This window comes from Fulvivirga lutea, assembly GCF_017068455.1.
In the GTDB taxonomy this organism is placed as follows: Bacteria; Bacteroidota; Bacteroidia; order Cytophagales; family Cyclobacteriaceae; genus Fulvivirga; species Fulvivirga lutea.
This window is the reverse complement of record NZ_CP070608.1, coordinates 2,558,671-2,616,341: the sequence shown is the minus strand read 5'-3', so window position 1 is coordinate 2,616,341 and position 57,671 is coordinate 2,558,671. Positions and strand designations below refer to the sequence as shown.

The window sequence follows — 57,671 nt, the reverse complement described above, 5'->3', positions numbered from 1 at the left end:
TTAAGTTTAAAAACCTACAATGGAATGAAGTATCGGAAGGTACTGGTGAACTAAAAAGTTACGAATATCCTGACTTGCTAAACTTTTAATCCCTATCTACAGAAGGGGCATCCTTAAGATATCCATCAATTTTAGCCCTGATTTCTTTTGGACTAAACCCTAGTCTACCTCCTACCAAGTTGATAAGTTCTCTTTCTGCGTTTGCAAATTCGCCATCTAGCATAGCCAGCTTAATCATGTCTTCCATCTGCTGATCTCTATCTTGCTGATTTTGAGGGATGAGATAAACATATTCATCAGCCCGGTCAATCATCACATTAAGTCTGTCCAAGGGAATTCCATTTTCATAGGCGATTTTTGATAGAGCCACCATTTCTACATCGGCTATTTTACCATCGGCCGCAGCCAGAGAAATAAGGTTACGAAAGTGTTCTATATTGACGTTAAGCATGATCTTGGTTTACTTTTCGGCAGGAAGATAAAAGAAAAATTTCTACTGCACATAAATATTTTTCAATTATGTGCTCATTTTATACTTATTTTGATGATTACTAAATTACAAGAAACAAATCTATGAGTAAAAAGGAAGATATTATCGCATCTTTTGATCCCAATGGACCAGGGGTTTCGGGCCAATTATTTGGACTACCATTTGATTATGAAAGTGCGGATTTAATTATCATTCCTGTACCATGGGAAGTAACAGTATCTTACACTGCAGGTACTGCAGATGGGCCTCAAGCCATTCTTGATGCCTCTACTCAGGTAGATTTGTTTCTGAAAGATGTTCCCGATGCCTGGAAGATGGGTATACATATGCTGCCCATTGATAAAGAATTAATTAAAGAGAATAAAAAGTATCGTGATCTTGCCTATAAGTACATCTCCTGGTTAGAAAACAATGAAGAAGAATGGATTACTGATGAATTAAAAATAATTCCAAATGCGGTGAATGAAATGGCTGAGAAACTGAACATCTACGTTCGTTCTCAGGCATCTAAGATCCACAATCAAGGTAAGATGGTTGCGCTTTTAGGTGGTGATCATAGTACTCCTTTGGGTATTATTAATGCGATGGCTGATGAATATCCTGACATGGGAATATTGCAAATAGATGCCCATGCAGATTTACGCGAGGCCTACGAGAACTTCACATACTCACACGCATCGATCATGTTTAATGCTTTAAAGAACAAGAAAATTTCTAAACTGGTGCAGGTGGGCATAAGGGATTATTGCGATGAGGAAATGCAGTACATTACCAATTCGAAAGGAAGAGTTAAAACCTTTTTCGATTCCGATATTAAAGCGCAACAGTTTGAAGGAACACCATGGGCAAAAATATGCGATTTAATCATCAACGAACTACCAAAGCACGTTTATATCAGTTTTGATATTGATGGTCTGGACCCCAAGCTTTGTCCGAACACCGGCACACCGGTACCCGGAGGTTTTGAGTTCAATGAAGTAGTTTATCTAGTAAAGAAAGTAGTTGAATCGGGCCGCACCATAGTTTCATTTGATTTAAATGAAGTGGCTCCTGGTGAAACCGAATGGGATGCTAACGTAGGCGCGAGACTATTATATCATTTATCAACTTTAATGGGTGTTTCGCAGGGAAAATTAACTTTTAAACCTTAAAGCCCATTACCAGTATATCATCAGTTTGTTCTGTTTTTCCTTTCCATTCTGAAAGTGTTTGATCCAGTTTTTTCTTTTGGTCAACCAGTGGCAAAGTGTGTATATCGATTAACATTTGTTTGAAATTGCTAACCATAAACTTCTTATTCTCTTTACCGCCAAACTGATCAGGATAACCATCTGAGAAGAGGTAAAACACATCACCAGCTTCATAGGTTACTTCATGCTTTTCGAAGCTTACCTTACCATCAGAATTATCACCAATGGTATGCTTAGTGCCTTTAATAGTATGCAACTCCCCGCTGCGAACGAAATATAACGGTCTGTTAGCCCCTGCAAATACCAGCTTTTTATTCCCTCTATCAATAGAGCAAAGCGCCACATCCATCCCATGGTCAGATATAAGCCGATCACTCTGATTAATTGATTTTTGAACCTGCAGATCAAGTTTTTCTAAAATGGCATCTGGCTCACTAATATTTTCTTTGTTGATTATCTGATCGAGCGATGAATGTCCAATCACTGTCATAAAAGCGCCAGCTACACCGTGGCCCGTGCAATCGGCTGCTGCCACTATTTGATTATTACCGTTGTGCGAAAACCAGAAAAAATCACCTGAAACAATATCCTTAGGCCTGAATAACACAAAGAAATCATCCTGATATTTGTCAGGTACTGTAAATTTGAGCATTGATCCCTGAACGCTTTTCGCATAATCGATACTCTCAGTAATACTATCGTTTTTCTCCTGAATGATTAATTTTTGATTCTCGAGCTCTATATTCTGAGCTTCCAGCTGTTTCTTGTTTTTACGGATGGTTCTAAGCTCTTGCCAAATAACCAAGCTAAGCCCTACTACCAAAAACGATACAATTACAACTGAAGTAATGACTATCTTATCATTTTGAATCTGCAATTGCTGCAACTCACTCTGTATTTTCAGTGCCTCAATTTCAGCCTCCTTCTTCTCAAATTCAAAAGCACTTTCTAACTCTGCTATTCTTCTGTTGCTAAGCTCATTGAACACTTGTTCTTTGGTATTATTATGAAGTTGCAAAAAGCTATAAGCCATAAACATATCGCCTGAAGCAAAATATGTTTCAGCCAGTGAGCCATAAATAATTTCAATAAGCCTTTTGTTATCAGTTTCCTGAGCTGTAGAAAGGGCTTCATTGAATACCTCAATGGCTTTTTCGTAATTCTTCGTGGCCTTATGAACTGTTCCGATATTATGAAGCGCATTTGCCTGTCCGTTTTTATCGTTGTTCAACCTTTCAAGGTCAAACGCACTTTCGTAAAACGCCATTGCATTGGCCCATTCACCTCGTTGAAAATAGATATTCCCAATGTTATTAAATGGCACAAAAGCTTCAGAATTATCTTCTAATGACTCATAAATTTCTAATGACTGAAGGTAGTTTTTAAGTGCATAATCATACTCCTGCAAATCTGAATAAACATTGCCAATGTTATTAAGTGTTCCAATTATTCTAAGTTTATGATTTATCGATTGAAACTGCTCCAAGGCTTTATTAAAGTAAACCAGAGCCTTTTCAAATTCGCCCTTTAGTGAATAAATTGTACCGATATTGTTGTATGTGTAGGGCAAGGCATCAACAAACTTATATTCCTCTTCAATTCTTACAGCATTTAAATAGCTATCCAGGGCTTCATCCAGCTTGCCTCTATTTTTATTCAATACACCAATGTTATTATAACTTGAGGCCATACCACTTGGGTCATTTATTTCTGTTGCCAGATCCAATGCCTGCTGTGTATAATCCATTGCCTTTACAGGGTCATTATTAGCGTACTGCTTATACAGATCATTAAGAATAATGACCTTCTCCGTACCAGAAGATGATTGAAGAGCTTGATTGAGGCTATCGACTGTCGGGTTAGTGACAGGAGATTGGAATAAAATTAGAGAGAACAAAAAGAGATTTATATTCATTTTATATTCGTGATTCTTTTATAAAAAATATAAGATAGGCATAAAATTGAAATTATCAGTTTAAGCCAATAAGTAATTTATATATTAGCAGCTTTTCTAAGCAAATATGTAGGAAATGGGACAATTGATTGTAGATTTTGCAAATTGGATTTGGGGAATTCCCCTACTCATATTGCTGTTGGGTGGCGGCTCTTTTTTTCTGATTTACTCCCAACTTCTGCCTTTTAAATATTTCGTACATGCCATTAAGGTTTTAACAGGTAAGTATGATGATCCTAAAGAAAAAGGTGAAATCAATCATTATCAGGCATTATCAACACATTTAGCTTCTACGGTTGGAATGGGTAATATTTCCGGAGTTGCCATTGCCATTGTTACAGGCGGCCCGGGAGCTATATTTTGGATGTGGGTGAGTGCTTTTGTGGGTATAGCTACCAAATTCTTCACTTGTACGTTGTCCATCATGTACCGAGGAAAAGATGAAAACGGACAGGTACATGGCGGGCCCATGTATGTAATTAGAGAAGGATTAGGTAAAGCCTGGTTACCCCTCGCCTACCTGTTTTGTATTGCAGGAATGATAGGCTGCTTACCCATATTTCAGGCAAACCAATTAACTCAGGTTATTCGTGACGTACTAATAATTCCCTCTGGTTTTGGTGAAGATACTTTCAAATTGTTCAATCAAAATTTTAGATGGACGGACCTATACACGGGTATTGTTCTCACAGTATTTGTGGGCATAGTAATCTTTGGCGGACTAAAGCGAATCGCTAATGTGGCAAGTAAAATGGTTCCTTTAATGATTGTTGTTTATTTCTTTTCAGTGCTTACCATTATACTATCGAATATTTCTGAGGTGCCTGAAATGTTTAGTTTAATAATTACAGATGCATTTACGGGAAACGCTGTTGCCGGTGGTGTTTTAGGTGCGGTTATTATTACCGGAGCGAGAAGGGCAGCTTTCTCTAATGAAGCAGGTATAGGAACAGCCCCAATTGCTCATGGAGCTGCTAAAACTGATGAACCAGTAAGAGAAGGTTTGGTTGCCATGCTAGGTCCGGCAATAGATACTTTAATTGTGTGTACGCTTACTGCATTGGCCATTTTAATTACTAATGTGTGGGTTACAACTGATCAGGATGGCGTTACATTAACTGCCACAGCGTTTGAATCAGCCTTTCCGGGGTTTGGTCATTACATATTGCTCGTTTGCATTTTATTCTTTGCATCATCGTCTTTATTCAGTTTTAGCTGGTACGGTTCACGATGCCTGGCCTTTATTGTGGGGGAGAAAAACAAGGTTTATTACAATTACATTTATGTTGCCACCATCATATTTGGCTCAATAGCATCACTCAGTACAATTTTTAGTCTAATCGATGGTGCCTTTGCCGTTATGGCCATACCCACTATGATATCTGCCATACTGCTAGCCCCAAAAGTGAAGAAGGAGGCCAAAATTTACTTTGATAAAATTAAAGGTATAGACTAATTGTAATGAATAATCGTTAAAATTGGATTGAAATTAATCTTTGGTGATATGTATTTATTACAGAAAAAATTTAATGTGCTGGCATTTTTTGTTGGTGTATTAATTACAGCAAATTCTTACGGTCAGGGCTGCAGCGATGCTGGTTTTTGTACAATGGGTGCTATGAAACCAAGCCAGATCTACACGAAGAAAATTAATTTCAAATTACGTTCAGCTGAGTTTAGCTACGGTCAAGGAAATACAACAATAAGTCCTAAAATAACAGCTGCCACAGTAGATTTAACTTTTGGCATCAACGAGGTAACCTCTTTTCAGTTAAAAGTGCCTTATTATTGGGTTACCGGCAACTTGGGTGAAACATCCGGGCTCTCTGATATCTCTTACAGTGTTACAAGGAACGTATACTCTACCGAACAATTTCATATTAATGCCACGTTAGGCGGGAAAATCCCAACCAATGCTTCTGATCTGGATAGCGATGTGAAATCGCAGTTTATTACTGACGGATTGCCGGAAGGTACGTCTACAGATTTGCCTATGTATTATCAAACTAGTTTGGGTAGTTGGGATTTAGTGGCAGGAGCATCTTACATAAGTCAAAAATGGATGTTTGCCACAGGTATTCAAATTGCTTTAACAGAAAATGAAAACGACTTTAGGTATGAGCAATGGGCTGAATATCCTGACGATAATTATTTGCGTGATAATTTTCTAGCCAATGACCTTAAAAGAGGTACGGATGTAATGTTACGTGTAGAGCGTGCATTCCATTTTTCGAAGTGGGATATACGAGCAGGCCTACTCCCCATTTTCAGAATTACTAAAGATGAAATTCTGGACACAAGAGCTGGTTCACCCACTGAAGGTCAGCGCATAAAGGTTGATAAAACTACTGGATTGGCAATGACTGCTTTGTTAAATGTGGCTTACCACTTTAATACAAACAATAGCATTAGCGGAATTTACGGACAAAAAATTACGGATAGAGATGTGAATCCTGATGGATTGACAAGGGACAATGTATTTTCTATAGGATATGTTGTTAGGTTCTAAAATTTCTATATCAACCATAAGCCTCTACATCTTACTAAGTGCAAGTATACATGGGCAGGAAGTGTGTGTAACTCTTCAAGAAAGATTAAACTCAGGAAACCTACTAGAAGTCGACCATTTATTGGATAAGGCTCAAATTCAGTGCCCTGATATAGTGGGACAGATTTATTTGAGAAAAGGGAATAACGAACTAGCCGAAAAATTATTCAATCAGACACTAAAAAAAGCCCAGCCGGAAACTGCAGATTATGCCGATGCACTGAACAATTTAGGTATAATATATTGGAATACCGGTAGTGCTAGTAAAGGTGTTGAACATGTGGAACAAGCTCTAAAAATTCGCCAAAAACTTTTTGGAGACAACCACGAAAAGGTTGCTGCTTCTTACAATGATCTGGGACTAATTTTAAATTCAACCAATACCGACTTAGCACTAGATTATTATGAAAGTGCCCTCAAGATTTATAGAAACATCTTTGGAAATTCTCATGAAAAAACTGCTCAGGGCTTAATTAATACTGGTATTGCCTACAGGAATTTAGAACTTTATGGTGATGCTTCAATAAACTTCAACGAAGCATTAAAAACGTGGAAAGCTTTGTACCCTGATGGACACCCAAATGAAGGATTTATTCATATAAACATCGGGCAGACAAAACAACAAATGCAAGACCTCGATGGGGCACTAAAATCATATCAGGAAGCACTCAACTTGTATAAGCGATTCTATGGCGAACAGCACCCTGAAGTTGCCTCTACTCTTAACCTGATAGGCAACATTAATAACATTAAAGGAGAGTTTGAAGAGGCCATTAATCTCTATCAGCAAGCTTTGATAGCCAATACAAAGGGTTTTAATTCTACTGACATTGAAAAGAACCCCAATGTAAGCGACTACCTAAGCAGCAACACATTGCTCAATTCTTTATTCTATAAGTCTAAGGCATTTGCTGATTTACATTTTAATAAAACTTTAAAGTTCAGTGATCTAAAACTCAGTTTAAGCACCCTCCAATCGTGTGACACATTGGTAGATAAAATTAGGCAAGTGAGAACCAATGAAGCAGACAAAATAGCTTTAGGTCAGCTCGCTTCCTCGGTGTATGAAACAGGTGTTGAACTCTGCAAAGCCATGGGTGATGTTGTCATAAAAAAAGACGAATACTATGCCCTGTCATTCTATTTCGCGGAAAAAAGTAAGTCCGCAGTATTACTAGAAGCTATTGCCGATGCCAAAGCCAAATCATTTGCTGGTATGAGTAATGCCGAACTTGAGAAGGAGTTATTTTTAAAGTCGGAGATCGCTTTTCTGGAAAACTCAGCATTACAAGAAGAAGATGACGTTCAAAAAGGAAAGCTCCAATCTCAACTATTGGAGGCCAAAACTAACTACAACCAATTTATTGAAGAGATAGAAGAAAAATACCCGAAATATTTTGCACTAAAGTATAATACATCTTTACCTACTATTGAAGAAGTTCAAAGTAAGCTATCGGAATCACAAACCATGTTAAGCTACTTTTGGACAGAAAACTCCAAAAGAGTCTACATTTTTGAAATAACGGCCGACAAATTTAAACTGCATAATAACCCACAAACGGAAGAGTTTGATAAATACATAAGTGGGTTTAGAAATGGAATTTACTTTCGTGTTAAGCCTACTTATACCTATACTGCCTCAGAATTGTATGATATCGTAATACCAAAAAGGCTAGACAAAAACACTACCAATTTGATTATTGTACCTGCAGGTAGATTAGGCACAATTCCTTTTGAAGCACTTCTTACGGATAAAGTAAAAGATGATATGAGTTTTGCAGAGATGCCGTATTTAATAAATGAATATAGTATTAGCTACTCTTATGCGAGTGCTTTGTTTGTAGCGGAAAAGCCGAAGCATTCTATGATGGAAGAAAAGGCTTTCTTATGTGCACCCGTAAACTTTACCGAATTACCTAATTTACCCGGAAGCAAAAAAGAGCTTGAAGATTTAAATACGATTCTAACAAATAAGGGGTACGGCACTGAGAGCCTGTTAGAAGCAAATGCAAATGAAAGTGAAATTAAAGTGCAGGATTTTAGGCAGTATAAATATGTACACCTGGCAACTCATGGCTTGGTAAATGAATCTAACCCCGCTTTGTCAAGAATCTATTTTAACTCGAGTTTGATAGAAGATGGCAATCTATTTACTGGTGAAATTTATAATCTTCAATTTGATACCGATTTGGTGACTCTCTCGGCTTGTCAAACAGGATTAGGCAAGCTATCAAAGGGTGAAGGGGTAATTGGGCTATCCAGAGCATTGCTGTATGCAGGAGCTAATAATTTAGTGGTATCCTTGTGGAGCGTTTCAGACGACTCTACAGCAGATTTAATGAAGTCATTCTATGAAAACATGAACTCATCAAACTATGGCCTCCCTCTTAAACTGGCCAAAACTGAATTGATTAAAACCAAAAAGTATGCGGAGCCCTATTTTTGGGCACCTTTCATACTTATTGGTAAATAATTACAAAAAGTAATACGCCAATACCTCACCCACATAATAGGCCAGAAAGGCCGCCAAACCACCTAAAAGGAGTGTTTCAATTATTCCTTTAGCCCAATTTGTTTCAGTAACTATACTTTTTAAATAGCCTACAAACATTAACGCTAAGCCTGTTGATATGCAGGATATTAGAAATAAATGATCTGTATTTAGATTAACTGTGGCAGCTAGTAAATAGGAAATCAGAGGAATAATGCCAATAACATTGAATGATAAAAATGTGGCAAAGGCTGTCTTAAAAGGTGTTTTGTCATCTTTGGCCAATTCCAGTTCTTCTTTCATCATCGTATCGACCCATACTTCCTTGTCCTTCGTTATCACCTCAACCACCTTATCCAGTAACTCTCCTTCAAATCCTTTAGCCTCATAGATATCACGTATCTCCTGCACTTCCCTATCTCGCAAATTCTCAATTTCCCAATATTCTACAGCCTTGTGCTTTTCATAATTGTCTCTATCCGCTTTAACCGAAAAATAATTACCTACGGACATACTAAAGCCGTCCGCAATAAGATTTGCGAAACCAAAGATGATTACCCAATAAAGTTCTGCATTAGCCCCTGCTGCACCTGCCACAACTGCAAATGTGGTAATTACTCCATCAATGCCTCCGTATACAAACTCAGAAATATAATCCCTGTTAAAGAACCATAATTTGCCTGTAGAATGAAGAGATGCTTCTGAAAGTTTACTCATCATCTAATTCTGTTAAATCCCACTCCTTAGTTTGATCATAAAAAATATGGCCTTTTTTTATTGTTAATGGCGATTCGAAATTATTCTCGTACAACTTGCCCGTTCCTAAACCCTGATGACCTTTAGCTTTTAATTGATACGTAAACTGGCAAATGGCATTCAGTCCAATGTTAGATTCAAGAGCTGACGTAATCCACCAACCTATTTTCATTGAATCGGCAATTTTAATCCACTCCAACGATGACTGAAATCCACCAAGAAGTGTTGGTTTAATAATTATATACTGAGGCTTTATTTTTTTGAGTAGCTGTTCTTTGTCTTCTTTTTTATGAACACCAATTAATTCTTCATCCAAGGCAATATCAATTGGTGGATTAACACACAGTTCAGCCATTAAATCATGCTGCCCTGCAGCTATAGGTTGTTCAATGGAGTGAATGTTCTGAAAGGCCAATGTTTTCATTTTGTAGAGTGCTTCGTGAGGCTTAAAAGCTCCATTGGCATCTACACGCAACATAATCTGTTGATTGTAATATTTGCGTCTCACGTAATTGAGAATATCCACCTCTTTCTCGAAATCAAGAGAACCAACTTTCACTTTTAAACAATCAAATTCTTCAACAATCTTATCAGAAATTTGAAGTAGCATATTCTCCATATGCCCCATCCAAATAAGTCCGTTTATTGGAATTTGATCTTGAGATGAGAAGAATGCATTATTGAATATCATTCTTTGACCACCGCCCTTCAAATCAAGTAAAGCCACTTCTATGGCAAATCGTAAACTGGGGTAATCGTACCCTGCTATTTGAAAAGCAAAATCATAAATTGCATCAGCATTTGGTGGCAAATCAGCTCCATTGATCTTCTCTGCAAGAAGTGTTATGCTCTCATCTAAATTTTCAAAATCATCTATACTCAATTTCGCCAATGGCCCACATTCTCCTATGCCAACTACAGCAGGATTAGACTCCTCCCAAATTTTAAGTAAATACGTTTTTTTCTCTCTAAGTACACCCCGCGATGTGCCAGCATCAAATTTGAATTTTAAAGTGTGAGGTATGAGTTTCGCTTTTAATGCCATATTAACCGACAAATTGAATTTAAAATTAGAGTTAATCAAATATACGAACCTATATTTGCCGACCATGAAAAATCTACCAGCAAGTATTAATCTACAGGATTACACCTACGATTTACCTGAAGATAGAATAGCTAAAGAACCATTGGCAAACCGATCAGATTCTAAGCTATTGGTATATAAAAATGGTGAAATTTCGCATTCACTATTCAATTCAATTACAGATCAATTACCGCCTAATTCTCATTTGGTTTTCAACGACACCAGAGTAATTCCGGCACGTTTATTTTTCACAAAGGAAACAGGGGCACTAATTGAAATCTTCCTATTGGAGCCAGTAGCACCCACCAATGAAATTGCATCTGCCATGTTGGTTAAAAAACGGGCTACATGGAAGTGTCTGATTGGTAATCAGAAGAAATGGAAAGATGGACAGCAATTAACCAAGACATTAACAGATAAAACGAGCATCACTGCCAACCTGGTTGACCGACAAAACCAGATTGTAGAACTATCCTGGAACAACGATCTGGAGTTTGTTCATGTGGTAACTGCAGCCGGTCAAATCCCACTACCTCCTTATATTAATAGAGAGGTTACTTATGAAGATCAAGAACGCTACCAAACCATTTACTCAAAGTTTGAAGGGGCTGTAGCCGCACCTACAGCAGGCCTCCATTTTGACGAACTTGTAATGAGTAAAATGAAGCAAAAAGGCATTACGAATGATTATGTAACGCTTCATGTTAGTGCCGGCACTTTTCAACCTGTAAAAACTGAAAATGCCTTAGATCACAATATGCACTCAGAACAAATTGTTATTACCAAGGAATTTGTTCAAACATTAATTGAAAAGGAAAACATTATTTCAGTAGGCACAACATCCATGCGTACACTGGAAAGCCTCTATTGGTATGGCGTTAAACTCATGTCAGGTAAAAATGACTTTATGATCGAAAAATTATATCCATATCAACATAACAGTGCTACTCTTCCTACCAGAAAAGAGTGTTTGGAGATTGTTTTAAGCTACATGGAAAGAAACAGTTTAGAAAAAATAACAGGAAACACAGAAATCTTTATTGTGCCGGGTTATCAATTTAAAATGTGTGACGGGTTGATTACCAATTATCACTTACCTGGCTCCACTCTTATACTGTTGGTGGCTGCGTTTATTGGCGATAACTGGCGAGAAGTATATAAAAAAGCGCTAGCCAATGACTACCGCTTTTTAAGTTATGGAGATTCCTCTTTGCTGTTACCTTAAGGCAGGCTTCTACCGGTAGTTCTTAAATCTACCAATTGCACCTCTACTCTTCTGGCCTCCTGCGGGTTTCCTTTACCTTCAGTGGCGCCATAAGCTTTAGCAATTATTCTTCTTCTAACAATTTCTCCTTTTTGATTGATGAAATCTAAAACAGCAATCGCTCTCTCGTTTGATAATTTCTTATTTAGCTCCTCATCGCCTTCAGCAGAAGCATAGCCAGATATTTGCACTCCCAACTCAGGGTTCGACTTCAACTTGGCGATTACATTATTTAGTTCATCAAAATATTCGCTTTTTAGGTCGCTTTGCCCCACATTGAAGTAGCATTTAACAACTTTGTCTAACAAGGCTTGATCGTAACTCTTAGCCACTTCTTTAGGCATATTCTTCTGACGTTCAGCCTCCTCGGTCACATACATTGTCGGCAAAGAGAAAATTTCATTTCCATCAATTACCTTGCGTTCGAATTTGCTTTCGTCACTTTCATCGTAATAATAAACCCTGGTAGCCTCTTCCAGTGCATCATTATTTTTAAAGACAATGTCATCAATTGAGTTGGTCTCATAAATCAAGTCAGTTAGGTAGCTAATAGCCTCTTCATCGTTAGCAGCCATTAAATCCGTCATCAAGTCATAAACATCAATACTGTCATTCTTAATCAGCTTTGACTCATGTGCTCTTCGTATGCTGTTAACGGCATCTTCGTGTGTATCGTAAAAGGCATTTTTCACTTCAACTGATTGTCCAACCACAACATCAAACTGCTTGATGGTTTTTAAATAAATTTCCTGATACAATTCGTAGAAATACGTTTGTCCCGGTATATTGATATTCAATGTATATGGCAGAAACCCATCAGACTCAATAATCATGTCATAGTTTTTGGCCGGAGGTAAAATAATCAGATAATTACCCGTAACAGGATCTGGCTGATACACGAAGTCTAACTTCTTCCCGGATTCAACGTCAACCATATATATATGTGTTGGCAGGGCTTTACCAGTCTCACCGTCCAATATTCTTCCTTTGATCATTGTTAATGGCACATTAGCCTCCTCTTCAGGCATGTCGATAGTATAGATGTCCTGGCCACCAATTCCGCCCTTCCTATTTGAAGAAAAATACCCTTTTCTACCATCTGCAGTAAGGGTGAAATAGTTGTCATCAGAAGTAGTATTAATTGGGTAACCCATATTTTCAGGGTTCGTCCATTCCTCATTAAAAAGTCTGGTAACAAATATATCTCTACCGCCTATTGTGTTATGACCATCAGATGTGAAAAACAATGTCCATTGATCTGGATGGATAAATGGTGCATCTTCATTATATTTTGTATTGACCTTTGGTCCCAAGTTTTTTGGTTCGCCCCAGGCACCCGATTCCAATTTATCAACAACATAAATATCCATACCCCCATAACCTCCTGAACGATTACTAGCGAAGTACATTCTTTTACCATCAGGAGTAATACTTGCCGTACTTTCTAAAAATCTGGAGTTAATTTGATTACCAAGCGTTACGGGTACCGACCAATCTGAACCTGACTTGTCGATAGAATATAGATTCCCTGAACCATTTGGACCTCCAATGAAGATAAGCATTCGCTGACCATCTGCTGAAAGACCTGCGGTACCTACATTATAATCAGATGTAATTTCTATTTTCTTGGGCTCAGACCATACGCCAGAAGTATTGTAGGAAATATAAATTTCTTCAATAAAATCTTCATTAGATCTCGTTTTACCAGTATTAGGTCTTAAGGCTGTGTAAGCCATTACACTTTCATCTGCAGACACAACAGGATTATATTCTGTGTATTGAGAATTTATGACTGCACCGAAATTATTTATTTTAATATCTCGAGGGCTACTAATAAGTAATAAAGCATTGTTGGCTATTTCAAGAGATCGCTCTACACGCCTAATTTCTGCAGTTTGGTTCTTATCCAGCGTGCTTTTGTACTTTTGGTAGTATTCTATTGCTTTTTCTATTTGTTCATCTCTATGATATGCAGTGGCCAATTTTTCATAAGCCATTGGAGGCAGGCGATCCACACCAAGACTAATCGCCTTTTCTAAATAAGGGATAGCCTTTACTTGTTCATTGATATTAATTGATTCACTGTAACAAACCCCTGTATTATAATAAACTAAAGGGTCATCTTTTACACCATCTTCAATGGCTTTGAGATATAATTTTAGTGCCTCATCATAATTTCTGATATTGAAATACTTATCAGCACTGTAGATTATTTTACTCGTATTTTGAGCATTAACCTGGGCTACCAAAAAAATTCCGAGCAATAATGTAATCGCCCTGAAGTAGTCTAACGTTCTCATTGTTTCAATTTTTATAATTATGATTTAACAATCAACCAATTAAATTAATAGTAAAAATTGGTCAAAACTATCATTTTAACCGCTAAATTAAGCATTTCTAAATTATGAATGCTTGAAATTTTAATATCTTAATTGAATTGCTAAGATTTGAGCTATGGAAACATTTAAAGAGGTGATAAAAAGTATTATTGAATTCTTCGAGGAATTCGGGTACTTCTTTACCACAAAACTTTTCTCATTGGGCCAATCTGACATTACACTAGTTACCATTGGTTATCTGCTAGTTTCTGTAATTGGCTTAGTGTATGTTTCTAACAAACTAAGCAAGTTTATCGGTCGCTCTGTTCTTAGGCGCTATTCTGCCAGTGAGTCTACTGTTCATACCATTTCCACCATTATCAAATACGTGATTTTGGTTATTGGCTTGATGGTGATTGTTCAATCCGCTGGAATCGACCTAAGTACTTTAAGCATCTTGGCTGGTGCTTTAGGTGTTGGTATTGGTTTTGGTTTGCAAAACATTACTAACAATTTCATTTCTGGTGTAATCATTTTATTTGAGCAACCCATCAAAGTTGGTGATAGAATTGAAGTTGCCAATATTAAAGGGGATGTTACTAAAATATCTGCCCGAGCAACAACCGTACTTACCAATGATAATATCTCCGTAATTGTACCAAACTCTGAGTTTATTAGTTCAACAGTAATAAATTGGAGCCATAACGACAGAAATGTTAGTTTCAGATTCCCAGTTGGCGTATCCTATAAAGAGGATCCAAAGAAAATAAAACAACTACTGCTAGAAGTAGCAAAAGAAAACCCCGGTGTATTAAACACTCCCGAACCTGATGTACTTTTCGATGAGTTTGGAGACTCCTCGCTAAATTTCTTTTTAAGGGTATGGACAACAGATTATACTAGCCGCCCCAACATACTAAAGAGCCAATTATATTATTCTATCTTTGAAAAGTTTCATGAAAACGGTGTAGAAATACCTTTTCCTCAACAAGACTTACATCTAAAATCAGGTTTTGAAAATCTTAAAAATTAACTAAATTGAAAATATAAGGTGTTTTTAAGGAATATTCTTTTATTAAAAATATTAGAAAATCCTCAAATATTACATAACTTGACCTGATTATTGCAGCTACATGAAAATCAAACAAACCTTACTCAGCGTTCTTAACGTTAATGAGGATGAGTCAACACGAGTTTTCTCATTGCTTGGTATGGGTTTTTTCATAGGTGTCTTTCTTGCCACTTTAGATGTAGGAGCCTCAGCACTTTTTCTTAATAATCTTGAAGAAGGTCAAATTGAAGAACAACTTCCTTTAGCCATACTTTTTGGTGGTATTCTAGGTGTAATATTTACTGCTTTATATAACTTCTTTCAAAATAGGGTAAGCTTCAAAATGCTTGGTTTAGGTTCCCTATTAGCCATCACCATGGTTCTAATGGGTATTGAGTTTGCATTTAGAAATATGTCAGACCCTCTGCCAATCTACTTCTTTGCATTTTCATTCATCGTACCTGCAAACTTTATCGTGCTTCTTGTTTTTTGGGGCTCGTTTGGGCGTATGTTTAATTTAAGACAGGCAAAAAGGATAATCGGGGGTATTGATACAGGACAACTAATAGCTTCTATTTTAGCGCTTTTCTCTATTCCTATTATAGTCAATTACATTGCTGAGCAGGATCTGTTATTTATGAGCTTAATTGCTATTGGTGGCAACTTTCTGATGTTTTTATATATAACAAGGAGTAATTTATTTCAAAAAAGAGAAGGCACACCAACATATAGCATATCGTATAGCAAGTTAATACAAAACCCTTATATCGCTTTAATGGCCCTATTTGTGGTAATTTCCATGGTGGCCATCAACTTCGTTGATTACTCATTTTATAACGTAACCAAGGCCAGGTTTGAACCTAATGAATTAGCCAAGTTTTTAAGTTTGTTCGAGGGAACTGTTGTAATTTTTAGCTTCTTATTCCAAACTTTTGTTACTGATAAAATAATTGCCTTATACGGACTAAAAGTATCTCTCTTAATTAATCCAATACTACTGGCAATTTTCACTTCAATTGCAATACCTATTGGTTACTCATTTGGTTTTTCGAAAGAAGCAGGGGACGCAATCATCTTCTTCTTTATTGCTATATCAATGAGCAAGCTGTTCATTTCATCTTTGAAAGATGCCCTGGATGGCCCCGCTTTCAAATTGTACTTCCTTCCCGTAGATAGTTCCATCCGATTTGATGTACAAACCAAAATAGAGGGTGTAGTTACAGCTTTTGCAGGTTTAATTGCTGGTGCGTTAATCATATTAATTAACAAGGTAGAAGTATTTTCATTGATTAATATCTCTGTATTTACACTTCCTATATTACTTCTATGGTACTTCGTAACGAAGAAAATGCATAATAACTATCGTAGTACGCTGCAATCAACACTTATAAAAAACAAGGAGAAGGCAGATAGTGGTATGGAGCAGCAATATGCAGTGAATACCGTGCTCGAAAATGAAATTGAAAGTAAAGCCGATGATAAAATTATATATGGCTTACGACTAATGGAAAAAATAGAACCTGCAATATTTGAGTCTTCTATAATTAAAATGCTGGATAGTGATTCTCCAAAGGTTAAAAACTATGCAAAAGAGCGCATTAAAAAGCTGGATATTGAATTCGATAAAAATACTGAACTAAGTAAACTAGCGAAAAAAGCAGCACAAGAAAGTGAATCGAGTGACTTAATATCCGTACCTGCAGAGAAGCTAGGTAAATTGAGTAAGTCAATAAAAAGTGACGACCGTATTCTCGCGGCTAAGTTACTTCGTAGATTAATTACACCTCAGAACATCTTTATCCTGCTAGAATTACTGCGTGATATTGATCCCAGAGTTAAAATGGAAGCTATTATCACTGCCAGAAAGGTCAAAAGGCCTGAAACATGGGGTATTCTTGTGGAACTCTTAAACTCTCCTACTTTTAGCAATGCAGCCACATCTGCTTTAGTTGAAGCAGGTGAAGCGGCATTATTTACTCTAGAGTCAGCTTTTCATAAAAGCGGACAGTCCGACCACGGTAAACTTAAAATTGTTCAGATAATTGGACGAATAGGTGGAGATCGTGCAGTAGAACTGCTTTGGAACAAGATAGAACATCCTGATAGAAGAATTGTACATCAAATCCTTAATTCATTCAGATATTTCAATTATCAAGCTTCGGAAAGACAAGTTACGGTACTAACCAATCTGCTTGAAAACGAAATGGGGAAAGTTTTATGGAATTTGGCCGCCCTAACGGAAATACCCAAACAAGAGCAATTCAAGTTTTTAAGAGATGCCATTAAAGAAGAAATAGATACAAATTATGACACATTGTATATGTACATGTCTATTTTGTATGACCCGCAATCTGTGCAGCTTGTTAGGGAAAATATTGAGTCGAATACATCTGAAGGTATAGCTTTCGCCATTGAGCTTTGTGATTTATTCGTTTCTCAAGAGTTAAAGCCGAAATTATTTCCATTAATGGATGACATCCCTATCAGCGAAAAAATTGTGCAGCTACAGGGTTATTTTCCAAGAGAGAATTACAACCTCATACAAGTGTTAAATTACCTTTTAAATAAAAATTATAATCAGGTAAATAGGTGGACTAAGGCCTGTACAATACATTGCCTTGCTTTTGTAGATGAGTTCAGAGCAAGTAGAGGTTTAATAGCACAGCTTTTTAACAACGATAAATTATTGCAGGAAGTAGCTGCATGGGTTATGTATTATAAAGACCCTGAAGCTCTGGATAGGATTACCGAAAGATTAAAGCCAGAAGCTAAGAAATTTTTATATGATACCGTTGAAAAAAACAAACTTCAGGAAGGTTTGAATGACGGTTATTTTATGGCTGTTGAGATGGTCATGTATCTAAAATCGGTGGACTATTTCAAAAATATTAAAGGTCTACTATTATGTGATGTAGTAGATAAAATGGAAAATGTGAACCTGAAAGCTGGTGAGCGATTGATTGTTCCGCAGGTTGAAGAGGAAGAAAGAATTTATGTGGTAGCGGATGGCGAAGTTTTCTTAAAGAAAGATGGTAAGGAAGTTAAAAGATTAAAGAAAGGCCATGTATATGGCAAACTTTTCAATTTGGAAAATAGCTTAGAAATAAATGAAATTGAGGCTTTTGGTAACTCAGTCGTTTTCCATTGCTCTGTATATGATTTTTATAATGTGATGGCTGACCATCATGAACTTGCTCAAGGATTTATTAAAAATATTGCAAAAACAAAAGGCTCGGAAGTAGCAGATTAAAATAGTTTATATGGCTTTTGATATTGACGTACTAATCATTTATGCGAATGATGATAACCAGCAATCTGATTCAGATTTAGGTTGGGTAAATAACTTTAAAAAATTTTTAGAGTTAATGCTGGTTCAGGTTTTAGGTAAAAAACCTAATATCATGTTAAAATCTGAGCATGACAGTATTACTGGTGCAAACTTAAAAAAGGTTGCAACCCTTGTACCTATCCTATCCCCTGCTTTTATTGAATCAGGTGAGTCTCTCGACACATTGGAATCCTTTTTTAAAGCTGTAGGAAAAGCCGAAGTAGATAGAGTATTTAAAGTAACTAAGAAGCCTGTTTCTTTAGAAGAACAACCAGCAAAATTGAAAGGCCTATTAGGCTATGACCTTTTTGACATAGATTCTGAAACCGGAGAAATTGATGATTTTGTCGATTTCTTTAGTCCTGAAGCTGAAAGAAGCTTTTGGATGAAAATGGTGGATTTAGCCTATGATATCCATGAAAGTTTAATTGTTTTAAATGAATTGGACAGAGCTTCAGAGGTGAAACACCTTTTCGAACGAAGATCAATTTATTTGGCTGAAACTGGTTATGACCTATCCATTCAGAGAAATATTATCAAAAGAGAACTTCAAAGACACGGCTATAAAGTAATGCCTGACCACACGTTACCTCAAGAGGTTGAAGAATTGAAGAAGGTAGTAAGCAAAGAATTGGAAGAGTGTTCTCTTTCTATTCATTTAATCGGCAGCTCATATGGCGATATTCCTTCTGGTTCTGATAAATCAGTTGTTGATATTCAGAATCAAATTGCTGCCGAAAGAAGTGCCAGCTTAAAAGACAAAAGCAAGTTTTCAAGACTAATTTGGATTTCAAATCAGCTAAATCACGCTAGTGAAAAGCAACTCGCTTTTATAGAAAATGTAAAACGCGATCTTTCATCATCTGAAGGAACAGAGATACTACAGACAGCATTAGAAGATTTCAAAAATATTATTAGGGAAGAACTAATTGAAGTTGGAATAGATAAGCGAATGGGCAAAGCAGTCTCACCAGAGAAAAATGGCAAGCCTTCAGTTTACGTTTTGCACGATAAAATTGATGAAAAAGAAGTTGAGCCTTTAAAGAAAGAAATAGAAAAAGCTGGATATACTGTTCTAGCACCAAGCTTTAAAGGTGAATTACTTGAACTTAGACAAGATCATATTAATAATTTGAGAAGTTTCGATGCCGCTGTTATTTATCAGGGTAAAGTAAACAATCAGTGGGTAAGAATGAAGCTACTCGACCTATTAAAAGCTCCAGGATTCGGAAGAAGGAAACCTATTAAAGGTAAGGCTATTGTGAGCAGTCGTGAAGACAAACTGGATATTAGCGCATATAAAAATTATAACGTGACCCTTATTGACGGCAATGGAAACAATTCTATTGAAGGACTAAAAGGCTTTTTGGAAGAACTAAACTAGTAAGGCCATGAGTGAAATACTAGAAGACATAACATCATCTTCATCATCGAATGAGAAAAAAGTAGTTGACAACCCTTTCCCTGGGTTGCGTCCATTTAAAATTGAAGAAAGCCATCTTTTCTTTGGTCGGGAAGGGCAAAGTGATGAAGTTCTTTTAAAGCTCTCAAAGCATCGGTTTGTTGGGGTAATCGGTCCATCAGGGAGTGGTAAATCATCATTTATCTATTGTGGCGTGCTTCCTATTCTTTATGGTGGATTCTTAACAGACACAAGCCCTGATTGGGAAGTAGTGGTTACCAGACCAGGTGCAGGCCCCATCGATAATCTTGCAGAATCGATAGTATCAAAGGATCCAGCCTATATTGCTGCTGATGATGAGGAGAAAAAGATCAAGAAAACCATCATAACCACTCTATTAAGAAGTAGTTCTCTTGGCTTAGTAGAAGCTGTATTACAATCAAGGAGGGCAACAGATAAGAATTACCTGATCCTTGTCGATCAGTTTGAAGAACTTTTCAGGTTTAAAGATAGTGATGACTCTACTGCAGTTAATGAAACTTTAGCGTTTGTTAATCTACTTATTGAAGCAATTAATTATTCCGATGTGCCCATTTACGTGGCCATCACCATGCGGTCAGATTTTATCGGAGATTGTGCTCAATTCCCAGATTTAACAAAGAAAATTAACGACAGCCACTATCTGATACCTCAAATGACAAGGGATCAGAAAAGAAGGGCCGTTGAAGGACCTGTCGCTGTGGGCGATGCTCAAATAGCTCAACGGTTAGTACAACAACTACTGAATGACTTGGGTGATAGCACCGATCAGTTGCCAATTCTACAACACGCATTAATGCGTACATGGGGCTATTGGTCAAAATATCGTGATAGAGAAGATGAACCTTTGGATATAAAGCATTATGAGGCGATTGGCACCATGTCTGAAGCCTTGTCAATGCACGCAAATGAGGCCTATGATGAGCTTACCGATGACCAAAAGCTGATATGTGAATCTATATTTAAGGCCATTACTGAAAAAAGAGGTGAGAATTTTGGTATTAGGCGTCCGACTCGCCTTGGTGAAATAGCCGCAATTGCCGATGTATCTGAAGAGGAAGTAATAGAAGTAATCGATAAATTCAGACACCCTAGCAGATCTTTATTGACTCCTGCGTATAGTGTGCCGCTGAATGGTAAATCGATGATAGATATCTCTCATGAAAGTTTGATGAGAATATGGGTGCGGTTGAAAAACTGGGTAGATGATGAAGCGGATGCCGTTCAAATGTATCTACGACTCTCAGAAGCAGCTGCCATGTACCAGGTAGGTAAAGCCGGCCTTTGGAGACCGCCCGATTTACAATTGGCACTGAACTGGCAGGCGAAGCACCGCCCTACCCTTGTTTGGGGTCAGCGTTATCATCCTGCTTTCGAGCGAACGATGATCTTCTTAGAGTATTCTAAGAAAGAATTTGAGACCGAACAACGAATTAAAGAACTTCAGGCTAAGAGAAGGCTGAGAAATGCGCGTATTGTTGCGCTTGTTCTTGCTGCCGCTACAGTAATATCACTTGGTTTCTTAGTATTTGCTTTTTATCAACAAACTATTGCTGAAAAAGAAAAGGCAAAAGCGGTTGCCAACGCAGAACTCGCCAAGAAAAATGAAGCGGAGGCAAATAAGCAAAAAGCAGCTGCCGAAAAGCAAAGAGAAATAGCAATTAAAAGTGAGGCAGCTGCTAAAGAGGCTGAAGCCATTGCACTTGAACAACGAGATATTGCAAACAATGCATTAAAAGAGGCTGAAACTCAGCGTTTAAGAGCAGAGGAAGGTGAGGAAGCAGCTAAACAAAGTGCAGAAAGAGCTCGCCAAGCACAATTAGCAGCAGAAGAAAGTGAGAAAGTGGCTAAAGAACAAAGGGCTGCCGCCCAAGCTGCCAAAGAAGCAGCCGATAAATTACGAATGCTCGCTATAGGTAAATCAATGGCCATTAAGTCTACACAATTACGTAGTGAACAGTCTACTCTAAAGGGTCTATTAGCACAACAGGCCTATATTTTTAACTCAGAAAATGGAGGTGACCAATATGATAATGATATCTTCAACGGCTTATATTATGCCATAAAGGAACTTGGCGATCCTTTGGTTGAAAGTTTAGGCGGACATGAAAAAGGAATTCGTGCTGTAGCTTCGTCCACAACTGGTAACAATATTTTTTCTGCTGATACACAAGGAAAAATTTTGAAGTGGTCCTTGAAAGGAGAGCATAGAGTGGCAGATACAATTATAAATTCAAGACCATATCACCTCATTAGATCAATAGATGTTTCTTCAGATAATTCAAGGCTTGTTGCAGGTGGTGAATTCCCTAATGTTGCGGGTAAAACTTATGTTGAGGTTTTTGATGTAAATAACAATCAAAAACGCACCATTAGTGGCTTCGAAAAAGAAGTTTGGAATATTATAATCACCCCTGACGATAAAGGATTCTTTGCGCTTGACAATGATGGTAAGTCGATTAAGAGGTCAGATTTTAATAGTGTTTCTGAAGTGGCAGCCACAACGGTTAGGTTAAATGATATAGCACTTTCGCATGATGGTAAGTACATTGTAGGTGCCGGTAACAACGGCAAAATATACTTATATGACGGAAACAAGAATTATGCTGAATCAGTCATTCACGATAATGGAACAAAAGTCTTGAATATTGCCATTAGCAATGATAATGTTATTGGATTGGGTGATGAGCGCGGATTGATTAAAGTATTTAAACTATTCGGCTCTACCTCTCCTACCCGCTTGGTAGGCCATAGTTCACCTATCGAAGACTTGAAGTTTAGTTCCGATGGAAGATTTTTGGCTTCAGCATCCAGAGATAAAACTGTAAGACTTTGGAATAGAAGTAATTACACTGCACAACCAATAAAATTAGACGATCACCCAGACTGGGTATTTACAGTGGCATTTAGTCCGGATAATTCTCAAGTCTTGGCAGGCACTAAAGAAGAAGTAGTTCGTGCATGGCCAACAGATATTGAAGTAATGGCCGATAAAATTTGCAAGAAAATAGATTCAAATATGTCTCAAGACGAATGGGATACCTACGTTGCTGATGACATAGAATATGAAAAAACATGTAACCAATATGCAAAAGGTAATTAGGCTTTATTCCCTATTGCTAGTAAGTACGGTATTATTTTGCGCCTTAGAAACTAAGGCGCAAACTGCTTGTACGCAAACGCTAAGACAAGCACGTACTGTTTTTGACGAAGGAAGAATTCATGAACTTGAACAACTGCTTTCTGATTGTATTGATAATGGATTCACGGATGATGAACGAACAGAGGCATACAGGCTTCTAATTCTTGCTCATATTTATCTTGATGAAACTGAAAAGGCAGATGATGCTATGTTGGAATTACTTCGTGATAATCATGGCTTTGAGATAAACCAGCAAGCAGACCCGGCAGAATTAATCAATCTATATAACACATTCAGGCACGATCCCATCTTCTTCTGGGGTTTCAGAGGTGGTTTTAATACTTCATTTGTCAATGTAATTGAAGCACATGGAGTACATAACCTTAATAATTCCAATGCAACCTATTCTAATCAACTAGGATTTGTTGTGGGTTTACTCATAGAAAAACGATTCGGAAAAAGAATAACGTTACGATCTGACCTTCAATACATCATTAACACTTTTGACCATTCCTATTCCATGTTTAGCAGGACTGACACCGGGGTAGACATAGTTAACTCAACTGTTTCAGAAACTCAAAATTCTGCGGGAATGTCATTAATGGGGCAATTCCGCTTATTTCCTGAAAAAGAAGCGATCAAAAAGAACAAATTTGAAAAGCTCAATCCTTATGTAGGCTTAGGAGTAACAGGGCGTTACATTTTAAGTAGTGCCCTTACTTTTGATGTAAGCAATAGCGCTGGTGCCTCACCAGATGGTGCCAGTGAAGATTTAATAGATGCAGAAATACGTAAGTCTTTCAACCCTACAGCTGATGTAGAATTCGGTATTAAGAAAGCCATTGGCCTTACATACCTCACAGCCGGTGTAAGATACAGTTATGGTTTCTTGGATATAACAGACAGGCATTACGATAATGGGCGGCTCACAACATTTTTTGGTTGGGGCGCCAATGACATAAATACTCATTCCCTTACCGCATTTATTGGTGTACTTATTCCGCAATATGTTCCTAAAAAGTTGACTAAATGAAAAATAGTTTAAAGCTGGCTTACACCTTATTTGTTACCTCCTCACTCCTGTTCACGGCTTGTAATGATGAAATGGATGCAGGACCAGGTGAATCAGAGACTTATATTAAACTTTACGGTAGTCAAAATAATGAAGTGCCAAATGATATGCTGTTAAACGCAGATGGCAGTATCATTATACTGGCTACTCAGGAGATTGTGCTAGATGAGACTTCCTTTAAAATTAAGGTATTGGCGTTAGATCAACTTGGTAATTTAATCTGGGAAAATAGCTATCCACAAAATGAAAGTACTGAATCTGTACTAAGCTATAAAGGTGGTTCTATCATTGCCAATGCTAATGGCAATGGTTACTTAATAATTGGTGAAAGTATAAATGCTGACAACCAAAACAGTGTACTCATCTTGGAAATAGATCAAACCGGTACGCAGGTAAATTCCACTGAATTTATGATTGATAACGGAAATACTCCGATTGCAGGAGTAGGTCTGGCACTAAACTCTCAAGGTGAAATCAAGGCTACTGGCCTAATTAGTTCTCCAAATAACAATTTATGGGTAGGCACATTTAGCAGCAACTTGGAGTTACTGCCGGAATGCTCTTTCCGCTATGCTTCTGCAGTATCTGATCCACAATTACTGAAATCAACTTTTACAAACTCAAACGATGAAGTTGTGTTTGGTTTAACTGGTTTTCAAACCACATCGAGCCGTCAGAATGGTAAACTGGTAAAGGTACCATCATGTCAACCAATTCCATTGTCTAGTCCATTTATTGTGAATGAATCAAATTCAATATCATACGCTACAAGTTTCATCACTAAAACATCCAGTGGATTTGCAATGGTGGGTACAAGAAACCCCGATGACGGTGGCGACATCTTTATTTCATTAGTTAATAGTGACGGTGTGCCCTTTACAAACGAACCAATTGTTTTTAATGAATTACCAGGAGGTCTGGTTTTAGTTGGTGATGAAGAGGGATTTTCCATAGAACAAACCAATGATGGTGGTTATCTTATTGGTGGATCATCGGAATCAAATTCCGATGGCGGTAGCGATATCATTTTGATAAAAACTAATCCTCAAGGAGTAGTACAGTGGCATCAATTTTACGGTGATCAGAATGATGAGGAGGCCAATATTTTAATGCAGTCTCCCGATGGCGGATACTTGATACTTGGCAATACAGAATTTGGAGGTATTAATACACTTATATTAATAAAAACTGACAGGGATGGCAACGTGATATAACTATCATCCACACATAAACGCTCTATAGGACAAAGAAAATTATCTTAATCAGAAATGAAAGGCTTTAATCAACTAATAATCAAACCTACAATACTTGTATTCATAGTATTATTCGCCCAGTCATTATCATTTGGGCAATTAGTCCAAATAGGTGGTTCTGAGAGTTTTGAAACAGCTGGTGGAGATATTGGCTATGTAACTGCAAACGAGTTTGATGATGTAGATGCAGAAGATGAGCATTTTCTATTAAGGTTACAAGATGGGAATTCAAAGCTGTACGCCAATATGGCTGGTGAAAATGGTACATGGTATTATGTATTTGGTAAGCAAGATGTTCCTGCAAACCCGAACGATCCGATAGGTATTATTGAACTTGATCCAATTGATATCTCGGACTATGGAGACATTGAAGTGAGAATGTTACTTGGTTCAACTCAGCCGGACCAATATGAAGATGGTGATAATTTAGAGATTTATGCCAATATTGACGGTGGTGGAGATGTATTAATTGGAAATTTTGAGCAAAATGGTGGAAATAGTCGATTAAGACAAGATACTGACCTTAACGGTAATGACGATGGCGGTGCTCCTGAGTTAACTGCAACATTTCAGTCTTTTACATTTCCTGTATCAGGCACGGGTAGCTCTTTGGTAATCAAAATTCAAGGAACTAATAATTCCGGTACAGGTAGAGAACAAACAACAGTAGATAATATTCGTGTTTTTGGGCAGCAAGTTTTATCTGCCGGAGCTTTAGCTACCCCTGCCAGTATATCTTCAATGGAAACAGCTTACAGTTCACCTAGTGCACCTCAAGTTGCCTCTCAGATTATTTTTGACTTTAACATTACAGTTGCATCAGGCGAAACAAGAGTACAGTTTGATGCCATTGATTTTCACCTTGCAGATATTGGTATAAATTGGGCTAATGTAATAGCTGATGCTCAATTGTATAGTGAACGTATTAGTGATAATGCACAGCAATTTACCATTACAAGCACTGGATTTAGTGGCACTAATAACTCAGTGTTAGAATTTACCGGAATTAATGATGGCAACAACCAAATTGGTGATGTCAACCAAGGTGAAGCAAAATTGTATCAACTAAGATTGAGACTATCATCAAGCATTCCTTTGCCCGAAAGAGAAGCAATTGACGGTGCGAATATCAATATTTCACTATCCAGCGCTGATTTTAATGTAACAAGTGGAACTATGTATGGCAGTAATACAGTAACCAGTGGCAATGTACCAATTGTTGTTACTGCCACGCGATATGCCGTAACAGCTCAACCTACTGTAGTTGCTCTGAATACAAATTTTGGTCTCACCGTTCAAGCTCAGGATCCAAACGGCAACCTGGATGTTGACAATACCAGTGCAGTAACCCTGGCACGTGGAACAGGAACTGGTTCATTATCTTCAGTGATTGATGCCGATTTAACAAGCAACTTATCTTCAGGTGAGTTCTCATGGACTGATCTACGATTTGATACCAATGAAATTTTTGATATTGATGCTACAGGGTCATTAACTACAGGAACTTCCGCTTCTATTGATGTATCTCCTTCTATTGCCTCTATTGTAGCTCCGGCTAATGACACCTATGCATTGGGTGAAAACGTTGACTTTACAGTTAATTTTGACGAACCAGTTACCATCACAGGTACACCCAGAATAGCCGTTACACTCGCCAACGGAGGGCCAGAATTTGCTACTTTTCAATCCGGCACATCACCTGGTACAGCCCATGTGTTCAGATATACTGTAGACAATAATGACCTTGATTCAGATGGTCTTGCACTAGTTTCACCTTTGCAATTAAATTCAGGAACAATCAATGATGCAGGTGGTAATCCGACTACATTAACATTTACGCCACCAAATACTACCGGTGTATTGGTTGATGGCGTTGCTCCCACAGTTTCTATCGGCACACCTAGTTTAACTGATGCCAATAACAGCTCTACAGTAGACTTTTCTATTAACTATTCAGGGGCTGATAATGTCAACCTGCAGGTTTCAGATGTCAACCTGATTGATGGTGGTTCAGGAACTTCTGCAAGTATTGCCATCTTGAACGGCACTACTTCCAACCCAACTGTTCGGTTAACTTCAATTACCGGTAACGGCACCCTGACCATTTCTATTGACCCGGCTACTTCCTCTGATAATGCCGGAAATACAGATGCCGGAGATGGTCCTGCCACTACGTTTAACGTAGACAATGACCCTCCAACCGTTTCTATTGGAGCACCTAGTTTAACTGATGCCAATAACAGTTCTATGGTTGACTTTTCTATTACCTATACAGGGGCTGATAACGTCAACCTTCAGGCTTCAGATGTCAACCTGATTGATGGTGGTTCAGGAACTTCTGCAAGCATCGCCATCCTGAATGGTACTACTTCCAACCCAACTGTTCGGTTAACTTCAATTACCGGTAACGGAACCCTGACCATTTCTATTGACCCGGCTACTTCTTCGGACAATGCCGGAAATACCGATGCCGGTGACGGGCCAGCTACTACATTTAATGTAGACAATGACCCTCCTACTGTTTCTATTGGAGCACCTAGTTTAACTGATGCCAACAACAGTTCTACGGTTGACTTTTCTATTACCTATACAGGGGCTGATAACGTCAACCTTCAGGCTTCAGATGTCAACCTGATTGATGGTGGTTCAGGAACTTCTGCAAGTATTGCCATCTTGAATGGGACTACTTCTAATCCTACCGTTAGGTTAACGTCAATAACTGGAAACGGAACCCTGACCATTTCTATTGACCCGGCTACTTCCTCTGATAATGCCGGAAATACAGATGCCGGAAATGGTCCTGCCACTACGTTTAACGTAGACAATGACCCTCCAACCGTTTCTATTGGAGCACCTAGTTTAACTGATGCCAACAACAGTTCTACGGTTGACTTTTCTATTACCTATACAGGGGCTGATAACGTCAACCTTCAGGCTTCAGATGTCAACCTGATTGATGGTGGTTCAGGAACCTCTGCAAGTATTGCCATCTTGAACGGCACTACTTCTAATCCTACCGTTAGGTTAACGTCAATAACTGGAAACGGAACCCTGACCATTTCTATTGACCCGGCTACTTCTTCTGATAATATTGGAAATACCGATGTTGGTGATGGGCCTGGTTTAACTTTTAACGTTGATAATACAGGTCCGACCTCAACAGCTACTTACACATTTAATATTGTTAATAATGGAGACCTTCAAAATGTAATGATCACCTTTAGTGAAGCAGTAACTGGAACACCTACAATTTCCCTTGTTGGCACTTCCTCCGGTTCTATTTTTTCAAATCAAGTTATGTCTGGTGCAGGTGATACATGGTCGTTTAACGCTGGCTCAGTCTGGACAGGCGATGAGACTATTACAATCACTTTAGGAACTGCTACAGATGCGTTAGGGAATCCTGTCAATACTAATCCTTCCAGCAATACTTTTGCTGTGGATAATACTGGAGCAAGAATATCTTCCATCATGCGAGCAGATTCAAACCCACATAACGCAGGTATAAATTCAGGTTCTGTAGATTTTGATGTTGTTTTTAACGAAACAGTTACGGGAGTAGATATCACTGATTTTTCATTCAACTCCTCGGGGCTCATTGGTGCTCCTTCAATTAGTGGTGTTAGTGGTTCTGGTCAGAATTACACTGCCACTGTTAGTGGTTTCGACCTAAATGATTCTTTTGCATCAGGTACATTAAATCTGGATTTAAATTCAACAGGCACCATATTAGATGCTACAGGTAATGATAATACTATAGCTACAGTAATTGGAGTTGATGAAACTTACACAATAATTAACCCAGAGCCTGCAGAAGATATTAATCAAGTATCTTTTATTTCAACCGGACAAACTAGTAATACGATAACGTTAAGTTGGACCAACTCAGCAACTGCACAGATTGCCTATCAACACTTGTTATTGGTAAAGGAAAGTGGTTCTTTTCCCAACCCTGCGGACGGCAACTTCATTGTCAATGATCTTGATTTAACGACAGGTACAACAGGGCAATTGGCAATTAACGTTCCACATGGACAAAATTCCTACATTGTTACAGGTTTAAATTCAGGTACCTCCTATGACTTTGAAATTTATCCTTACACAAACAGCGGCACTAATGTAAATTACCGTTCAAATACACCAGCAACTTTAACACAGTCTACGCCTGTAGCCTCGTTCTCACGTCTTGTAAATGTTACTTCAGCCGTAAGCCTATCATCTCTTACAGACACTCAAGGAGAAGCCATAGCAGCATCACCTTCCTTTAGATTTAACATTCATGATGACGGAGGTATAACTGACGATAATATAGCGGATAATGCTAAAACTGAATTTACACAAATAATATTTACTCAAGGGGCAGGAAACGCTATAGCAGATTGGACAACAGTAATTGCCGGTGCAAGATTAGAGGGCGATGAAGGGAATGATTTAAATAGTGAGGATGATGGCGGACAGGTTACTATTCAAAGTGATCGAATAATCTTCAGTGGCATTACCCATGGCAATGATAATCTTGGTGAAGTCGATGATGATGAAGAAAAAACGTATACACTTCGTATATGGCTTAGCTCCAATTTGCCTGACGGTATTGACAATCAAGATATCGTTTTTGAATTAGATGCTGCAAGTATTACTCCTGTAGTTGGTTCAAGCGGCTTTGACCCTGCATTTGACAATGTTAATTCATTTGACGGTAGAAATGCTATAGACATAGATGCAACACAATTGATTTGGAATGTACCTCCATCTGCAAATATTGGTGTAGGTGCAAGTTTTGCAAGTGCCTTAGAACTTTGGGCTACTGATGAAAACAATAACAGGGATTTAAACTTTGTAAACTCATTAGCCTCACTATCAAATTCTGGGGGAATTGGAATGGCCAATACACCTGTTGGAAGCCTGTTCACACTAGGCTCGTTAACTTTTCCATCCAACTTTAATTTCACTGGAGCAGGTGACGGTACGTTAACACCAACTGCAACAGGCCCTCTCACTTTAGTTAGTCCAACCTCAAATCCTATAACAGTGAGTTATTCCAATAATACAACCATAACGGCAGGCCCATATGTTTCAACTGTAAACCTTACTCCAGAACCAGGCTTCGAGCCATATATTAAAATAGCTGAGTTCCGTATTACTGACGATGATACTGGAACAACAATTAATGATGTAGTACCAACAGTATTGAGCAGTGCTGTGTTTACATTGGGCACGGGTACTAATCGAATTGAAACGAATTGGGACGAAATTATTCAAGAGGCTGTTTTGTTTGACGGAGGATCAGCGCAGATTATTACGCCACCTGCTATTGGTTCAAACACGCTTACCTTTGCTTCTATTCCAGCAGGATTGAATACTATACCAGATAGTAATTTTAAAATTTATCAATTATTTATTTTGTTAGCCCCAAATGCTGGGCCTAACGTAGCTGACATTATTGATAATAGAAACTTTGTATTCAACCTAAGCAGTGCAAATGTTAGTACAACTGCTGCAAGTAGTACTATAGCCGCTGCTCAATCAGTAGATACAAACAACTTGCATAACTACTTCGATATCACTGCGGATAATTTACAATTTGTAGACCAACCTTCGACAACATTTATTAATGAAACAATGTCTCCGAGTGTTTCTGTTGAAGCAAATGGTTTTATGGGAATTCGAGATTTAGACTATGCCGGAACAGCCCATCTTACTAGTACAGGTTCATTAGTATCAAGCCCCATTGCTGTTTCATTGACTTCCGGATTAGGTACATCACCAGCCATTGTGCACAACGCATTAGGAAACAGTTTAACACTCAGTGCAGTTGATGTTGGGGCTTTATTAACCAGTACGCCTGCCAGCACAGCCTTCAATATCATTCCTGGTAACGAAGAATCTGACGTTATTGCATCTTCATTCAGTTACGAAGAAAATATTATGTATGAATTATATACAGGAGCATTAAATAATTCATTTCCTAAGTTATTTGAAATTGATATAAATGATGGAACCAGTGGAGGCTCACCAACAGACACAGATGCACTCCCCACCAATGTTACTTCCATATCATTTGCTGTTAACAATTTTCAGCCACTGAATCAAATTGCCATATTTGACAATGGAAATAACCAAATAGGCTCTGCGGTACCAGCCGCGGGTTTGGTTACATTCAATTTTGCACCTGCTCTTGTTGTGCCAGATGATGGTAGTGTCAAACTACATTTAAGAGCATCTTACAATACAAGTGTAGTTGATAATACCCAGTTTTCTTTTACTGTTAGTTCGGTAGTTGCTAATGATCAAGGTTCTAGTTTTGAGTCCATAAATGGAGCACGCACTTCTGAAAGTGCAGCTACGTCTTCAATATCTGGTGATGACAATAGAATTGAAGTTACCAGGACACAACTAGTTTTTGATATCATAACAGCTGCTAGTTTAAATACTCCGTTTAACACGACAATTCGAGCTTTGGATAACAATAATAATTTGGATTTAGACTTCAATGAAACAGTAACCGATTTTTCAAACTCAGCGGGTCTAACAACAAATCCAGCCTCTATAACTGGCAATTTTAATCTAGGTATATTATCGCCAATTTTTGAATTTACTCAAGCTGCAGATGGAATAACATTAGAAGTTGAAACTGCAACATTTGACGGTACTCCCTTGGTCGCTGGTCTATCAAATTCATTTAATGTTAGCTCTTCGGATGAATCAAATATTATACTTGCGGCCACTCCTCCAGCTACTTTCCAGTATGTTAATTTCACTGATGCAGATATTACTGGGGCTGGTAACGCATATGAGTTAGCCAGATTTAGCATTAATGATGGTGGTATTGATTTGACAGATGACGATGGAGCTTCTACTACTCTTGACGAAATAACATTTTTTCTTACTAATGAAGATAATATCAGAAGCATAGCCATATACGATGGCATAACGGAGATTGATGAAATGGCAGGTGGTCCAGCCGTAATTAACTTTACTGGCTTAGGTTTAGAGGCAACTGATAATACAGCAAAAGAATTCATTGTTTATGTAACGTTTAATGAAGCAAATGTTACCGATGGAGAGCTACAACAAATTACAATTACAGATGTGGTGGAATTAGGTGGTTCTCTTTTCGAATTTGATCAAGGAGGTTTAGTTAACGGAACCGGTGCTGGTACTCCAGCCGGAACAAATGTCATTGATGTTGTGGCTACAGAGTATAACTTTGTCAATAGCCCTACCCCAAATACAGTAGAAGGTGTTGGAGTAGCTTTACTATCAACACCTAGTTTAGAAGCAGTTGATATCAATGGTATTATTGATACCAATTACAACGGGGCATTTAGCATTAATACTGGTGGTGCACTGATTAATTTTAATTCAGGAAACTTTACTAATGGCTTAGTTACACTTACCGGACTGCAGTATAACACCGTAGGTGATGGTACATTAACTTTAGTTGAAAATCCCTTAAATACTGTTACAAATGGTCAAGGATTCAATGTGTCATCTTCAGTAGAAGTGGTCACTACAGCATTCTCTCAAATTGATATTTCAGCTTATCCTCCACAAGACGAAACCGTACTTCCTTCCGGGATTACCAATAGGGTGTTAGTTGGTTTTAATCTAGATGCTCAATCAAATGATCCTGCATTTGAAGTTCATTTTACAAATGTAGAAATTGATTTCTCACAAGAGCACCTTGATATTTACGAGAATTTTAGAATCTACAAAATAGTTGGAGCAAGTACACAAATAAATGTTGGTTTTACACTTGTTCCTGGCTCATCGGTAGATTTAGGATTATCAACCAATTCAACAATCTTAATCAATGGGTTTGACGAAATCCTTGACTTAAATACTGATAATAGATACCTAATAGTAGCTGATGTATCAGTAGCAGCAGGTCCTAGCAGTGGTTCTATTTCTGCCTCTGTGACACCAAATACATCTTACTTAAATTCTGATAACGGTAACATGTTAGGAGCTACAGCGTTAGGCAATACATTTAGTTTTGTAGATAGTCGAGACCCTGAGATTTCTGCTACTTTCCCAGTAAATAAGAGTATTACGGCTCCTGAAGGAAATGCGAATTATTTCACTATAACATTTGATGAGGACGTATTCTCAAACAATCCGACTTTCCGCTTGTTTGATTTTGCAACCAATAATCTGGTTTCAGAACATTTTACTTTTGAACCAGCTGGCGGGATTGAACCTGATAAAACATACAATGTACAGTTTTATCAAACAGACTTGTTAATCGCACCCGTAGTATTAACAGGAGGTTTCCGTTACTATATTACTTTACAACAAAACGGATTTATTGATCAGGCAGGAAATACAAATAAAACTGCCAACACAGGTGCAACAGACCCAGAGAATGATATCACTAACAAAGGTTTTTGGAACTTTACTACAATAGATGATATTCCTCCACAATTTAAATTTGATGTAGATAATAGTGAACTCTTACAAAATACTTATGATTTAGGGTTCGATTTAAAAGTAAAATTAAATGAACCAGCAACTATCTTTGTTAGAGTGCTTCCAGCAGGTTCAACTGATGGTGATGTTGCAGATTTGTTTACTAATCCTGATGCCACTGTTTCAGCGCCTTCTGAGGATAGTTTTTACTTTGTTCCACTCAGAGGGCTATCCTCTGGCACAACTTACGATATTTATGTTGGTGCAGAGGACGTTGGAGGTAACCCCAATACGTTTCCAACTAATATAGATTTACAAAGTATACAGCGAATAACTGTACCTACAAATTCTGATAGTGGTTCCGACCCTGTAATTCTCGATGAAATTGACGTTGAATTATGTGTTGGAGAATTTCAATTGATAAATGCTCCAATATCAATTATCGAATCGGCTGATGATATATTTGAAACAACCAACAACATTATTGATATAATTTTGCCAAATGGCTATCAATTTAATACTGCTGCCGGACAGGCAACGGCCTTACCTTTCGAAGGATCTGGAGATTTATCAGATATCAATTTAAATTATATAAACAATTCTACCTTAAGGCTATCTTTTATTGCTGATAACCAAAATGATAGGGATGAAGTAAGAATTACCAATCTAGAAATTAAGGCTGATGTGACAGCTTCAAGCGGTGTTATTTCTGTTAATTCAAACATCACAGGTTTGTTCGATTTACCAGCAATTAATTTAAATTTAACACCACCTTCAGTTGCTACATTTAGCCTCAATCCACCTAGTACAGTTATTAATACCAGTATACCAGATCAAGAAATTCAACTTACTCAAGATATTCCGGTAGATGAATTTGTTGGAGCTACTTATGAATTTAGTGGCCCAGGTGTTGTAGATGATATACTTTATGTTGACTTAGCAGGACTAGGCTTCAAAACAATAACGCTAACACAAACGAGTCAATTTGGGTGTCAATCAGTTGGAAGCACAGAAATCAATATCGTAAACAATCAGTTTACAGGCTTAGACTTTAACTATTGTTCTAACCAGCCAGTGGTTCCCATAACAATTGACGGGGAAGGCAGTTTGCTTGGTTATCGACTTACCGACCTTTCGGTTAGTCTTGATGGAATACCAGTTGAAAGGCAAGCTGATTTGAATAGTTTTGTTACAGATGGTTCAACCTATTCATTTATCCCCGAAATGGCGATCCCTGACGATAATAACGAAGAATTTGTTGAGTTGCTTTTTGAAGGAGAATATACAAATAATCAAGATAATAACGATGTAATTTCATTGTCACAAACTGTTAGAGTTTATCCTATTCCAACTATATCATTAACTAGTAGTACATTTCCTGATGATGTAGACGGCACAATTGAAGTATGCGAAGACTTTGGAAATATTATTTTTGTTGGCCAGCCAGAAGAAAGCAATCAGGCGAATGGTGAATATGAATTATTTAATAATAATACATTGCAAGATGGAACCAGTGAGATTATTCTTAATTCAGATGGAAGCATAACCATTAATTCACAAGCTGTGGCAAATAATGCAAATCTAGGCCCAGGTTTGTATACGCTTAGATATTCCTATCAAAACAACATTTCAACTTGTAATGGCATAGCGGAAATACTACTTTTCATCTACGACAAGCCAACTGTAGATTTCACTTTTAATAACAGTTGTGAAGATCAAGAAACCAATTTTGTTTCAAGCGTAAGTAGCTCATTCAGTGATCTAACAGGCGCATTATACGAATGGGACTTTGATGATCTATCTGCTGTCAGTAATGAAGAAAACCCTACACACATTTTTGATTCGGATGGTAATAATGATGTATCCCTTACAGTTACTACCGACAAAGGGTGCTTTAATGAAGCTGTAGTTTCTGTTGCAGTAGGTGCAATCCCTCAAACATCATTTAACTTTACTGGAGTTAATATTTCAGATGAATTTGTATTCACCAGTACCACACCAGACCCTAGTGCATCACCTACGGATAATATTAATGAGTACTTATGGGATTTTGGTGATGGAAATTCATCGATCGTAACCAACCCGACTAATACAGAAGCAAGACATACTTATAATGCCACTCTTTTAGATACTGTCAGACTAACCGTTACTTCAACCTTAGGTTGTTCTGAAACATTGGCTAAGCCATTGGCTGTTCTTGATAAGTTTGATCCTATTACTGCACCAAGTAATGGTTTTGAAACAGATGCCGAAGGTTGGGTTACTCTTACTTCTGTAGGTAATTCATGGACATTATCTTCAAACAATGCTGATATTCAGCAAGACGGTAATAACCTGTGGGTAACCAATCCTAACCAGCCGTATTTAGAAAATGAAACATCATACGTCTACAGCCCTACATATGATTTCTCCTCCATTGACAGGCCTTTGGTTTCTTTTGATGCTTTCTGGGACCTGGTAAATGGTGGTGTTTTACTTCAATATTCAACTGACAATTTAAATATAGCAGACCCACAAAAGAACTGGGAAATATTAGGAGAAGGAGAGTTAAATTCTGGTGAAGATTGGTATAACAGAACGGAACTATCATTACCTACGGTAAATACTGGAATTGCTTGGTCGGATAGTGTTGGATTACAAGAGCCACGTCATGTGTTAGATTTTATTACAGCAGCTAATAGAAATAATGTAAACTTTAGATTCGCCTTTCTATCACAAGACTCGGATCCATCAAGACCTGGTTTCGCATTTGACAACTTTGTAATTGGCGAGAGAACACGTACAGTACTTCTAGAGAATTTTACAAACTCCTCGGAAACAACCATTACACTTAATCAAAGTAATTTCTTAAAAGGCTTTGATATTGAAGATGAAGTGGGAACAATCCTTGTAAAAGTAAATTATCATACCGACTTCCCTGGTGATGATCCAATTAATGAAGCAAACAAGGTAGATCCAAGTGCAAGGGCGTTGTTTTATGATGTAACACAAACACCTAAAGCGATCATTGATGGTACCATTACTGATCCGGAAGGTAGACCATTCTCACAATGGGGTGAAGATAGTTTCAATTTACGTTCACTCATATTGGCTGAGTTTGAGATTGGCTTAAATGTGACAGCCGCTAACGGAGAGTTACTTATTGAAGCCACTCCTATTCCGCAAACTAATGGTGTACTTAACGAAGACCTGATTTTGATGGCTATGGTACTTGAGAAAGAAGTTACATTAAATGAATTAGGTGTAAGCAGCGTGCCAAGTGGAGAAAATGATTTTGAATTCGTCCTCAGAAAGTTGCTACCAAATGCAGCCGGTAGAGTATTAAATACAGAAGGAGCCACTAGTGGTACACCTATGGCAACGCAAACATTTAGCTGGTCACCAATCAATGTAATTGATCCTACTGACTTGGCCGTTGTGGTAATCGTGCAAAACGAAAATACCAAAGAAGTTTACCAGTCAGAGATTTGGTTAGACGTTCCTGATCCGGGAGCTATTACAGGACTTAAAGATGGCATTAGTTCAACTAATTTTACCCTCTACCCTAACCCTGCAAATACTCAATTGAATTTACTGGTAAGTAGTGACTTGGTAGGCAAAACGCTTAGAGTATATGACAATTTTGGAAAATTGATATTAGATAGAGAAATAAGTGCAACAGAGATAAGTCTAGATACGCGTGATTATGCATCAGGTATGTATCATATCCAAATCATAAACGATACACAAATTTTCAGAGAAAGAGTTATCATTAGTCATAATGATAGATAAGTTTTAGTAGGATGATCAGTAAGGATGATTCATGAATCATCCTTACTGATGCTGAAACTGTTCATGAAGTGTTTCATAGCATCATTTTCTTTTATAGGATACTTGTTATGCAATAAATCCGCTTCCCACTTCAAGGGATTGTCTTCAATGTATCGAATGATATTATCTAGCTCACGGTCATTTCTCACCACTCTCTCAAAATAATTCGGCTGCCATTTAAATGGCCGTGTTCCTTCTTGTTGTTCAAAATAATCATTTATTGTTTTAGAAGAAGTCATTTTAAACTTTCCTATAAGCTTAGATAGCTTCATTCTTCTGCGCTGCTTAATATCTAAATGATCAATAGGCTGATCATTTTCTTGGTTGGTGATTTCAATTACCCCATGAAAATGGTTGGGCATAAGTACATGTGATAAACTTTGGCAATTGGCATCAAAAATCTCTTGCCACGTATTTTCAACAATATCTCTCAAAGCTTCTTCCTGAGTAGTTGATCGATGAGGTAATCCAAAATGTTCCTCTCTAAATTTTGTGACTATTGTGATAAAATACTGTCCAGGCCAGGAGTAATCGTAGAAAGGAAGCCTTATAGATTTTCTCTGTTTCATAAACACACTTTATCGTTAGGATGATTCATGAATCATCCTAACCTCTGTAAACAACAAAGCCCGAGTATTTCTACTCAGGCTTCTTGTTATGTCGGGGCGGCAGGATTCGAACCTGCGACCCCCTGGTCCCAAACCAGGTACGCTAACCGGACTGCGCTACGCCCCGAACTTTATGTGGTGATCCCGCAGGGACTCGAACCCCGAACCTACTGCTTAGAAGGCAGTTGCTCTATCCAGTTGAGCTACGGAACCGAAAAGTCTTCTGCGGAGAGAGGGGGATTCGAACCCCCGGTACCCGATAAAAGGTACGACAGTTTAGCAAACTGTTGGTTTCAGCCACTCACCCACCTCTCCGAAACGGATAATCAGAATCTTTTTTCTGACCGTCTCAAAATTGAGAGTGCAAATATAAACGAACATAGTTAAGTATTGCAAGTACAATTAAAATTAAATGTCAGGGAATTTTTGATAGCATTTAACGTTATTTATGACTAGCGGTATTTGGCTAAAAAAAGGCCTTTTATATATTTGCGCAGTTCCAAAAAAATAGAACGTATGAATTGGTTATATACAATTTCAACAACTGAATTAGCAATTATTGCCATATTCTGCATTCTATATATCGCCTATATCCTCAGAGTAATGAACACTTCATTTAAACTAGGTGTGGGCTTCGAAAAAGTATTTATCAAAGCAATACTAAGGTTTATAGTCTTTGCTTTACTCATTGTAGCATTATTAGGCCCTTCCTTTGGCGAATCGAAAAGAGAAGTTAAATCTGTTGGTAAAGATATATTTCTATTAGTTGATTTATCTCAATCGATGAATGCGTCAGACATACAACCAACACGATTAGAGAAACTAAAATTTGAACTTAAGAATATCATAGAATCGTTTAGTTCTGATCGGTTGGGAATTATCATATTCTCTTCGGAAGCCTTTATGCAATCTCCCCTTACCTATGATCAAAATGCGCTTAACCTTTTTGTAGAAACATTACATACCAATTTGGTTCCAAATGCAGGTACTGATTTTGGCCCACCACTTAGAATGGCTTTAGAAAAGCTCAATGAGGACGAATCGCCTCTTACTTCTCAAAAATCTAAAATTATATTGCTTATAAGCGATGGTGAAGACTTTGGAGAAAGCACGGAGGATATTGCCAACGATATAGCAGATCAGGACATTAAGTTGTTTACCTTAGGCATTGGAACAGAAAGAGGAAGTAAAATTCTCACCAGAAATGGCTACAAGAAAGACAGAAATGGAAACGATGTAGTCACCAAACTAGATTCCAGGTCTTTAAAAAATCTGGCTAATAATACAGATGGACAGTATTTTGAGATCAATGAAACTAATAACGACATAAATCGATTAATCAATAAAATAAACACCATTGAAGGTGAACTTAGAGATACTAAACAAGTTGATGTATCTGCCAACAGATATTATTACTTTTTGATGGCAGCACTACTGTTACTTTTTATCGATATCATCACTAACGTGAAAGTGATTAGAATATGAAGTCAATTCTAGCAACCATATTATCTATTGCACTTTTTGGTGGTTTTAATGACATCGCCACAGTTAACGAGCTTAAAAACCGGGCAAAAAAGGCCTATAATTCGGGAGACTATGAGAAAGCTCTTGGCCATTATATAATGCTCACAGACTCACTTGGTGTAAAAGATGAAAACATAACACTCAATTTGGCAAACACCTATTACAAATTGAATGACACCACTGCGGCCATCAATAATTACTCTAATGTTTTAAGCAGTAAAGATCGATCGATAAAGACGGTTGCCCACCAACAGCTTGGAATTATTAATAATAAGAATAAGAAGTTTGAAGAAGCACTTAGCCACTTCAAAGAATCTTTGAAAGCAGACCCTACTAATGAGGAATCAAGATACAACTATGAACTCCTGAAAAAAATATTGGAAGAGCAAAAGAAGCAGCAGGATCAGAATAAAGACCAACAAAACAAAGATCAAAACAAAGATCAGCAGAAAAATAAGGACCAGGAGCAAAATAAGGATCAGGAACAAAACAAAGACAAGCAAAACGAAGATCAGCAACAAGAGGATCAAAAAAATAAAGAAGGAGAACAAAAAGACGAGAAAGAAAAAGGGGAACAAGAAAAGAAGAAAGAGCAAGGTGAAGAAGATGAGCAGAAAAAAGAGCAGAAACCTGAAGAACAGGAAGGAAAACCCGAAGAGGAAAAACCAGCTAACCAAGACCCTTCATTCTCTGAAAAACTAAAAGAAATGAATATTTCGGAAGAAAAAGCTAAGATGATTTTGGAAGCTATGAAAAACAACGAGATTCAATATTATCAGCAGAATAAGAGGAAGGCAAAGAAGAAAAAAGACCCGGATAAACCTGACTGGTAGAATTGTAGTGAACCACCTTTTTATCTCATATGTTATTTCATAGATTTGCGAACCTAACGCTAGTTAGGCAATTTCTAATTTAACTTAAATTCCATGAAAGAAGTATATATCGTTTCAGCAGTGCGAACTCCAATAGGAAGCTTTGGAGGTAGTTTAGCTAATATTCCAGCTACAAAATTAGGCTCAATAGCTGTAAAAGGCGCTTTAGAAAAAGCGGGCATAGATGCTAAAGAGGTTAATGAGGTGTACTTGGGTAATGTGGTCAGTTCAGGTCTTGGACAGGCTCCTGCACGTCAAGCGGCAATAGGTGCTGGTATTGGCTATAATGTACCATGCACAACTGTAAACAAAGTATGTTCTTCAGGTATGAAAACGGTAATGCTCGGTGCACAGTCAATCATGCTAGGTATTAATGATGTAGTAGTAACCGGAGGTTTTGAAAACATGTCGAGTGTGCCTTACTACCTGCCAAATGCAAGGTTTGGTTATAAGTATGGAAATGGACAGTTGGTTGATGGCTTGATGCACGATGGCCTTTGGGAGGTTTATAACGGTTTCCCAATGGGTAACTGCGCTGATAATACTGCTAAAGAAATGAACATTTCCAGAGAAGAGCAGGATGAATATGCTATCAATTCATACAAAAGAAGTGCGGCTAGCTGGGAAGCAGGGCGGTTCAAAGATGAAATTGTTCCTGTAGAAATTCCTCAAAGAAAAGGTGATCCTATAATGTTCTCTGAGGATGAAGAATATAAGAATGTAAACTTTGAGAAAATCCCTGGCTTAAGACCTGTTTTCTCGAAGGAAGGAACAGTAACAGCAGCTAACGCGTCAACCATTAATGATGGTGCTTCTTCAATTATTCTAGTGAGCGAAGAAAAATTGAAAGAGTTAAACCTTACTCCTATTGCTAAAATAAGAGGGTTTGCTGATGCGGCACAAGAGCCAATTTGGTTTACAACAGCTCCTGCTTTAGCGATACCAAAAGCTATTAAAAATGCAGGTATCAGCAAAAATGATGTTGATTTCTACGAAATTAATGAAGCATTTTCTGTTGTTGCTCTGGCTAACAACAAACAGCTCGAACTGGATGCTAGTAAAGTAAACGTAAACGGTGGTTCAGTATCTTTAGGTCACCCACTTGGTGCATCTGGTGCTAGAATTATGACTACTTTAACAAGTGTATTAAAACAAAACAATGCAAAAATAGGTGTTGCAGGCATTTGCAACGGTGGCGGAGGTGCTTCGGCCATTGTGATAGAGAATCTGTAATTATCCACTTAAAATAATATTATAAATAGCCCTGCGTTATCGTAGGGCTATTTTAATTTTGGACTATGGTTAAACTTCATCTTACTACTCTCCTTCTTATATTCATTACCATGATAGATCTAATGGCACAACAAAAAGTTGTGACCTATTACGATCCTGAAGAAAGTATAATAAAAGAGGTGTACTATACTAAACAGAATCAACCTGATTTTCTGGAAGGTGAGTATAAAAAATACCATTCAAATGGCAAGCTAGCTACTGAAGGAAATTTCTTAAATGGTTATAAAAATGGAGAGTTTAAGGAGTACTATGAGAATGGTAAACTGAATCGTATCATACACTTTAAAGATGGTATAAAAGAGGGTGCAGTTGAAGTTTACAATGAGTCAGGGCAATTGATTCAAACAGCAAATTTTACCTCTAACAAGTTAACTGACAGCCTCTACATTTACTTTCCAGATGGTTCTATAAGAAGTCGAGGGTACTTTGTTAATGACAAACCCGATGGGCTGTTAGAGGAATACTATGAAAATGGAAAGCTTCGAAGAGAAATTACCTATAAAAGCGGACAACAAACCGGAATAACAAAAACTTACTACGCCAGCGGTCAGTTACAAACTGACGGTAACTATTTAAATGGCATACTCAATGGGTATTATATCACCTATTTTCCAAACGGACAGATAGAAACTGAAAGTTCTCTAATTGAAGGTTCAAAGTCTGGGGTATTTAAAAATTACGATTCACTAGGGCAGCTACTTCTTGAAGGTAATTATTTGGAAGGAGTTTTACATGGCCCAAATAAAGCGTTCTATTCCGATGGCAAACCAAAGCACAACATTACCTACGCAAATGGAAAATTAACTGGAACAAACTCCTATTATTATCCATCAGGTAAGTTAGAAAAGCTAATTGAGTTAAATAAGGATGGCTACCAAATTACCAAGTATTATAGCCCATCAGAGGTGCTTTTGAAGAAAGAGATATACCTGAACGATCAACCTGAAAAAACATGGGTGCACTATGATAGTTTGGGTCAAATCAAAAAAGAAGTTCCTTATACTACTGGCAAAGTCAATGGTATTATAAAAGAATATTATTCATCGGGCAAACTAAAATCAGAAAGCTCCTTTAAGTATGACGTTAAGTACGGAGACTATAAAACATACTATGAAACTGGTGAGCTAGAAAGCATTACACCATTTAGAAATGATATTAAACATGGTATTTTCAAAAAGTACGCTAAAAACGGCAGCATTATTACATCAGGTGAGTTCGCAGGCAATAGAGTGGTAAATGAATGGAAATATTATGATGATGACGGAAATTGGGTTAAAACCGAAGTCTATCAAGCTGGAAAACTTCTTAGAACTATAGAACCCGAAGAGGAAGAAAGTAATTAAAAATTCAACTAACATTTCAATTATTAAAATGTAGGTTAAATTTGCTAGCATCTTATGAAAGCACTCAAGAATACTAACTTCCAATTTCCAAATCAGACAAATTTTTATAGCGGAAAAGTAAGAGACATCTACTTTTTTGGTGACAAGCTAGCCATGGTAGCAACAGATAGAATTTCGGCATTTGACGTAATTCTGCCTGAAGCAATACCTTATAAAGGCCAGGTTTTAAATCAAATTGCCGCTACTAACCTCAACGCTACGAAAGATATTTGTCCTAACTGGTTAGAAAGCACTCCAGACCCTAACGTGGCTATCGGCATACAATGTGAAACCTACCCTGTTGAAATGGTGATAAGAGGTTATTTGGCTGGACATGCCTGGCGAGAGTACCATGTCGGTAAAAGAACGTTGTGTGGTGTTTCACTTCCTGAGGGCTTGAAGGAAAATGATAAACTACCAGAACCAATCATCACTCCTACTACCAAAGCTCATGAAGGCCATGATGAAGATATCTCTAAAGAAGAGATAATAAGTAAAGGATTAGTTTCAAAAGAAGAATACGAACAACTAGAGAAATATACCTTCGCATTATTTGAGCGAGGCACGCAATTGGCCAAAGATAAAGGTTTGATTTTGGTTGATACAAAATATGAATTCGGTAGAAAAGGAAACACCATCTACTTAATTGATGAAATTCATACACCAGACTCTTCGAGATATTTCTATATGGATGGCTATGAGGACAGGCAAAAAAGAAATGAGCCTCAAAAGCAACTTTCCAAGGAATTTGTTCGTCAATGGTTAATATCAAATGGATTTCAAGGAAAAGATGGACAACAGGTTCCTGAAATGACAGAATCTGTTGTAAATTCAATCTCAGATAGGTATCTTGAACTTTACGAGAAAGTAACTGGCGAAAAATTCATTAAGCAAGATTACTACAACGTTGAAGAAAGAATTAAAAACAATATAATCAGCGCAATTTAGCTGTATAGACAACGATCAGACAATGAAATATACGATAGACAAACAAGAAAAATATAGCCTAGTAAAACTGCACGAAGAGAAACTTGATTCAAGCATCGCACCCGGCTTAAAGTCACAATTAATTACCATTCACGCTGAAGGAGTTAAAAATATTATTCTTGATTTATCTGAAGTGAAGTACACAGATTCTTCCGGATTAAGTGCACTACTTGTTGGCAATAGAGTAGTTCAGGAAAATGGTGGTATTTTTGTTTTAGCGAGTCTATCAGATCATACCACAAAGCTTATTAAAATTTCTCAACTGGATAGTGTGTTAAATATTCTACCTACTGTTGAAGAAGGTATTGATGCTGTTTTCATGAATGAAATTGAAAACGAGTTGGGTGGTGATGATGATGAAGTTTGACGCAAACTAATTGCCATTTGAATTAAAAATATTAGGTTGTAATTCTGCAACGCCTGCCTATGGCAGGCACCACACCTCTCAGTTACTACACACTGGTAAGAATTATTTTCTTATTGATTGTGGGGAAGGCACTCAGGAACGACTCACCCAATATAAAGCACATACAGGGAAAATAAATCATATTTTTATTAGCCATTTGCATGGAGACCATTATTTAGGGTTGATGGGTCTACTTTTTACTATGCATCTACTAAAAAGATCCCATGATATTCATTTATATGGTCAAAGAGGCTTGGATGAGATTATCCTTACACAATTGAGGTATTCTGACAGTAAGCTCAACTATAAAATTGTCTTCCATGAGTTAGACCCAAAAATTAAAGAAAACATCTTCGAAGATGACCAAGTTGAAGTATATAGCTTCCCGTTAAAACACAGAATACCATGTTGTGGCTTCTTATTCAAAGAAAAGCCTAAGCCTTACAGAATAAATAAAGAAAAGCTCACGGATGACATTTCGCTGCAGGCTATTGCTTCATTAAAGCAAGGTAAGGACTTTATTGACGAACGAACCAAAAAGAGCTATAAAGTGGAGGAGTATACACTTCCTCCAAGAAAATCCAGGTCTTATGCCTATTGTTCTGATACCAAATATGATGAAGACATAATACCAATCATTAAAGATGCTGATTTGCTTTATCATGAAGCTACATTTTTAGCGGACAAAGCCAAGTGGGCGCATCTTACTTTTCACAGCACTACTCACGAGGCAGGTAAAATCGCCAAAGCTGCCAATGTAGGGCAGCTATTAATTGGCCATTATTCAGCCAGGTATAAAGATGTTACACCATTTGTAGAAGAGGCTAGAGAAATATTTGCGAACACCATTTTGTCAGAAGAGGGCCAATTAATAGAAGTTGAAGACTAAGTATGAAGCATACACTTGATAAGAAAACCAACCTATTTATTGTTCTTTCAGGCATATTCCTCACCAATGCCCTAATTGCTGAGTTGGTAGGCACAAAAATATTTTCACTTGAAAAAACATTTGGATTTAACCCTGCACAGCTTCAACTCTTTGGCGATTGGGTGCTGGACTTCAACCTTACTGCGGGGGTGGTTCTATGGCCTGTTGTTTTTGTTACCACAGACATCATTAACGAATATTTTGGTAAAGAAGGCGTTAAGAAAATCAGCTACCTGACGGTCATTTTTATATCATTCGCTTTTATTGTAATAAACATTGTTACCTGGCTAGAACCAGCACAATTTTGGTTAGATATTAATGGTAAAACCAACACAGGCGCTGATTTTGATATGAACTTTGCCTTTAACAAAGTCTTTTTACAAGGGGCTGCAATTATTGTTGGTTCATTAGTAGCATTCTTGGTTGGCCAATTGCTGGATGTTTTTGTCTTTCACAAGCTTAGAAAAGTTACTGGCAGTAAATATTTATGGTTAAGAGCAACTGGCTCAACTCTCGTATCTCAATTAGTTGATAGCTTCGTTGTGCTTTTTATTGCGTTCTATCTTTTGGCTCCGGAATCTGCTCAATGGAGTGTTGCTCAGGTAGGTTCTGTCGGTGTAATTAATTACATCTATAAGTTTGTAATAGCACTCGCACTAACACCATTGCTCTATATAGCCCACTATTTAATTGACAACTACTTAGGAAAAGACAAATCAGAACAGCTTATGGAAGATGCTGCTGAATCCAGCTCATCATTTTTCTGATTTTTCTTTTTTAGTCATCTTATCAGGTGGACAAGGGTAACCAAATAGGCAATTGTCTTTAATTGCTGCCACTACCTGACGTGGTATTTTATCTTCCCAACCATCTTCACCCCTTTTAATGCTTTCCAGCACTTCATCAGAAATTATATGCAGGTTATCCATATTAGCTCCCTGAATGTTCACCAATTTGTTATTCTTGATTAAGAAATCAAATAAGCTTCTTTGTTTTTCTGGGAGTTCAAAATTGTCCAATGTATAAACACTTTCTCCTCCTGCTTTAAGTGCCGGGTAAACGAATAGTGTGACATTATTGCCAAATAGTGCCCCAAATGCCTCAAGCACACCACCTCTTAAATCGTGGTAGTATTTCTCATCGAAAACACGCTGCAAATTATGTACACCAAGTATAATACCTATCTTCTTTCCACGAGTCATCTGCGATAAATACTCTACCAGCTTATAATACTCCTGGTAGTTAGAAATCATCACGTGTTGGCCTAGTGCACAAATAATATCCACTCTAGCTAAGAAATCTTCATCGTCTATCTCCCCTTCTGTTCGTAAATCGTTTAGTGTAATTTCCGTTAATACCAATATTTTCGATTTGTCAACATCTTCTTCCTTCTTGAAATGCCGTCTGGCCGTTAGAAGCATATCAACATTCACATGAGTTACAGGTCTGAATCTTCCTCTTAGTACTAAAACATTCTTTTTATAAAGTGCTTCGGAAGGCTGTAATACATGACCATCCGGCCCAAACATGGCAGCTCTGGTTAGGCCATTCTTCACCAGCTTTAAGCTCATGAGTCGGTTATCAACATGCTTAAAGTCAGGGCCACTTAATTGAAACATATCGATACCAATTCTTCCATGTACCAAACCATCAACAAGAGAAACCAACAATTCTTCAGGGTCTTGGATGAAGAAGCATCCAAATATTAAATTAACTCCAACAATACCCACAGCCTGCTGCTGAAGCAGCGCATCGTTATCCAGCATTTTAATGTGAACGATACATTCATTATACGGCCCATTAGGTTTTGTCTGAAATCGTAAACCCATCCAACCATGAGGCTTATTAGTGCGCTCATAGTTCAATGCTTCCATAGTATTGGCAAAAGCAAAGAAGGTAGTTTTATCTGCTTCATGCGGCAATCGCTCTAAAAGCAACCCATATTCATGATCCAGCATGCGCAAGAGCCTTGGCTGACACACATACCTCGGACTATGGCCATAGATAGCATCGCTAAAGCTCATATCATAAGCAGACATGGTTTTGGCAATGGTACCAGATGCTCCACCAGCTTTGAAAAAATTAGCTGCTACTTCCTGCCCAGCACCTATTTCAGCAAATGACCCATAAATATCTCTTCGCAGGTTAATTTGAAGTGCTTTTTCTTTGATTGTAAGTTTTCTGAGCTCGTTCATCTCAATTTTATAACACCTTATGAATGCAAAAGTTGACTAATCAAATGTATCATTTTTTAGACTGTCCTCTAATCATAAATTCAGAATCATTCTATAAATATTTAATTAACTGATATTCTTTTAATTATAGGCTAAGTTTTCTAACTTATGAGCTTGTTTATAGTTCACATTTAAATAATATACGATAAAATGGAAGTACTAGATTTCATTACATTACTCATTATAATGGCGGCTTTTTTCACTCTTATCAATGTGAAATATTTGAAGTTGCCATCAACAATCGGGTTGATGCTTTTAGCTTTAGGCTTATCCCTTTTTATCATTACAGGTGAATATGTATTTAGAACTTTAAACGATTTAGCTTCTAACCTGATGACAGAGTATGACTTTTCAGAAGTACTCTTTCAGGTAATGCTGAGTTTCCTCCTTTTTGCTGGTGCTCTTGAACTTGATTTGAGAAAACTTGGAGAAGAAAAATGGCCAATTTTAATATTAGCAACTGTTGGTGTTTTATTGTCAACGGTTGTGGCAGGTACAGCCATCTACTATATTATACCTCTCATTGGAATCAATCTAGACTATATATACTGTCTACTTTTTGGCGCTCTTATCTCTCCTACTGACCCGATTGCCGTGTTAGCAATGATTAAGAAAACTAAGGTATCTAAGAACTTGGAATCCCAAATAGCTGGTGAATCTCTATTTAATGACGGTGTAGGCGTAGTTGTTTTCTTAACCATATTAGCAATAGCTACTAAAGGTGTTGAGAATGTTGAAATACTAACAGTTGTAGAACTCTTTGCTGTAGAAGTATTTGGTGGATTATTGTTAGGTGCTTTATTGGGTTATGCCGGACTACATTTATTGAAAGTTATTGATAATGAACATACTGAAATAGAAGTTCTGGTAACGCTCTCTATGGTTTTGGGTGGTGCCAGCATTGCAGAGACACTACATGTATCAGGGCCGCTGGCTATGGTAGTAATGGGACTCTTTGTTGGTAGAAAAGGAAGAAACGAAAACCAGGAAGATGCTGCTGGTGAATATGTATACAAGTTTTGGCACCTTATGGATGAGGCCATGAACGCCATACTTTTCATTCTGATAGGTTTACAAATTATCGTGATCAATTACGAGGTAGATTATTTTTACGCAGCAGGTTGTGCTATTGGTGTGGTACTACTGGCAAGACTTATAGGTGTATCGGTGCCGATCTCTTTAATGAGAATTACTAGACATTTTCCAAAATACACAATCAGAATACTAACCTGGAGTGGATTACGCGGGGGTATTTCGGTCGCACTTGCCTTATCACTCTATGAAAATACTAACTTCGACACACGAATAGTTGACGTAATTATTACTATGACTTATTGCGTGGTACTATTCTCAATTGTTGTACAGGGACTTACCATTAATAAATTATTTGCAAAATTTAATGAAGCAAATATGAAGGCTCCTAAGTCCAGGAAGCCACATTAATACTCCTCGTGTAGAAATCTTTTCTTAAGCTGAAAAATTTACACATATTTACAGCCCGTTAAATTTTTATTAAATTATGGCTAACAGAGGAGGCTTTTCAAGTAAGCTCGGATTTATTATGGCAGCAGCAGGATCTGCCGTTGGTTTAGGAAATATATGGAAATTTCCATTTGAGGTGGGTGCCGGTGGTGGTGCAGCTTTTCTTTTAATGTATTTAGCATTTTGCTTTATCCTATGCTTCCCTGTAATGGTTACAGAAATTGCTATTGGAAGAAAAACACAACTAAACCCTGTAGGTGCATTCAAAGCCTTAGGCTATAAAAGATGGTCCATCATAGGTAAAATGGGAATTCTAAGCGGAGTACTCATTCTTTCTTTCTACAATGTTGTAGCTGGTTGGGCATTCGGATACTTCATTGAAATGGTAATGGGTAACTTTGAAGTAGGCGGCAATTTTGGTGAATACATTACGAATGTGTTTAAAATTGGAGGTTATGCAGTAGTGTTCATGGCAACCACTGCGTATATCGTTTCTAAAGGTATTTCGGCTGGTATTGAGCGAGCTTCGAAAATATTAATGCCTACGTTATTCTTTATCATCATTGGCCTAGTGCTATATTCATTTACACTGCCTAATGCTTTTAAAGGCGTTCAGTTTTATTTAGTTCCTGATTTCTCAGAAATAAACCTTGAGGTAGTTTTCAATGCCTTAGGTCAGGCATTCTTCTCACTTTCATTAGGTATGGGCGCATTGATAACGTATGGTAGCTATGTTGGAAAGAAAGATAATATCATCACATCAGCGGCATTTATTACGCTTGCAGATGTTGGCATTGCATTTCTTGCAGGATTAATGATGTTCCCGTTCGTTGCATACCTTACTGAAGGCACTATGGAAGGAGCGGCTCAAGGCCCGGGATTAATATTTGCAGTACTGCCAGGTGTTTTTCAAAGTCTAGGGCCAATTTTAGGAGTTATCGTTGGATCAACGTTCTTCCTATTACTATCTTTTGCTGCACTTACTTCAACGGTAAGTCTGCTTGAAGTACCGGTAACTTACGTTGTTGACGAGCATCAGGTAAAAAGAAGCAGAGCGGTATGGGCCGTTGCATTAACAGTATTTCTTGTAGGGCTTCCATCCTTATTAGGCAATGGTGCAGTGGAGTTTTTTACTTCATTTGTTACATACCCGAGTGGCGAAACTAAAACCTTCATGGATTTGGTGGAGAACATCTCGAGTGACACATTCTTACCCTTAGGCGGTTTCTTAATTTCTGTGTTCGCTGCGTATGTTTGGAAGAAAGAAAACCTACACGAAGAAATAAGTTCAGGATTTGATGGATTCAAAACCTCATTAATAAGAAAATTCTTAGACGTAACTATTAGCTACTTATGCCCAATTATTTTAGGTATAATATTTATTCTGACAGTAAGCCAGAAGTTCTTTGGTGTAAGCTTAATTGACGAGCTATTTTAAGAAATGACAAAATGCTGAAATGAAAAAGCCTTCTGAAATTCAGAAGGCTTTTTTTAGGCAAACTTTTTACCGGCTGTTTCTTTCAATTCGGCCCACTCTGCCTTATTAGGTTCTTTGCCCTCGTCAAAGAATTCAATGAGCCAATTAACGATTTCTTTCTTATACCCAAACTTATCAACTATATCCTCGCAAAATTCGATTTCAGATTCCTCGACAACACCATCCGCATAAACCATCATAACGATATCATATAACTGATCCATTTTTTCATCATGAGTATCAGGAACGTGCAGTTCAAGCTTTTTATCGCTTCTGAGTAATGAAGCAATCTGTCTATCTTTTAACCCATACTTCTCTCCTACCTTATAAATCATTTTCTCCTCATCTGGGTGTAGGTGACCATCAGCCTTCGCCAAAGCAATGAGATTTCTTAGGTGGTTCTTTTTAAAAGAAAGAAATTGATGTTCAAAAAAGCCGATCATAGTTCTTTATTTATGTTTTCCAAAGTCGTTTTGTAAGTGCAATCACTTCATCTAAATCACTTTTTTTCAGTTCCAACCTCTCCGCAATATTTAAACACAAATCGTATTCTTTCTGCTCAATTTCTCCGTCAATCATCGACATGAAAACTACATCTGCCAGTTGCTCTTCTCTATCATCCAAGTCATCTGGAACAATAAATTTAAGCTCGCTGGCTCTTTCCATTATCTTTGATATTTCTTCTGCCGGCAAGCCCAGTTCTTCTGCTCTATCCTCAAGAAATTCTCTTTCGGAGTCTTCAACATGCCCGTCAGCAAAAGCCACGGAAACGAGGTTTTGAAAGTGTTCTAGCTTTATATTCCTCAACGTGATTTGATTTATAGTACTGTGTAAAGTACCAAAAGTAAATAAATTACATCAATAATCTTATGATTGTCAAGACCTTGCCAGGTGTTTTATCCAACCACTTCTCTTTCGTTGTTATTCAAAAAGTCGATTACCAGGCTACTAGCACCGAGAATAGGTGCGCTCTGGTTTTGCAACCCAGAAGGGAGCACCTGCACTTTTCCTCTATAAATAGGCATTAATGTTTCTTCAAGATGCCTCCTAGTTGGTTCAAAAATTAAATCTTTGGCTAAACTTAAACCTCCAAAAAGAAATATTGCCTCCGGATCGGTATGCGCAACGGTATCAGCCAATTTCGCACCTAATACCTGACCGGTATATTCAAATGCATCCTTTGCCACTAAATCACCTCTTTGAGCAGATTCAGCAATCATCTTAGTGGTAAGGTCATGAAAGCTAATACCTCTCAATTCGCTTTCTTCTAAATGGTCTGCAAGCATTTTATAAACAGTTCTTTTTATGCCAGTTGCAGAAACATACGTTTCTAAACAGCCTCTTCTGCCACAACCACATTGCCTTCCTCTTGGGTTGATAATAACATGGCCCAGTTCAGCTGCAAATCCATCATGCCCATGAACTAATTTACCATTGCATACAATTCCAGACCCAAGGCCTGTACCTAAAGTAATGACAATAAAATCTTTCATCACCTGAGCATGACCATAGATCATTTCACCCATAGCCGCTGCGTTAGCATCATTTGTAATCATTACAGGTACATTGAAATCATTTTTCATGATATCAACGATAGGAATAATACCTTTCCACCTCAAATTAGCTGCATGCTCAATTGTACCGCGCAGGTAATTGGCATTAGGTGCCCCAATACCAATACCAATAAGTTTAGTGGAACTACCCACTTCACTCATCCCTTTCTTAATGGCATCGTCTAATTCTTTAATAAAGTCTCTAAAATCACTATGTGTTTGGGTTGTAATTTTAGATTGGAACAATACTTCTCCCGACTGATCTACTAATCCGAATTTAGTAGAGGTACCACCAATATCAATTCCAACAATAATATCACTCATGACTTTTTATACCTTTTATTAATGTGATAACGCACCAGATCGTTAATAGGCTCTTTAATTATTTTACCAACTTCTACTCCTTTATCTTTTGCTACAGCACGAAGTTCAGCTTCAAATATCTGAGCAATGGAGCCGGTAAAATGAGTTTTAACTGATTTATACTTATCTAAAGGAAGAATAAAGTAGTCCATAAAATCAGTCATGCCTTGTTTAATCATTGCCTGGAAGTACTCATGATCTTTATTATTTTGAATAAACTTCATGAATGAGGCAAGGTAAACGTTTGGATAGGGCTTCATGTAAACATTTTCGAGTATTACCTCTTTTGTAAGGCCATATTCATCTGTAAATGCCTTATCAATATCTTTTGGAAGTTGTTTATATAAATAAGCTTTTAATAATTGCTTACCATAATTAGAGCCTCCGCCTTCATCACCTAGTACATAGTCTAATGCGGGTGTTTCCTGTCTAACAATGTCACCATCGAAATAACATGCATTTGAACCTGTGCCTAAAATACATGCTATGGATGGTACTCCTTCGTAAGTGGCAAGTGCAGATGCCACAATATCATGATTTACATAATGATGACTCTTTGGAAAAGCCTTGGAACAAGCTCTGAGCACGCTATTCTGAAAAGACTTACTTCCGCAGCCAGCACTGTAGATATAAATAACTTCAATGGCTTTATCTTTTGTCTCTTTCAAGTTGGAGACTATCTCATATATTTCATCCTCACTATGAAAGATAGGATTTAGCCCACCCGTACTGAATTGACTAATTGTAGTTTCATCTTCGACCAGTTGCCAGTCGCATTTTGATGAACCGCTTACGCCTATTAAAATCATTATATAGAGAGTATTTTAGATATTCTTAATGCATCAGTATCTATCTCATGCCCGTTGCTCATAATCGTTTCAAAGTCGTTAAAAACAGTGAGATTATCTTTAATGCCGACCATTACATCAGTTTTACCATCGAGCAGACCTTCTACGGCATACACACCCATTTTACTCGCCAAAACACGATCGAAATAGGTAGGTGCACCACCTCGTTGCAAATGACCTAGAATCGTCACTTTAGTGTCGTAGTAAGGAAACCGTTTGGTGACTTCGGCAGCGATATCCATAGCGCTACCACTTTTACCGCCTTCGGCCACAATTACTAAACTTGAGCTCTTCTTGCTTTCACCACCTTTATCTAGTTTGGCAACCAATTCATCGATGGTCATTTCTTCTTCAGGAATAATAATGGCTGCCGCTCCTCCTGCAATACCGGAGTTAATGGCTATGGCGCCAGAATCCCGACCCATCACTTCTATGAAGAATAATCTATTATGCGAAAGGGCTGTATCACGTATTTTATCCACAGCATCCACCACGGTATTCGTGGCGGTATCGTAGCCTATCGTATAATCGGTTCCTGGTAAATCATTATCAATGGTGCCCGGAACGCATATTACAGGCAAGCCGAATTCTTTATAAAATGCATGAAGCCCTGTGAAAGTACCATCACCACCAATGGCTACTAATGCATCAATGCCTCTGGATTTTATATTTTCATAGGCTTGTTTTCTTCCTTCGGCTGTTCTAAACTCTTCACTCCTTGCAGACTTAAGTATGGTACCGCCTCTTTGTATGATATTACCTACCGAACGCGCATCCAGCTCTACAATATCATTGTCAATCATGCCTTCGTAGCCACGATATATACCAAATATGTTTTTCTTATAAAATATGCTTGCTCGTACAACGGCACGGATGGCAGCATTCATTCCAGGGGCATCGCCTCCCGAAGTAAATACAGCTATATTATTAATTTCTGATGGCATTTTTGTCGTTATTAATTTCCTAAAATAAGGAAGATTAACCTCTCTTTAACAGTGATTTAATATGAATTTTAAACCGCTGCTTTTGCAAACGATTGAATACTGGAAATAGTTGAGATTATTTTTTTAACAATTTTACACACTCTATTCCTCTGTCACTATTCATTTTCAGAAGGTATAATCCCTTCTTCAAGTTAGTCATATCAAGTTCAATATCAGAATTAGATTGAAATGAATTTGTTTGAATAATTCGCCCGGATAAATCCATTAAGTTATAATAACCGCCATTCAATTTGTGCGAAATAATTACCTGATCCGTTACAGGGTTTGGGTAGACGTTTATGGAACCCGAATCATGATTTTCAACAGAAGTAATAATATTGGTAGTGGTAATTTGCACTTCTGATGATTCAGATGAGTAATTCGCATTAGAAGCAACTACTTTGTACGTGTACCCAACATTAGCCTCTGCTGTTTCATCTAAATATTCTGATGTGTTCATCCCTGAAGATCCTATCTCTTCAAACTCACTTCCGCTACTTCTAAAAATCTTGTAAGATGATTCAATAGAGCTGTTATCCGTCCAATTTAACAACACTCCTTCCCCAGCAACCTCTGACGCAGAAACATTTGTAGGCACAATTGGCTGAACATGTTGAGTAAGTTCTAATGAAGTTGATGGTAATTGAATATCAGTATAAATTCTGAACTCACCTGCCTGCAACATGAGTGATGCGTTATTTGAAGAAATTTCAATAGGGTCGCCATTCGCAAAATAACGATACCAAGTGCCATTGTATGGAAAAGTGGTACTAACAGCTTGTGCCGATAAGTTAAAATTAGCCACAATCACGAAGTTGGCATCAACAACATTGACAGGATTCGCTGTACCATTATCTAAAATGATCTTCTTTACTAAACTTTGAGACTCGTCAAGTGTGAATGATCCACTTTTAAATGCATTAAAGTCAGTCTTTAGCTTGATTAATTCGGAAGTAACTTCATACAGTTTTAAACGGTTTGTCTCCTGATCATAATCTAAACCATCGGATGAAGATGCCCAGGGAATTGGTTTTTCACCCACTCTCCCATTTTGGTTGATGGAAATATCATATCCTAACTCTCCGAATTGCCATAACATTTTAGGCCCGGGAATAGCATAATAAATGGCAGACGCTGACTTTATTCTTTCCAGCGCTATATCAAGATTCTTGGTATTATGGCCACCGGTAGAATTACCATTCTGCAAATTCCGATACACCAATCGCTCCTCATCATGACTCTCCATGTAGGGTATGAGATGAGGATCATTCCAATTTCGATTACCAAAATACGCCCAATCGACATTTGAACCATCGGAATAGCCCATTGTGTTTTGGTTAAAATTATAATTCATATTACCCCAAAGCATCATGCCATAATCAGCTAATACCTTTTCTTCGCTATTAACTGATAAATGTTCAAGTATAACGTAGGCATCAGGGTGATGAGACCAAATATCATCGGCCATTCGAGTAAGTAAATCGATTCTTGATTGATCATAATTACTCCAGGCAGAAACTTCAGAGCCTGTGTCACAATTGCCAGTTGTGCAAGTGTTTCTTTGAGTGAACCCTTTCGATAAATCAAAACGGAACCCATCAAAACGATATTCTTCTAGCCAATAATAATTTACTGTATCTACAAAATTTTGTGTTGCTGTCGACTCATGATTAAAGTCAAAAAATACATTAAAAGGATGTCTTGCCACAGGGTTTAAATAGGGACTATTAGCTGCGGGCCTGAAATTGGTCTGATCCCAGTACATAGCCGCTATAGGATTTCTTTCATGTGTGTGGTTTAATACCATGTCCAGAATAACCGCAATGCCTCTTGAATGGCACACATCGATAAATGCCTTGAGATCATTCTTTGTGCCGTAATATTTATCAGGCGCAAAGAAGTATGCCGGATTGTATCCCCAACTATTGTTACCATCAAATTCCATAATTGGCATTAGTTGAATGGCATTAATTCCTAAACTCTCCAAATAATCTAACCTATTAATTACTGCATCATAATTCTGGTCATCCTCAAAGTCACGTACAAGTAATTCATAAATTACAAGGTCTTCTTTTGCAGGTGCAGTAAAGTCGTTAGTTGACCAATTATATTCCTGCTGCCCGGTTTGCATCACACTCACCCAACCCTCTGGAATATCGGAATCTGGATAACTTAATAAATCCGGATAGGTTGAATTGGGAATGAAACTGTCATTATTGGGATCCAATATTTTATCTGAATATGGATCTCCCACGAAAATGTCTTCATCCACCAGATATTGAAAAGCATATTCAGTTCCAGCATTTAATCCAGTCACATTAAGCCAAAAATAATCACCATCCTTGGCCATCTGATAGTTGGTAGAGGGGATCCAATCATTGAAATCACCGAGCAGGTAAACAGAGCGCTTTAATGGTGCATATAAACAAAAAGTAGCTTCCGTAGCATCTGCAGAATAATTAATACCGGGAATTATTCCTGTTGGCCGTGAGGCAAGATTTTCTGAACGTACAATAACCAAAATTTCATCTGAAACTGTAGATCCACCAGCAGTAGCACTTACCCTAAAGGTAGTAGTACCCAATTGAGTTATGGTGGTATTAAAGCTAATACTTGTTCCATTATTGGAAGCTACAGGGCTTCCATTTTGAAATAAAGTTAGGCTACTTGAAACTGATGAATTGGCAGTGATGCTAACTGATTCATTTAAATCGATAAATAGAAATGGTTCTGATGGTGAATTGATAGAAACAGCTAATTCTCCAGTTGATATATCTATTTCAAAATCTTGTGTTTGACCTAATGGCCAATCAGATGCTTTTGCCAAAAAGCCGATTTTAGTAATTTCTTCTGCGGGTTTATTGAAGAAATCAGTAGGCACAAACGTAATTTCAAACTCATTTGGGTTACCTGTAGGTGTGAACTTAGCATCATCCAAAGAGCCATCATTGGGAACAGGATTTATGTTTGTTGGTGCATCGCAATTAGAAGTGCAGTTTTCAGGTAGAAAAGCCCAAATCCAGACATCTGTCTCATCTTCCATGTCTGAATCACCTGTTAAATCAATAGTAATAGTTAGCGGTGCATCTGCTGTAGGAAATGTGGGATCGGTTGAAAATGATTGCGCATA

36 protein-coding genes and 3 tRNA genes (2 of these 39 only partly in view) are annotated in these 57,671 nt (G+C 37.7%); 23 read left to right on the top strand and 16 right to left on the bottom strand.

What is annotated here, in order from left to right; translation table 11 throughout:
* Positions 1-89 carry the 3' end of a SixA phosphatase family protein gene (locus JR347_RS11720; protein WP_205720794.1) on the top strand. It extends 412 nt beyond the left edge of the window, so the window shows 89 of its 501 coding nt (coding positions 413-501); its start codon lies off the left edge, out of view; its stop codon occupies positions 87-89.
* Here JR347_RS11720 and JR347_RS11715 read toward each other — a convergent pair.
* On the bottom strand, positions 86-451 hold the full coding sequence (locus tag JR347_RS11715) for a tellurite resistance TerB family protein (protein WP_205720793.1): 366 nt from the start codon (positions 449-451) through the stop codon (positions 86-88). The two genes, JR347_RS11720 and JR347_RS11715, sit on opposite strands and share 4 nt — an antisense overlap.
* 122 nt (positions 452-573) lie before the next feature.
* Between JR347_RS11715 and JR347_RS11710 the strand changes: the two genes are divergently transcribed.
* Positions 574-1,641 (top strand): agmatinase family protein, encoded by a 1,068-nt coding sequence (locus JR347_RS11710; protein ID WP_205720792.1) that lies wholly within the window; start codon positions 574-576, stop codon positions 1,639-1,641.
* Here the strand turns inward: JR347_RS11710 and JR347_RS11705 are convergent.
* On the bottom strand, positions 1,631-3,595 hold the full coding sequence (locus JR347_RS11705) for a tetratricopeptide repeat protein (RefSeq protein ID WP_205720791.1): 1,965 nt from the start codon (positions 3,593-3,595) through the stop codon (positions 1,631-1,633). The genes JR347_RS11710 and JR347_RS11705 overlap by 11 nt on opposite strands.
* Before the next feature lie 115 nt (positions 3,596-3,710).
* On the opposite strand from JR347_RS11705, the gene JR347_RS11700 reads away from it, so the two are divergent.
* The 3 genes from JR347_RS11700 to JR347_RS11690 are packed head-to-tail and all read left to right on the top strand — an operon-like array spanning position 3,711 to position 8,655.
* Positions 3,711-5,090, top strand: a complete 1,380-nt coding sequence (locus JR347_RS11700; RefSeq protein WP_205720790.1) for an alanine/glycine:cation symporter family protein — start codon at positions 3,711-3,713, stop codon at positions 5,088-5,090.
* A 48-nt stretch (positions 5,091-5,138) separates the two neighbouring features.
* Positions 5,139-6,143, top strand: coding sequence for a porin family protein (locus JR347_RS11695; RefSeq protein ID WP_205720789.1), 1,005 nt, complete (start codon positions 5,139-5,141; stop codon positions 6,141-6,143).
* Positions 6,127-8,655 carry a CHAT domain-containing protein gene (locus JR347_RS11690; RefSeq protein ID WP_205720788.1) on the top strand — a complete coding sequence of 843 codons (2,529 nt, stop codon included), beginning with the start codon at positions 6,127-6,129 and terminating at the stop codon, positions 8,653-8,655. Before JR347_RS11695 ends, JR347_RS11690 begins: the two co-directional genes overlap by 17 nt.
* Here the strand turns inward: JR347_RS11690 and JR347_RS11685 are convergent, their stop codons facing one another.
* Both JR347_RS11685 and JR347_RS11680 read right to left on the bottom strand, forming a co-directional pair.
* The gene (locus tag JR347_RS11685; protein WP_205720787.1) at positions 8,656-9,393 is read right to left on the bottom strand and encodes a VIT1/CCC1 transporter family protein; all 738 of its coding nucleotides are present in this window, start codon (positions 9,391-9,393) and stop codon (positions 8,656-8,658) included. It lies immediately after the preceding gene.
* On the bottom strand, positions 9,383-10,474 hold the full coding sequence (locus JR347_RS11680; RefSeq protein WP_205720786.1) for an o-succinylbenzoate synthase: 1,092 nt from the start codon (positions 10,472-10,474) through the stop codon (positions 9,383-9,385). Before JR347_RS11680 ends, JR347_RS11685 begins: the two co-directional genes overlap by 11 nt.
* Before the next feature lie 64 nt (positions 10,475-10,538).
* Here JR347_RS11680 and JR347_RS11675 point away from each other — a divergent pair, with 64 nt between their 5' ends.
* Positions 10,539-11,738 (top strand): S-adenosylmethionine:tRNA ribosyltransferase-isomerase, encoded by a 1,200-nt coding sequence (locus JR347_RS11675; protein WP_205720785.1) that lies wholly within the window; start codon positions 10,539-10,541, stop codon positions 11,736-11,738.
* Here the strand turns inward: JR347_RS11675 and JR347_RS11670 are convergent.
* The gene (locus JR347_RS11670) at positions 11,735-14,077 is read right to left on the bottom strand and encodes an OmpA family protein (RefSeq protein WP_205720784.1); all 2,343 of its coding nucleotides are present in this window, start codon (positions 14,075-14,077) and stop codon (positions 11,735-11,737) included. The two genes, JR347_RS11675 and JR347_RS11670, sit on opposite strands and share 4 nt — an antisense overlap.
* A gap of 154 nt (positions 14,078-14,231) precedes the next feature.
* Between JR347_RS11670 and JR347_RS11665 the strand changes: the two genes are divergently transcribed.
* From JR347_RS11665 to JR347_RS11635, 7 genes are all read left to right on the top strand, one after another.
* Positions 14,232-15,128: a mechanosensitive ion channel family protein gene (locus JR347_RS11665; protein WP_205720783.1), complete on the top strand. Its 897-nt coding sequence runs from the start codon at positions 14,232-14,234 to the stop codon at positions 15,126-15,128.
* A 100-nt stretch (positions 15,129-15,228) separates the two neighbouring features.
* A complete protein-coding gene (locus JR347_RS11660; protein WP_205720782.1) occupies positions 15,229-18,396 on the top strand; it encodes a hypothetical protein in 3,168 nt (1,055 codons plus the stop codon).
* A 10-nt stretch (positions 18,397-18,406) separates the two neighbouring features.
* Positions 18,407-19,858, top strand: a complete 1,452-nt coding sequence (locus JR347_RS11655; protein ID WP_205720781.1) for a DUF4062 domain-containing protein — start codon at positions 18,407-18,409, stop codon at positions 19,856-19,858.
* 7 nt (positions 19,859-19,865) lie between these two features.
* Entirely contained in the window at positions 19,866-23,018 is a 3,153-nt protein-coding gene (locus tag JR347_RS11650; protein WP_205720780.1) for an nSTAND1 domain-containing NTPase, read from the top strand.
* Positions 22,981-24,090 (top strand): outer membrane beta-barrel protein, encoded by a 1,110-nt coding sequence (locus tag JR347_RS11645; RefSeq protein ID WP_205720779.1) that lies wholly within the window; start codon positions 22,981-22,983, stop codon positions 24,088-24,090. The genes JR347_RS11650 and JR347_RS11645 overlap by 38 nt, the downstream gene beginning before the upstream one ends.
* The gene (locus JR347_RS11640; RefSeq protein ID WP_205720778.1) at positions 24,087-25,343 is read left to right on the top strand and encodes a hypothetical protein; all 1,257 of its coding nucleotides are present in this window, start codon (positions 24,087-24,089) and stop codon (positions 25,341-25,343) included. Before JR347_RS11645 ends, JR347_RS11640 begins: the two co-directional genes overlap by 4 nt.
* Positions 25,344-25,397: 54 nt before the next feature.
* Entirely contained in the window at positions 25,398-37,562 is a 12,165-nt protein-coding gene (locus tag JR347_RS11635) for a PKD domain-containing protein (RefSeq protein ID WP_205720777.1), read from the top strand.
* 29 nt (positions 37,563-37,591) lie between these two features.
* Here the strand turns inward: JR347_RS11635 and JR347_RS11630 are convergent, their stop codons facing one another.
* The 4 genes from JR347_RS11630 to JR347_RS11615 all read right to left on the bottom strand — a co-directional run bounded on the left by JR347_RS11630 (position 37,592) and on the right by JR347_RS11615 (position 38,524).
* The gene (locus tag JR347_RS11630; RefSeq protein WP_205720776.1) at positions 37,592-38,170 is read right to left on the bottom strand and encodes a transposase; all 579 of its coding nucleotides are present in this window, start codon (positions 38,168-38,170) and stop codon (positions 37,592-37,594) included.
* Positions 38,171-38,261: 91 nt separating this feature from the next.
* Positions 38,262-38,336, bottom strand: a tRNA-Pro gene (locus JR347_RS11625).
* 9 nt (positions 38,337-38,345) lie between these two features.
* Positions 38,346-38,422, bottom strand: a tRNA-Arg gene (locus tag JR347_RS11620).
* Between the two features lie 13 nt (positions 38,423-38,435).
* Positions 38,436-38,524, bottom strand: a tRNA-Ser gene (locus tag JR347_RS11615).
* A gap of 201 nt (positions 38,525-38,725) precedes the next feature.
* Here JR347_RS11615 and JR347_RS11610 point away from each other — a divergent pair.
* The 8 genes from JR347_RS11610 to JR347_RS11575 all read left to right on the top strand — a co-directional run bounded on the left by JR347_RS11610 (position 38,726) and on the right by JR347_RS11575 (position 46,368).
* Positions 38,726-39,694: a vWA domain-containing protein gene (locus JR347_RS11610; protein ID WP_205720775.1), complete on the top strand. Its 969-nt coding sequence runs from the start codon at positions 38,726-38,728 to the stop codon at positions 39,692-39,694.
* Complete coding sequence (locus JR347_RS11605; protein ID WP_205720774.1) at positions 39,691-40,566, top strand: tetratricopeptide repeat protein; 876 nt, start codon at positions 39,691-39,693, stop codon at positions 40,564-40,566. Before JR347_RS11610 ends, JR347_RS11605 begins: the two co-directional genes overlap by 4 nt.
* A gap of 93 nt (positions 40,567-40,659) precedes the next feature.
* Complete coding sequence (locus JR347_RS11600; protein ID WP_205720773.1) at positions 40,660-41,838, top strand: acetyl-CoA C-acyltransferase; 1,179 nt, start codon at positions 40,660-40,662, stop codon at positions 41,836-41,838.
* 65 nt (positions 41,839-41,903) lie between these two features.
* Positions 41,904-43,241, top strand: a complete 1,338-nt coding sequence (locus JR347_RS11595) for a toxin-antitoxin system YwqK family antitoxin (RefSeq protein ID WP_205720772.1) — start codon at positions 41,904-41,906, stop codon at positions 43,239-43,241.
* Between the two features lie 54 nt (positions 43,242-43,295).
* Entirely contained in the window at positions 43,296-44,228 is a 933-nt protein-coding gene (locus tag JR347_RS11590) for a phosphoribosylaminoimidazolesuccinocarboxamide synthase (protein ID WP_205720771.1), read from the top strand.
* Between the two features lie 22 nt (positions 44,229-44,250).
* Positions 44,251-44,634: an STAS domain-containing protein gene (locus JR347_RS11585; RefSeq protein WP_205720770.1), complete on the top strand. Its 384-nt coding sequence runs from the start codon at positions 44,251-44,253 to the stop codon at positions 44,632-44,634.
* 10 nt (positions 44,635-44,644) lie between these two features.
* The gene (locus tag JR347_RS11580) at positions 44,645-45,562 is read left to right on the top strand and encodes a ribonuclease Z (RefSeq protein WP_205720769.1); all 918 of its coding nucleotides are present in this window, start codon (positions 44,645-44,647) and stop codon (positions 45,560-45,562) included.
* 2 nt (positions 45,563-45,564) lie between these two features.
* A complete protein-coding gene (locus tag JR347_RS11575; RefSeq protein ID WP_205720768.1) occupies positions 45,565-46,368 on the top strand; it encodes a queuosine precursor transporter in 804 nt (267 codons plus the stop codon).
* Here the strand turns inward: JR347_RS11575 and JR347_RS11570 are convergent.
* A complete protein-coding gene (locus tag JR347_RS11570) occupies positions 46,357-47,796 on the bottom strand; it encodes a TonB-dependent receptor (protein ID WP_205720767.1) in 1,440 nt (479 codons plus the stop codon). The genes JR347_RS11575 and JR347_RS11570 overlap by 12 nt on opposite strands.
* Before the next feature lie 189 nt (positions 47,797-47,985).
* Between JR347_RS11570 and JR347_RS11565 the strand changes: the two genes are divergently transcribed.
* Complete coding sequence (locus tag JR347_RS11565) at positions 47,986-49,278, top strand: cation:proton antiporter (RefSeq protein ID WP_205720766.1); 1,293 nt, start codon at positions 47,986-47,988, stop codon at positions 49,276-49,278.
* A gap of 76 nt (positions 49,279-49,354) precedes the next feature.
* Entirely contained in the window at positions 49,355-50,755 is a 1,401-nt protein-coding gene (locus JR347_RS11560; RefSeq protein WP_205720765.1) for a sodium-dependent transporter, read from the top strand.
* Positions 50,756-50,808: 53 nt separating this feature from the next.
* On the opposite strand, the gene JR347_RS11555 is transcribed toward JR347_RS11560, so the two are convergent.
* The 6 genes from JR347_RS11555 to JR347_RS11530 form a co-directional block, all read right to left on the bottom strand.
* Positions 50,809-51,237, bottom strand: coding sequence for a tellurite resistance TerB family protein (locus JR347_RS11555; protein WP_205720764.1), 429 nt, complete (start codon positions 51,235-51,237; stop codon positions 50,809-50,811).
* Positions 51,238-51,247: 10 nt separating this feature from the next.
* The gene (locus JR347_RS11550) at positions 51,248-51,601 is read right to left on the bottom strand and encodes a tellurite resistance TerB family protein (protein ID WP_205720763.1); all 354 of its coding nucleotides are present in this window, start codon (positions 51,599-51,601) and stop codon (positions 51,248-51,250) included.
* An 89-nt stretch (positions 51,602-51,690) separates the two neighbouring features.
* Positions 51,691-52,671, bottom strand: coding sequence for an ROK family protein (locus tag JR347_RS11545; protein WP_205720762.1), 981 nt, complete (start codon positions 52,669-52,671; stop codon positions 51,691-51,693).
* A complete protein-coding gene (locus tag JR347_RS11540; RefSeq protein ID WP_205720761.1) occupies positions 52,668-53,519 on the bottom strand; it encodes a hypothetical protein in 852 nt (283 codons plus the stop codon). Before JR347_RS11540 ends, JR347_RS11545 begins: the two co-directional genes overlap by 4 nt.
* A complete protein-coding gene (gene pfkA / locus JR347_RS11535; RefSeq protein ID WP_205720760.1) occupies positions 53,519-54,502 on the bottom strand; it encodes a 6-phosphofructokinase in 984 nt (327 codons plus the stop codon). The genes JR347_RS11540 and pfkA overlap by 1 nt, the downstream gene beginning before the upstream one ends.
* 115 nt (positions 54,503-54,617) lie before the next feature.
* Positions 54,618-57,671 carry the 3' portion of an alpha-amylase family glycosyl hydrolase gene (locus tag JR347_RS11530; protein ID WP_205720759.1) on the bottom strand. 51 nt of this gene lie beyond the right edge of the window, so the window shows 3,054 of its 3,105 coding nt (coding positions 52-3,105); its start codon lies beyond the right edge, outside the window; its stop codon occupies positions 54,618-54,620.

Bases quoted from the DNA above. Each gene is read 5' to 3' on its own strand.
- JR347_RS11715 (WP_205720793.1), bottom strand. From the start codon at position 451: ATGCTTAACGTCAATATAGAACACTTTCGTAACCTTATTTCTCTGGCT.
- JR347_RS11710 (WP_205720792.1), top strand. From the start codon at position 574: ATGAGTAAAAAGGAAGATATTATCGCATCTTTTGATCCCAATGGACCA.
- JR347_RS11705 (WP_205720791.1), bottom strand. From the start codon at position 3,595: ATGAATATAAATCTCTTTTTGTTCTCTCTAATTTTATTCCAATCTCCT.
- JR347_RS11700 (WP_205720790.1), top strand. From the start codon at position 3,711: ATGGGACAATTGATTGTAGATTTTGCAAATTGGATTTGGGGAATTCCC.
- JR347_RS11695 (WP_205720789.1), top strand. From the start codon at position 5,139: ATGTATTTATTACAGAAAAAATTTAATGTGCTGGCATTTTTTGTTGGT.
- JR347_RS11690 (WP_205720788.1), top strand. From the start codon at position 6,127: ATGTTGTTAGGTTCTAAAATTTCTATATCAACCATAAGCCTCTACATC.
- JR347_RS11685 (WP_205720787.1), bottom strand. From the start codon at position 9,393: ATGATGAGTAAACTTTCAGAAGCATCTCTTCATTCTACAGGCAAATTA.
- JR347_RS11680 (WP_205720786.1), bottom strand. From the start codon at position 10,474: ATGGCATTAAAAGCGAAACTCATACCTCACACTTTAAAATTCAAATTT.
- JR347_RS11675 (WP_205720785.1), top strand. From the start codon at position 10,539: ATGAAAAATCTACCAGCAAGTATTAATCTACAGGATTACACCTACGAT.
- JR347_RS11670 (WP_205720784.1), bottom strand. From the start codon at position 14,077: ATGAGAACGTTAGACTACTTCAGGGCGATTACATTATTGCTCGGAATT.
- JR347_RS11665 (WP_205720783.1), top strand. From the start codon at position 14,232: ATGGAAACATTTAAAGAGGTGATAAAAAGTATTATTGAATTCTTCGAG.
- JR347_RS11660 (WP_205720782.1), top strand. From the start codon at position 15,229: ATGAAAATCAAACAAACCTTACTCAGCGTTCTTAACGTTAATGAGGAT.
- JR347_RS11655 (WP_205720781.1), top strand. From the start codon at position 18,407: ATGGCTTTTGATATTGACGTACTAATCATTTATGCGAATGATGATAAC.
- JR347_RS11650 (WP_205720780.1), top strand. From the start codon at position 19,866: ATGAGTGAAATACTAGAAGACATAACATCATCTTCATCATCGAATGAG.
- JR347_RS11645 (WP_205720779.1), top strand. From the start codon at position 22,981: ATGAAAAAACATGTAACCAATATGCAAAAGGTAATTAGGCTTTATTCC.
- JR347_RS11640 (WP_205720778.1), top strand. From the start codon at position 24,087: ATGAAAAATAGTTTAAAGCTGGCTTACACCTTATTTGTTACCTCCTCA.
- JR347_RS11635 (WP_205720777.1), top strand. From the start codon at position 25,398: ATGAAAGGCTTTAATCAACTAATAATCAAACCTACAATACTTGTATTC.
- JR347_RS11630 (WP_205720776.1), bottom strand. From the start codon at position 38,170: ATGAAACAGAGAAAATCTATAAGGCTTCCTTTCTACGATTACTCCTGG.
- JR347_RS11610 (WP_205720775.1), top strand. From the start codon at position 38,726: ATGAATTGGTTATATACAATTTCAACAACTGAATTAGCAATTATTGCC.
- JR347_RS11605 (WP_205720774.1), top strand. From the start codon at position 39,691: ATGAAGTCAATTCTAGCAACCATATTATCTATTGCACTTTTTGGTGGT.
- JR347_RS11600 (WP_205720773.1), top strand. From the start codon at position 40,660: ATGAAAGAAGTATATATCGTTTCAGCAGTGCGAACTCCAATAGGAAGC.
- JR347_RS11595 (WP_205720772.1), top strand. From the start codon at position 41,904: ATGGTTAAACTTCATCTTACTACTCTCCTTCTTATATTCATTACCATG.
- JR347_RS11590 (WP_205720771.1), top strand. From the start codon at position 43,296: ATGAAAGCACTCAAGAATACTAACTTCCAATTTCCAAATCAGACAAAT.
- JR347_RS11585 (WP_205720770.1), top strand. From the start codon at position 44,251: ATGAAATATACGATAGACAAACAAGAAAAATATAGCCTAGTAAAACTG.
- JR347_RS11575 (WP_205720768.1), top strand. From the start codon at position 45,565: ATGAAGCATACACTTGATAAGAAAACCAACCTATTTATTGTTCTTTCA.
- JR347_RS11570 (WP_205720767.1), bottom strand. From the start codon at position 47,796: ATGAACGAGCTCAGAAAACTTACAATCAAAGAAAAAGCACTTCAAATT.
- JR347_RS11565 (WP_205720766.1), top strand. From the start codon at position 47,986: ATGGAAGTACTAGATTTCATTACATTACTCATTATAATGGCGGCTTTT.
- JR347_RS11560 (WP_205720765.1), top strand. From the start codon at position 49,355: ATGGCTAACAGAGGAGGCTTTTCAAGTAAGCTCGGATTTATTATGGCA.
- JR347_RS11555 (WP_205720764.1), bottom strand. From the start codon at position 51,237: ATGATCGGCTTTTTTGAACATCAATTTCTTTCTTTTAAAAAGAACCAC.
- JR347_RS11545 (WP_205720762.1), bottom strand. From the start codon at position 52,671: ATGAGTGATATTATTGTTGGAATTGATATTGGTGGTACCTCTACTAAA.
- JR347_RS11540 (WP_205720761.1), bottom strand. From the start codon at position 53,519: ATGATTTTAATAGGCGTAAGCGGTTCATCAAAATGCGACTGGCAACTG.
- pfkA (WP_205720760.1), bottom strand. From the start codon at position 54,502: ATGCCATCAGAAATTAATAATATAGCTGTATTTACTTCGGGAGGCGAT.